The sequence below is a fragment of the Pseudomonas sp. 9.3L genome, assembly GCF_058536285.1.
Genome location: NZ_JBZUBK010000001.1, coordinates 1,356,849 through 1,414,519, shown reverse-complemented (window position 1 = coordinate 1,414,519; position 57,671 = coordinate 1,356,849). Strand labels below are relative to the sequence as shown.

The following is a 57,671-nucleotide window of genomic DNA, read 5'->3' as shown; positions in this document are numbered from 1 at the left end:
TCATTGGAATAGGTATAGGTTACTACTTGATCAGGTTGCCCGGCCCCCGGTGAAAGGGTGTGAGTAACTACCCGAGGCAGCTTCGGCTTGGCATCACCAGGCACGCCGTGCCCGTTGTTGTCATAGTCGATCGTCTCCTTAGAGCCTACCGGGGTCTGGACTTCGACCAGACAGCTGTAGCCGTTAATGTCTCGGTACGCCATGTGCCAACTGGCAGTTTCAGTCGTTGGCAACTTCAGGCGTTCCAAGCGCCTGGCCATCAGCTCAGCTTCGAAGGTCACTGGCTGGGCCTGCCCCTCGGCAAAAAAGGTGAAGGTGATGGAATCGGAGCGGGCGTCAATACTTAGCAACACCCGCCCCGTGTCATCCTTGACCTCATGCAGCCGCGCATTGCCCTCATACCCTTGATAGGTGAAGTGAAGTCGATGCCCTGTTGGCGCCGTAATGGTTTCGGGAAATGCGATATCGCCACCGGCTGCCGGCACCTTGAGCGACTCCACGGTGCCGTCTCGGTGTACCAGTCGGTAACTGGCCCCTTCCTTGAACAAGCGACACACGGGCAACTTGCGCTCCTCCATGTGGTATTCACCGTCGGTGCCGGTAGCAGTCAGCGTATAGGCTTCGCCGCTACTGAGCCGTAGCCGGCCCTTACCGCGGATGTCTACTTGGCTGAGGTTCAAGCCCCAACCGCTTCCCAGGCCGATATCAAGCGAGTTAAGCGGGTCAAACCCCAACTGCACCGCCAACTCGGGGCCAGCAAGGTTATTGGCTTGCACCGCTGGCAGGGCAAGCTGCAACGTATACTGCCCGGTACGGGGGTCTACGCCGCCTTCAAGGAAACTCAAAAAATTAAACGCATTGGAGTGTAAAGATGTTGTTGGCGCGCGGGGCGCAGGCTGGCGTGGGCCGCTGTCATCGTCACCCTGTGGCCCATCTTCTTCAGCGTTAGGCAGCGCAGCCGCAGGGTAAGTGATGAGCAAGTCGTTACGGCCGCTGACGTGGTCATTTTCAGGGGTAAAGCCGAGGGAGACCTGGTGCAGGTTGCCTACGTTATCGCGTAGGCGCAGGCTTAGCGGGAGAGCGGTTGCCGCTTTCACCGTCTGGACCTCTTCATCCAGGCTGTAAGTCATGTCACCGCGCCGCTCAAGCACCACCATAACCGCCCCCACGGCTGGTGGGCCGGCCAAGCGGTTGAATAGGGGCACGGAAGGGCCTGTGTAAGGGCCGTTGCCAGGCATCTGGCCCGGCAAGCCTATCCCTCGCTGCCGCGCATCAAGGGTTAATAAGGCTGTGCCTATGCCCAGCGTGGATGGGTCAGGGGTACCAGCCAATGGCGCTGTCGAATTCAATGCCACCGCCGTATAACTAAAGCCGCTCTCTCCCCAATACTCTGACTCCCAGCGGGTCTGGTTGACGGGCGGCGTCTCGGGCTCTGGATAAACCGCGCCTGGGTCAGCCTTACCGATCAGCCCCATGGATACGAAGGACATGTCCTCGGCAGCCAGCGTCAAGCCATAGCGAGTGGTAGTGTCCGCCGCCATGCCATACCAGCGATCCAGCATATTCTCAGTGTTGCCGTATTCTTGCCCGCTCCAGTATGTAGGTGTTTGGGGCAGCCTTTGTTCAGCAAGCCCAGGAAAGCGGTAGGTGTCACGTGTGAAGGATTGAACCCTCAGAGGTATTACAGTTTGCCAAGTGGCGCCTTCGTACGAAGCCTGGTCGGAGTCGATTTGTTCGGAGTAATTATTTCTATACGCTGTAAAGGTTGCCGCGATATCTATCGGCTGGTTCGCGCGCGTATGCAAGTACACCGTACGGGTTCGCGTACGCTCCACGTCGCCTTCTGCCAGAACCCCAGGTTCAGTGCTGAGCACCGTGCTCTGCGGCCAGTGGTAGCGGTTGCTTACGCTGCTCATTCCCCAGCCGCCTGACCCAAGGCCTTCGTGACTGGGGTCAATCAGCGGGATGAGCTGCCGCGTGGTTTTATCTAGCAGCCGTAACGAGGCTAACTCTATGGGCGAAATGGGTAAATCAAGCTCGTCAACTTGACTCGTCCGGATGGTAATAGTCACAGGCAACTGCTGACCGCCGTTGCTATACACGCGATTTCCATAATCAAGCCTTAGCGAAAACTCAACGAGCGTTTCCCAACTCTGTTTGGCGATGCTGCTGCGACCTGTTTGCACGACCGAATAACCCAGAAAATCGCCCTGATGAAAACTGTAATAGACAATATCGAAGGGTAATGTAGGGGTGGCGGAAGGGGTGTATACCCCCTCGGCGGTGATACTGCCCTCGCCAATGACCGACCAGGGGTTTTCATCGGCGTCGAGGGCCAAAACGCGGCCATCCTCAGTCGTCAGCGTGCCATTCTCGAGCAACGGCACCTTGAACACACAGGTCTGGCCGCCGGCCACCTGTCCAACGAACGGCGGCTCCACGTCCAACATATGATCCACGGATTGCAAAATCAGCCCAGCCTGGTTCACCGGGTCCACCTGCGCTGGCCCGTTTACATGGTTTACCGCAACCCAACGCACCGCCAGCGGCGTAGACAGCTCGGTGGGTGCCGTGTAAACGGCTGAACGCGCAACGCCAGGGGCGGTGGTCACGCTTTCACCTGGCAAAGGCGTGCTGGCCATGGACCACTGCAGGCCTTCAGCGTTTAAACCCAGGGCCTGCAATTGGCGAGTGGTCTGCTCGCTGTCACGCCACAGGCTCACGACCTGTATAGGTGCCTGCTGCATCAAGCCTGCCTTACGCACCTTCACAACGGTGCTGGCCGTCATGCTTTGCCCACCGGCAGTGTACTGGGCAACGAGGGTAACCTCGCTCACATCGTGGGTGTAATCCCGCGAGGCGGCGGCCGTGTAATCCCCTGTCGCAGTCATGCGCCCAGCAGGCGCGCCTGTGGTCAGAGGCTGTGGCATCAGCCACTGCACATCCAATGCAGAATCGCCATCACCGAGTTGAGCTGTAAACCTTAAGGTTTGGCCCGCAATGATGTCTGCGTTGTCTGGGGTGATCGTCACCTTGGCCCCGCTGAAAGCTAAATGGCCAAATGTAGCCCAGTCGTTAGGCACTTCCCGTCGAGTTTCTACCAGCTGTTGGTCACCGGCAAAGGTGGTTTGAAGGAGAAACATGGGTTTCTGTGCCATTGCTTCCTTGGCCAAAAACGGTGCGAGCGTGCTACTCACCAGGCAGGTCACGTCGTAAAGCGGCTCTAGGTAGGCATCCGTATCCGAAGGGATCAGGTACGGGTAGTTATTACCAGGCAAGGTGCCCAGGGGAGCGCCATCGTTGAGCTGCATCAGCACCAGCAACGCACCATCGTCGGCCGCCTCCGGATTAGTTTGAAACACCACCAAAGGTTTTTTAACGCTAAAGTTGTCGCGAACGTCCAAGTCGATGCTCAGCACCGGTATCTGACCATAAGCGCGCGGTGTGGCAAGCAAGTGAGTTTTAAACGTATCGGCAATACGTTTATTACCTTCCTCATAAGGCCAGAGGTTGCATTGAACGTCCGCAGCCGTCGTTAAATCGATAAGTACATGGGCCCTGTTACCAAAGGCGTCGATAGAAACTGCTACGTTAGCTGTCAAGTCCAGATAGTAACCGGCCTCTTCGCTGAAAGACTGCGTGGAAAGCAGCCGGCCGCTAGACGCTGAGCTGCCAGGTATCGTTCGATACACGCCTTCACCTGCTACCAACGGAAGCCGCACAGCAACTCGCTCGCCGATGGACCGTGCCAGGTTTAGCTGCGGCGCGCCCAGGCTTAATTCGCTGGCATCAAGAAATTCGCTATTGTCCGCTAGCAAGCTGATGTGCCCAGAGAACGCCGGCAGCGGCACCGATGTTGCCGCGAAGGCCGACTTTAACCTGGCGTTGAGCTGGCGTTGACTAACCGCCATCACCGCCCCCCAGCCGAGGGTCTGACTGTCTTTCTTTAATTTCTCCAACAGCTCTACAAGTGTCATGTGTTAACCCTCGGCTTTATGCAACTAGTGTAAGTGACGTAGTCGTCTGCAAAATAAAATCAACAGTGTCAAATGCCACTTCTGTCGTGATGTCGAATTGCTGGTTCAGCTGTAACTGCTGCAGGAAGCTCACGGGCAACACGGCTTTCACGTCGCCGGGCGCTGGCGCATTGCCGTCCAACAAGGTGCGCATGATAAGCATTCCATTAGTCTTGGATACGCCCTCGGCGGTAATCGAAACCCTTTGCCCTTGAGCCATTAATAGCCAAGGCGGCTGTATTACATCAGCTTTACTTCCGTAATTCGCAACTAAGTCCTTGACTGATAAGTTACTGCCGCCAGGCGCTTGTGGGCATTGAATATTTCCCAAAGCGCTTGAGGTGAGCTTTTTCACCCACAGCAAGTATTTATAAGATCTAATTTGGTTACCGTCAGCTAAGGTAAGGGAGTAATAGATCGCTGCCCTTTTGTCCTGCCCACCCATACTGGGCGCCAGGTACTGAGGTGGAATTAAAAAGGCCCTAGGCTTGTCCGCTGAGATTGGCTGGGTGGTCTGGTAACGCCCTCCCGCCGGCTCACCTTCGTAATGCACGGTAAGCACCTCATCCGGTGCAACGGCGAAGTCGGCTGGGACCTCTACTCGCAGCCCCTCGCTCATAAAGCCTGCAGGCTCGATGAAGCCCTTGAAGTTGCCGTTTTCTTCCTCTTCGGACGTTGCATCGGGCACATTTGGATAGGCCAGCTTGCGCGCCGCCTGTACCCGCGCTGTTAGTGGCACGCCGCTGAAGGACGCCCCTACCCGATCAGTCTGCCATTCAAACGTGACATCCTGGCCGTCGTGAGAGAACAGCCATGCCTGGGGCAGTGTTGTGCCGAAATAAGCCGCCTGCGTGGTGGTGAGGTCTGCCACGGCGTGTAGGTAAAGGTCCTGATCATCTCGGCTACCCAACACCCTTAGCAGTAATGCATCCCCGCGGCGTATGACGGCCTCAACCGCCGTAGCCGGTACCCGCACTTCCAAGCCGCCGGGAAAGTTGGCCGGGTCCAACGTTACGGGGTCTGCTGACGCAACTACCGTTGGCAGCTCGATCGCCAGTTCACGAGTGGGCAGTTCGTCAACTACGCTGAAGCGTTGTCGAGCAAACGTAAGCGCTTGACGGGCGCCGCCAACGAGTTGCACTTTCACGTACAGATCAATAGGTTTTTTTAACTTTAGCGCCCACGTAAGTAAGGCTTTACCCAAGTACCACTTCGCTGTTTGGCCAACGTTCTGAGGTGTCACGTTGAAAGAATAGAGTTCTTCAGCCGCAGCCCCGTCAGGGTCACGTATTGCATGCAACCAGATGACGTCCCCAGCGCACATCGCCGCGTAGGGCGGCCAGTTGGCTTCGACCTCGCCGGTGGCTGATAAATCAGGTGCTATTTGCAGCAGGTGAGAGTGGCGTACTTGCACAGGTGGGGACGGCCTCGCAAGTGCGACCACTAGGCGGGGGCTAGGGATATACGCAGTGCTGCTTAGTGGTTTGTAATTCCAGCTCAGAAAAGCTTGGCCGCCCCTGGCGGGGACAATTGACTCTCGCGGCACAGCAAGACTCACCGTTTGCGTAGCAGGATCGTAAGCGGGGTCTGTAAGGCTGATCTTTAAATAGCCATGCCAATCATAAACCACGCCGTTTTCATCGACCCCGTACCACGTGATATCTATCTCATCATTGACAACGAAGCCACTGTAAGAAACTTCTACGGATAGGCCCGCAAGCGGTAGTTCATCGACGTCCAGGTAACCGTCCTTGATTAGATCAGCCACTACTGGTGACAACGCGAGCGTTGACTCAGTCATAGGGTGTACTCCGTATTAACGTGAAAACCACTGTTGCAAAAGCACGCTAACTTGCCTACCTAGCAACTATGCTAGGTAGGCCGAGTAACAATATTTACAATTCTCCGAATTTGGTTCTCATTTGCCTTTTTAATATGCGACCGTGGCGAAACCTAACAACCTTGCCAGGTAGCCTTTTTATGATGGCGCCGCTTATTGTCCATGCGAGCTGAACCCAGCAACCCTCTTATTTCCTTTGTGTATTCAATACTGCGGAGCCTGCTATGGCCGACGAAAGTCTCCAATCCAACGCACAAAATTTCCCCGGCTTCGCCAATGGCGGCGTTGATGCGCGAACGGGCTTATATACCTTTACCCTTTCACTGCCTGGTACGACCGCCAGTGACTTGCTTGGCCCGGAATTCGCTCTGGCCCTGACCTTTAATCCTCTTGCCGGCGATGACTGGGGGTTGGGGGCAGGCTGGTCCACTAATCTGTCCCATGTTCGGTTGCAAGAGCCGCGGTTGATCAGGTTGTGCACGGGGGAACAGTTTCGGATCGATGGCAGCGGTGAAGAGCCCGGCATTAGCGAACGCAAGCTACGGAGCTTCCGCTACCTTCAAAAAAGTGCTACGCAAGGGCAGATCATCCACCGTAGTGGCGCCGTGGAACACTTGAGCGTGCCAGGTGGTGGGGATTACCTGGTTCCTCACATGCTGCAAGGCCCAACCGGCCATGCGTTGCACCTGACCTATGAGTTGGATCAAGGGCGGCCTCGGCTGGCAACCGTTACGGATGACGACGGCCAGCAACTATTGGAATTACGCAAAAGCGGCAATGATGTGTTGATTGAAATGCCGAGCGGAAACTTCAGGCTAACCTTCGAAAATGGCCGTATGAGCCGCCTAGACTTGCCAGAGGCAGTGGGCGGCGCATGGGAATTTCAGTACACCGGCGCTTCAGTGCCTTACACCTGCATTACCAGGGTGGTCCAACCCTTGGGCGCTGTCGAAACGATTACCTACGACAGTACACACAGTGTGCCAGAAGGCGGCCCGCCGAAATTGCCTCGCGTCACCCGTCATGAAGTCAGTGCCGGCCCAGGCTTGGCCAGCGTTGTAAGCGAATACCACTACGGCGACGATAATCACAACTTCCTTGGTTTTGGGGGAATCAGTCAGTGGTCGAGCGATGGCAGCGACAACCTGTATCGTGCCTCGCCTTCCTATACCTATACCGTTACCCATGTGCAATTAAACGGCGAAGAGCAGCGCCGCACAACGCGCACATACAATAGTTTTCATTTATGCACACTCGAAACAGTGCAGCAGGGGGGCTGTATTACTGAGCGTGAAACTACTTACCATTTGGTGCCTGGTAAAGCGTTCTCATCGCAACCGGCGCAGTTTCAGCTACCTAAAACAGTCACTACGCGCTGGCGCAAGGAGGGCGAGCCGCTGGTTCGCCACGAGACCACGACAAGCGAATTCGATACTCAGGGCAACCTTGTTCACCAGGTAATGCCCAGCGGGCAGGAGACCCTGTACACCTATTATTCGGCCGAAGGGCATACCGATGACAAAGGCCTGGCCTGCCCGCCAGACCCCTGGGGCTTCAAGCGGCATCTGCACACCATTACCGAATACCCGGCGCGCGAGCCAGGCAAGGACTCAAAAAAAGCCTGGTTCAACGACGTTTCTGTAACCACTTACCGGCACGGCCTGGTTGGATGTATCGAGGTAGCCACAGGCAAGCCACAACCGGTAGGCAGCGCCGTTCAGGCTGTAGAGATACACACCTGCAGCACGCGTAATGGAACGAGCAGCTATCACCAGCAAGCTATCGAGTATTACCTCACGCCTGCCAGCGATACCCGTCACCAGCATGGGCGGGTCAAAAGCCGCTGCGAAACTTTATGGGATGACGCTGCACCGGATGTACGCACCACGTCCCAGGAAGAACACACGTACCAACGTGCAGCGCCTACGGCACGGCGGGCGATGGGTAGCCGACTGCGCACCCAGGTGCACTACACGGCGCACGACGGCCAAAGCCACTACGCCGTGCGTGAGCAGGACGTCACCACCGGCGTCACCTTGCTAAGCGAAGACACCGAGGGCACGCGTGTAGGTTATACCTATGACGCGCTGCAGCGGCTGTGCCAGGCAGAGGTACAGGACCCTGACGCACCCGCCGCTCGCACCTTCGCTTACCGCCCGATGGGCAAAGACGGGTGGCCAGAGACTGAGCAAACCAGCGCCACGGGCACGACCACGCGCATCGTATTCGATCGGCTGGGGCGTGAAACGAAGCGCTACCGCTGCGACGGTTGGCAGGTAGCGCGCGGGGATGAGCAGTGCTACTGGGAAGGACGATACGACGGGTTCGGCCGGTTGGTGGAAGAGACAGAATTTGACGATTTTGGCGCTAACGCTGCGGTAACAGGGCTCACCCGGCGATACACCTACGACGACTGGGGCTACGTCTATGCAACAGAGCAAGCCGATGGCACCCGCCAAGTGTCGAACACCAGCCCTTTCGGTAAAGAGGGGCACATTACCGAAGGATGGCTTGAGAGCGCGCCGGATGCCGGTGGCATACGGGCAAAGCAGGGTAAAACCCGCACTGAATTGGGCCGCCTCGGTAAACCGGTACGGACAGAGGTATTAGACGAGAACGACAAGGTTGAGCACTGGACGGAATACACCTATGACGGCTGGGGCCAGTGCCTTGAACAGACCGAACAATTTCGCCAGGGCAACGGCCTAAGCGTGGTGCATCGTACCTTAATGGATTACGACCCCTGGGGCCGCTTGCAGCGCACTGTGCAGCCAAACAAGGATGAATTTTTGCAAGCCTTCGCCACGCACAGCCGTGACGCGCTGGTAACCGAACTCAGCTACAAAGCCAGCGACAGTGGCGCCGTTGCAGCCACGATGCTTGCCACCCGTGACTTTGATGGGCTAGGCCGGGTGACCCGTCAAACCCAAGGGGGCCGCACCCTGGGCTATCGCTATGACGGCAGTGCCACGGGCCCTGCGCAGCTGCGGCAGGCGGACGGCCAGACCATTGACTACACCTATAAGCCCTCACTCACTGGTAGCCCTTTAACAGCAAAAAGCGGCGGGTTGAGCTTCAACTTTGGTTACCACAACACAACGGCGCGGTTACTCTCGGCCGACCCCGCCGATGCTCAAGGCCTGCCCTTAGGCCAACACACCGTGGGGGCCATCGCCAATGCCTACGGCTATTCGGCAAGTGGCCAACTGCTACAAGAAACCCGCACCGACCAAGGCAAGGCGTATACCACTGACTATAAACACAGCTTTGCCGGCCGGCGGCTAACCCGCACCGACAGTGAAGTAGGCAGCGCCCGCTATCACTACGACAGCGCTGGGCGGCTTAGTGAGCAGCACGCGCTGTGCGTGCAAGGGTCACAAGTGGAGGCCGTTAAGCTGCGCTACGACCCCTTCGGGCAGCTGTGCAGCCGTGAATGCGGCGAGATTAGGACCGAATCCGTGTACGACAGCCTGGGCCGCGAACGCGAACGTCGCGTGTTCCGTGGCGACAGCCTGCTCAGCCGCCAGCAACATGCGTTCGAGGGCAACGGCAACTTGGCTGAACGCTTGACCTTTGACGAGGGCGACCAGCAGGTCTTGTGTGAGCGGTTCACCTACGACCTGCGTAACCGCTTGGTAGAGCAACGCAACAATGGAGACGAAGGTGTCCTGCCCCGTGATAGCTTTGGCCAACCGTTCACGTGGCAGTCGTTTGAGTTCGACGCTTTGGACAACCTCACTGAAACCTTTACCGAGTACGCCAACAAGGACATACGACAAAGCAAGGCGACGTATAGCCCCGATGACAGTTGCCAGCTCGCCCGCCTCGCTCACACCCTGATGAACAGTAAAAAGGCCCTTATAAGCGCAAGCGACGAAACCTTCCGCTACGACGCCAATGGCCGCCTGGTCGAGCGTGGCCGCGGATGGACGCTTACCTATGACGCCTTTGGCCGCCTGGCGAGCCTGAGCAGGCCCACTAACGCGCCCCGCGCCTACCGCTATGACCCGCAAGGTAGCCTGTGCGCGGTGAGCGAAGGCTCTGAGGATCAGCAGCGTTTTTACGATGGGCTAAGCGTTGACCATGTGCGCCGGGACACCCAGGTGCAGCGCTACCTGAGCACCGCAGGTACGCCCCTTGCGCTATTACAGGGCGACACCGCCACTGCGCTGATTACCGATCGCAATGGCAGCGTGACCGGCGAGTTGCGAGAAAACACCTTGCACACTGCCATCTACGATGCCTACGGCAACAGCCATAGCGAGGCGCCATTCGTGTGCGAACTGGGCTTCAACGGGGAGCTGCGCGAAGGCGCTGACAGTGATCTGTATTTACTGGGGCGCGGTTATCGGCTGTACGACGCCGCCTTGATGCGCTTCCTCGCGCCCGATGACGCCAGCCCCTTCGGCGCGGGTGGCCTGAACCCTTATGCCTATTGCGCCGGGAACCCAGTGATGCTTTACGACCCCACCGGGCATATGCCGCAGTGGACTGCTGCCAACCTGCCCTACTACGTGGCGCCCCCAGAGCAACAGGCCGAGAGTGGTGGTGGCTTCCTGGGTGGCCTATTCAAGATGGTGGGTTGGGCATTCATTGGCTGGGAGTCGTTTTCTCTGCTCAAACTGGGCTTCATGGCTGCGACTGCGGCCACCGGCGGGCTGATGGCCGCTGGCGCGGCGGCGGTGGGGGTCGCTGCCGCAGCCCTTGGGGTAGGCGTGGCCGCGATGCTCGACGAGGATAACGAAGCGCTGATGTATGCCTCCATTGCGGTTGGGGTGTTCTCGGGGTCGTTGGGGGGGGCAGCGAGTAAGGCAATAAAGGGGGGGAAGGTGGCGGCAAAAACGACAGCGAAGATAAGCAGTACTGCCGCTCATACTGATGAGCTGGTTGAATTTGGACAACCACGTTCTGCTATTAAGCTATACGAACGCACAGGCCGTTGGCTTGGGAAGGACGTTCCTCAATATCATAACTATACTATTCCACGTACGCCGGTTAAATTACCGAGAGTATCAACACATTCACCGTCGGCAGTCTCTCAAACACGGGTAGTTCCGCAGACGCCCGGCCCGGCTCCCCGCGAGGCGCGTGAACTAGGAAGAGCTCAAGCAAAGGTACAGGCCGCTGAAGGGGAAAGTGCATTACTGGCTGGTGTTAAGAGAGCTATACAAAATCGGAAACCGTTAGACCCGAAGGTAGTGACTTCAGAAGTTCACATGGAGGCAGTACCTGTCCCTGGCAATGCATACAAACAGCAAAATAATACTAGTATTTGGAATATTCGTAACTCATAATTCAGACGTTCACTTATTCAAACTTAGAACCCACACATCTAACCTCCCCGCCCCGCCAGAGCCCCGCTTTGGCGGGGCGTTTTGCGTTTAGGCCATGCGGTCTGTACCCCTCACATGAAAAGGAGTCCACTCAATGAAACGGTATCTATTGGCCCTGCCGCTGCTGGCAATGGCAGCCCCCGGCTTTGCGAACACCGGCGTTATCAACTTCACCGGCAGCATCAAGGCGGGCACCTGCCCTATCGTCATTAAAGACCCTGCGGGCGGTAGTAACGGCGAAGTGAAGATGGGTGAAGCCTTGGCCGGCAACTTTACCCAGGCCGGCATCGAAGCCAACCATCGTGCGTTTACCATCGAAGTGACCGATGCTTCTAAGTGCGCGGGCTGGGATGGTAGCGGCGGCGCTACCAACGTGGCAAAGGTGCGCTTTACCGGCATGCAAGGCGGCGCCGACAGCGGCAACCTCTTCGCACTCAAAACTGGCGGCGCGACAGGCTTGGCCCTCGGGCTACGCGACAAGGATAAAACCCAAATCGGGCATGGTGAGCTCTCGGGTGAGTACCCCCTCACCAGCAATGGCCAAAGCGACCTGACGTTCCAGGCCTTTTACAAGTCCACTGAAGCCTCGGTTGGGGCAGGCGACGCCAATGCCGACGTGCAACTGGAATTGATCATTAACTAACACCCCCAGCACATCGCCCATTACAAGGATTTTGCACCATGAAACGCTACTTGATAGCCCTCCCCCTTCTGGCCTTGAGTGCTTCCGCACTGGCCAACACCGCCGTGATCAGTTTCACCGGTACCGTGGTCGCCGGCAGTTGCCCCATCACCATCACAGACCCTGCTGGTGGCGGCTCTGGCGCGATCGACATGGGTGAAGCCATGGCCGGCAACTTCGACCGGGCCGGTTTGGAAGTCAATCACCGGGACTTCGCCATTGAAGTAGCCGATGCAGAGAAATGCCCAGGCTGGAATAGCAGTGGTAGTAACGTAGGCAACGTACGCTTCTTTGGCCTGGCGGGGGGCGCTGACAACGATAATTTGTTCGCGCTTAACGCCAGCTCCGCGACCGCTACCGGCGTTGCACTGGGCATCAAGGATAACGACGGCACCAGCGTGGGTCATGGCGGCACCTCGAAAGACTATGCCCTCACCGGTGGCCAGGCCAACGCACTGGCCTTTACTGCCTTCTACAAATCCACCGCCAGCACCGTAGTTGCGGGCGCCGCTGATGCGGACGTGTCGGTGGAATTTACTATCAATTAACCCCTACGCGGGCCGTGCAACGCGGCCCGCCTTCGAAGGTGCCCCATGGCTTTTCGTACTGTATCTACGCTGCGCGGCGCAGCCGTGGCGGCGCTGGCGCTTGCCTGCCTGTTGCCACAGGTCACTCAAGCGGCATTAACGCTCAGTGCCACGCGGCTGGTGATGACCGATGACAAGCGCAGCGCTTCGCTGGTCGTGAAGAATCCTGGCAAAGAACCCTACGCTGCACAGGTGTGGGTAAACACCGCAGCAGACGACACCACTACCGCAGTGCCCTTGATCCCCGCGCCTGCCCTGTTTCGCCTAAGCCCAGGCGATGAGCAGTTGGTGACCGTGAACCGCCTGCCCACCGACCTACCGGACGACCGCGAAACGCTGTTTTATTTCAACCTTCAGGAAATCCCGCAAAAACACAAAGGTACCGGCAATGCCTTGCGGATCGCGCTGCGTACCCGCATCAAGGTGTTCCTCCGCCCAAGTCAGTTCAAGGGCGACCCAACCCTACGGCTCAAGGAGTTGCGTTGGCACCGTGAGCGCAGCCAGGGCCGCGATTACTTGGTGGTAGATAACCCCACGCCGTTTCACTTCTCGTTCGTCACCCTGCGCGTTCAGAGCGCTGGCAAGGCACACGCACTGACTGTGGCGCCCATGGTCGCGCCACTGTCGCAGCAACGCTACCCAGTGGACATTGCCCTGGGCAGCGACGCCCGACTTAGCGTCGCTGCCATTAATGATTACGGCGGTTTCACTGACCCGCTAGACCTTGCCTTACCTGTAGTGCCTTGACCGTCGACGTTGGAGTAGTCCATGACACCCCGCAACCCACGCCGCGCCCGGGCCGTGTTTCACGCAGCCTGGCTGGTGCCTTTGAACACCCTTGCCTACGCGGTACAGGCAGCTGAGTTTGACGCGGGCTTTCTGCGCAATAACGCCTCCGCTGGCGCCCTGGCCACACTGAATGCAAGCAGCGACATCGCCCCTGGCGAGTACGCCTTCGAGGTGTCGCTTAATGGCCAGGCTCTAGGGCAGCATAGCCTGACGTTGGAAACGGGCGAGCAGAACGAATGGCGCGTTTGCCTGCCCCTCTCGCTAATCGAGCAGGGCGGCGTTAATCTGGCCGCACTCACTGCCCCGCTTAGCGCAGGTGAGCCCTGCATAGACCTGGAACAGGTGCTGTCAGGCAGCCAGGTGAACATTGACGCCCGCCATTTCAAAGTGGCGGTCTCGGTTCCGCAGGCCGCGCTGCATCGGCGGCTGCATGGCACCACGGCGCCTTCCGATTGGGACGCTGGCATCACTGCCGGCTACCTCAACTACCAGGTCTCGGCTCGCCAGGGCAACAGCCGCCTGGGTGGCTCCAACAGCGGCAGCGACCTGTACCTTAATGCCGGCGTCAATGTAGGCGATTGGCGCCTGCGTAGCACTCAATCGCTGAGCGACAACCCTGGGCAGGGGCGGCAATGGCAGCGCTCCAATACCTATGCCCAACGCGACCTCCCCGCCCTACGGGCGAACCTCACGGTGGGCGAGCTGTTTACCCAGGGCGAAGTGTTCCGCAGCGTACCCGTACTGGGGGTACAGGTAGCGTCGGACATGGACATGCTGCCCGATGTGCTGCAAGCGTATTCCCCGGTGATCCGGGGTGTGGCGCAAAGCCGTGCCAAGGTGGAGGTACGCCGGGACGGTTACCTGCTGTACACCACCTATGTATCACCCGGCGCATTCGTGCTCGATGACCTGTCTGTGGGGGGTAGCGGCGAGTTAGAGGTAACGGTGACGGAAGACGACGGACAGGTAAAACGCTTCACGCAACCCTATTCCACCCTGGGGAACTTGCTGCGCGAAGGGGTATGGCGCTACAGCGCGGCAGCTGGCCAGTATGCCCCTGCTTACTCCGGTTCGGCCCGGCCCATACTGGCGCAGGCCAGCCTGGCGCGGGGCCTGCCCGATAACTGGACCGCGTACGGCGGGGCCATGGCCGCCAGCTTTTACCAGGCCGGGCAACTGGGCATATCGCGGGACTTCGGCGCCTGGGGCGCGCTGGCGCTGGATGCCACCACTGCTGTGAGCGACAGCGACGCCGGGCCTCATCGGGGCATGAGCTACGCCGCCCGCTATGGCAAAGCGTTCGCAACCGGCACGCAACTGCGCTTCGCCGGCTATCGTTACTCTACTGAAGGCTTTCGCGACTTCGACGAAGCGGTTTCCGAGCAAGGCAGCCGTTGGCTGCGCCACGGCTCAAGGCGCAGCCGGCTGGAGGGGGCGCTGTACCAAAACCTGGGCTTGCGTACTAGCCTCAGCCTCTCGCTGTCCCAGGAGGATTACTGGGGCTCTACCTACGAGCGCAAGCAGGTGCAGGCCAACCTGAGCACCGTGTGGTGGGGTGTCGGCGCCAATTTATACGCAAGCCAAGCGTTCGATGAGCGTAACCGTCAGTACCGCCAATGGGGTGTAAGCCTCAACGTGCCGCTGGGCAGTACGCGCTCCAGCGCAACTTTCAATGTGCAACGCAGTGGCGAGCGCCTGAGCCAAAGTGCTTCGCTGTCGGGCTACCACGACGACCTCAAACTGGGCTACCGGGCCAGCCTCGCGCAGGGCGATCAACAAAGCCGTACCGGGTCGTTCTCGGCGAACTGGCAGGGCCCGGCTGTGAACCTGGGTGCTGCGGTAAGCCGAAGCGATGACTTCAGCAGCCTGTCGGTCAATGCCAGCGGCTCGCTCGTGCTGCACGCTGGCGGCATGATCGCCGCGCCGCAGGTCAGCGATACCTTTGCCATCGTTGAAGTGCCCGGCATTCAGGGCATCGGCGTGCATAACAACAGTGGGCGCACTAACCGCGCGGGCTACACGATCGCCAACTCGTTGCGGCCGTACCGCTCCAACAGCGTAAGCCTGGACACCAGCAACCTGGGCCCAGACGTGCTGATCGACAACGGTACCCAACAGGTGATTCCGCGCCGTGGCGCGGTGGTCAAAACCACCTTCACCGGCCGCCAGGTCACACGCGTACTGCTCACTGCCCACTTGCCCAATGGCGACACGCTCGGCTTCGGCACCGAACTGTTGGACCGTGACGGCCAATGGGTGGCCACTATCGGGCAAGGCGGCCAGGCGCTGCTTGAGAGCACTGACCAACCGCAAACGCTGATGGCCCGCTGGGGCGACGGTGGTGAAAAGCGTTGCCTGCTGAACCTTGACCCCGCTAACGCTACCCAGCGGCAGGGGTATTACCTGCACACTACAGTGTGCACACCTTAAGCAGGCCTGCATTGTTCAGGCCCGCATCCGCTGTTATCGACAAGGCATTGGATATGAAATATTGCATCACAGCCATAGGCACCTTAATTGGAGCCTGCCTCGCTTCGTCCCCTAGTTATGGGCTGCCTCAAGGCTGCCGTTGGGACCCTAACTATCCAGGCCCGGCACAGGTGATCTTCAATATTCCCAACATTTTGCATGTTGCACAGGATGCCCCTGTAGGCACAATCATTGGAGGGCAGGAAATCGTTGAGGTCGGTATACCAAGGCCTTTCGCGGTGTTCGAATGCCAAAACAATGGCCGCGAGGGCCCTCTGGTAAACATCACCTATAACGCACTCAACGTTGCCCCTTTAGCCCGCTTCGACAGCGCTTTGCCCCGCATCGCCCTGCCTTTTCCGGAGCACAACGTCATTAGCACCAACATACCGGGCGTAGGCGCCAGCATCCGCCTGCAGAATGAGATTGATGGCACTACCGAGCTAGAGCCCTGGTTTATATTGCAGGGGCCCGAGGCACGGGTGCCGTTTACCTCGACCCGCAACCATGACCACCTGGCCAATGCGCGGGTAACTGGCCACAGGTACTATGTTTCCTTGATCAAGACCGGCGTTATTCCTGCGGGCCCACACACTTTCGACCCAGGGTACGAGATCATCCGTTCGGAAGTGACCAACCCCCTGCCCGGGGTGACGACGGTGCTCAACTTCAGGTTCTCGGGCAACTTGATCTCTTCCGGCTGCAATATCGGGACCGATCCGGTGACGCCCAACCCTGTTGATTTGGGCGAGTTCGATGTGAAGGATTTTGAGCAAGCTAGTGCGGGTAGCTCTCCTGTGCGGTTCGAGTTGAATTTGATCGACTGCCAGCCCCCCGCTCAAGGCACTGTACCGCGCGTGCACTTAACGCTCGACCCTGACAATGGCTCCAGCATCATCGATGCTGCCAATGGTGTTTTCAGCACCGGCAGCGGGACCACCGGCGGCGGCGTGGCCTTTCAGATTCTTAAGCAGGACGCTATTGCGCCGATGCCCCTGAACACCAATGTGCCTATTATGACTTTGCCTACAGGGAGCATGAAGATGCCGCTAAACGTACGCCTGGTCAAACATACCGGGCCGGTTGTGCCTGGCACACTTACCGGGGCGTTGAGGTTTTTGTTGACGTATGAGTGAGGGGGTGGGCCGTGCAAGCCAGCGGCCTATGTCGTGGCTGCTACTCAGAAGGCTTCGGCTAGGCACGTGAACACCGATAAAGTGCGTGGGGGTATCAAGAAGGAAGGTAGAGGACAGGTGGCGCCCCCATCAGCCGCACCCCGGCACACGATGTTCCCGCTGTGGCTGCTCCCTTCCGGGCCTGACCAGGTTAACGGGTAATCATTGCGAGGGGACCGATGGGGCCGCCATAACGCACGCTCGCCGGGTTGCCCGGTGAGCGGGGCCATTGTACAGGCTTATGAGACGGATACAACCTGCAGGAAAAAAAAAGCCGCCAGCTCAGCAGGTTACGGGCATCAATATGACCATGTATGTCTATAAGCATTTGTTGGATTAGCGCTTAGACGGGGTACCTATTAACTTTGCTAGGTTATGTGGTCAGGAAAAGACGTTTAAATTAGCCTCAAACTCCCCGTCCCGAGGCGCAAAATGAAATTCATATTACGTATATGCAGCGGTATGACCCTACTCTTCCCGGCGCTTTTTCCTCAGATAGCAAACAAGGCAACTCCGCTAATGCAGAAAAATCGTGGATTACCCGCTTACGCCTTTTCCTTGGTAATTTCTTTATGCTTTTTCATAGTCGGCTCCGCGACTGCAGCAGAATTAACAGGAAGGTTTATTACCGGGACCGAAGCCGAAAATAACTGTACGTTCGTCGCAACGGGCGAAGGGCAATCTATATACAGCAGAGATTGTGACAACAGCCAGGCACAAATAATGCTAGATAAGGTTCCTTCTACATCGAAAATTTTGATCAGCGCCCGTGACTGTAGCCAATCGTTAGATAATCAAGGGTGGTGGGTATTGCTAAAAGCGACCGCATTGCAGACCAGCACTGTACGATTAAGTACACAGGCTATTGTAAACAATGCTGTCGCCTGGAAGGCAGACCCAAGCAATAAGTTCGTAGCTCCCTTTCTTGAAATTGTAGGCGCGGACGTTAAAACTAATACAGGTAGAGCGGGATGCAGTGCGCTTTCTCTACCAACCAAATCTCAGGAGGCATCTAATAACCGCTGGCTCCTTGCTCTTGAACCAGCCAAGACGGCTACTAACGGTAGATACTCTAGCTTTGGAGGATGCTCCGACGGAGCAATGGCACGGATATACTCTATAAATCGCGAAGAATTCCAATTCCAGTGCCTACGATTTGAAGATGGGGCTGGAAACCAGTATCTACCAGCGGAGGAGAACGATAAAACTTTCTATGGACAAAATACAACGGCGAAATGCGATAAAGATATGGCGATTACTTATTTATCTCTTGAAGACGATAGTCGTTCTCCCGAGGACAGCTTCATAGTTTGCAAAAAATTCAAGAACCCTAAGAACGGTGTTTACCTTAAGCTCTCAGAGCACGCGTATGAACAGCGTGTCATTTCTCAGAGTAACCAGAACTTGATGTGTGAAAACCAGAATCAAATGGGACCCGACAATTTGGTATCAGCTCCCAATAGTGTTATGACAGGCATTAATCGTCGGAGTAAAGAAAAAAAGATTTTCTGCTCGACTTTCACGCATTAAATGGATAAAAAGTTATAAATCCTCCATACGTTGTATAGCAGCGATCCATTGACTTTCGTCATATATTTGTACCCTCAACTGCTGCGCCTTGGCCAGCTTGCTGCCCGCTCCAGGCCCCGCTACCACGGTGTGGGTCTTGGCGGACACGGAGCCGGCCACCTTGGCGCCCAGTGCCTCTAATCTTTCCTTGGCCTCGTCGCGGCTCATGCTTTCCAGGGTGCCGGTGAGCACCCAGGTTTGCCCGGCCAGGGGTAACCCTTCCACCACCTTTTTAACGCTGGCCCAGTGCATGCCAAACTCGCGCAGCTGGGCCTCCACTGCCACGGCCTCGGCGCAACGCTGTTCATCGTCGAAGTAATCACGCACGGCTTTGGCAGTGCGCTCGGCCACGGCTTGGCGCAGGTCCAGCCAATCGGCCTGCGCCAAGGCGTCCAGAGAACCGAACCGTTGCGCCAGCTTTTGTGCGGCGCCTGGCCCTACATAGGGGATGTCCAGCTTGGCCACCAGGCCTTCGAAGGTAGTTGCGGCCGCGAATTCAGGGTGAAGCTCGCCCTCCCCTTGCAGCTGAAGACCGCGCTCCAATAATTGGGCAATCACGGTGCGGTTGTGTTCTTCCTCGAAAAAGTGGCCGATCTCGTAAGCCACTTCGTTGCCGATGTCGGGGAGGTAGGTGAGCACCAACGGCTTGGCCACCATGATCCGCGCCAGGCTGCCCAGAGAGCGGGCCAGCACCTTGGCGGTTTCTTCGCCCACTTCGGGAATGCCCAACGCAAAGATAAAGCGCGCCAGGGCCGGGGTGCGGCTGGCCTCAATGGCGTTTATCAGGTTGCGGCTGGAAAGCTCGGCAAACCCTTCCAGGCCCAGCACCTGCTCTTGGGTAAGGGTGTACAGGTCTGCTGGGGAATGCACGAGGCCTTTATCCACCAGTTGCTCGACGATCTTGTCCCCAAGCCCGTCGATGTCCAAGGCACGCCGGGACACAAAGTGAATGATCGCTTGCTTGAGCTGAGCCTGGCAGGCCAGGCGCCCCACGCAGCGGTACACGGCGCCTTCGCTGACCACCTGGCGGCCCTTGCTACGCTTGATGAGCTGGGTGCGCTCTACTTCGGAGCCGCATACCGGGCAATGGGTGGGCACGGGCACTGGGCGTGCCTCGGAAGGGCGACGTTCAAGCACCACCTGCATCACTTGGGGAATCACATCGCCGGCGCGGCGGATGATTACGATGTCGCCAATCATCACGCCCAGGCGGGCCACTTCGTCCATGTTGTGCAAGGTGGCGTTGGCCACCGTTACGCCGGCCACCTTCACTGGCCTTAAACGCGCCACGGGGGTGACGGCGCCGGTGCGGCCTACCTGAAACTCAACATCCAGCAGCTCGGTAAGCTCTTCGGATGCAGGGAATTTATGCGCAATGGCCCAGCGCGGCTCCCTGGAGCGGAAGCCCAGCTCCCGCTGCGCGCCAATGCTGTTGACCTTGAACACCACGCCGTCGATTTCATAGGTGAGCGACTGGCGGCGGGCGCCGATGTCTCGGTAGTACTCAAAGCACTGCTGAGCGTTGGTGGCCACCTTCAGCTCACGGCTGATGGGCAGGCCCCACTGCTGAAGTTGTTTGAGGTTACCGATGTGGGTATCAGCGATGTCGTGGCTCACCTGCCCAATGCCATAGCAACAAAATTCCAGCGGGCGGCTGGCGGTGATGCGTGAATCCAATTGGCGCAGGCTGCCAGCGGCGGCATTGCGGGGGTTGGCGAAAGTTTTGCCGCCCGCCTCGGCCTGGGCAGCGTTCAGCCGCTCGAAGCCTGCTTTGTTCATAAATACTTCGCCTCGTACCTCCAGGGTGTCGGGCCAGCCGCTGCCTTTGAGCTTGAGCGGCACGTTGCGGATGGTGCGCACGTTCACGCTGATGTCTTCGCCCGTGGTCCCGTCCCCTCGAGTGGCCCCGCGCACCAATTGCCCCTGTTGGTACAGCAAGCTCACTGCCAGCCCGTCCAGCTTGGGCTCGCAGCTGTACTCCACCTGCTGGGTTTCAAGGCCCTCGCGCACGCGGCGGTCAAAGTCCAGCAGCTCCTGCTCTTCGAAGGCGTTGCCCAGGCTGAGCATGGGGATTTCATGGCGCACTTGGCTGAACTTGGCTTGGGCCGCGCCGCCTACCCGCTGAGTGGGCGAATCTGGCGTGACCAGGTGCGGGTTGGCGTCTTCCAGCGCTTTGAGTTCACGAAACACACGGTCGTATTCGGCATCGGGAATACTGGGTTCATCGAGCACGTAATAGCGGTAGTTGTGCTCGTCCAGTTCTTGGCGTAGTTCGAGAATGCGGGTTTCTGCGTTATTCATCAGGCGTAGGTCCGGCCGGGCGGTTTCAATCGCTTGTCAGTAGTCAAAAACAAAGAAGCCAGGCCGCGGGCTGAAGTGAGAGCTTCGCCTGCAAGCCTGGCTTTTAAACATAGCCTGCGTTAGCGCTTATGAGTAAGCGCGCGGCGCTCAAACTCCACAATACGCTGGCGGTAATGTTCGATGGTTTGCGCAGTCAGTACGCTGCGCTGGTCGTCCTTGAGTTCACCGTCCAACTCATGGGCGAGTTTGCGTGCCGCCGCTACCATCACTTCAAACGCAGGTTTGGGATGACGAGGGCCGGGCAGGCTCAGGAAGAAACACACCGCGCGGGTGGTGAAGTGGTCGATGTCGTCCAGGTCGAATACACCCGGCTTAACCGCATTGGCCATGGAGAACAGCACCTCGCCGTTACCTGCCATGCTTTCGTGGCGATGGAAGATATCCATGTCGCCAAAACGCAGGCCGCTTTCCAGGATGTTTTGAAGCAGCGCGGGGCCTTTGAAACCGTTGGGGTCGCGGGAGATCACGTTGATGACCAGCACTTCTTCCACGGGGGCCGCGCTGTCGCCAAAACTGGGGCCATCATCGAGGCGTTCGTCATCGCGGGCTTCACGGGCAGACAAACGCGGCTCATCATTGACTACCTCGGCCGGGCGTTGCGGCGCCTGACGCTTGCGCCGGCCCTCGCGGGAAGGCGCGGTCATCGACGGCAGGTCTGCTTCATCCAACTGCGGTTCCTGGTGGTCCAGTACCCGAGGCGGGCCTAGCACTTCGGTATTGCCCTCCTCCTCCGGGAGGTTGGAAAAACTGCGGTCCAGCCTGAATTTAAGCTTACCTTTGCCACCGCGCATACGGCGCCAGCCATCGAAGAGAATGCCGGCGATCACGATGATGCCGATGACGATCAGCCACTCGCGCAGACCGATTTCCATGTAGTCCTGTGCCTCAATAAAAAGTGAATATGAAATAGGGTTAAAAACCCTTTAAAACGTGGTGCCAAGCCTATGTTCTGGTTGGTGTTTTCCCACGTACACAAAAATATGAACAATAAACTATCACGACCAAAGGCAACTTTACACCGTCGCCTGCATGTGTTTTGCCTTAAAGCCTTGCATTGACTCAAGCATCCACCAACGCCAGCGCTTCTTCCACGTCCACGGCCACCAGCCTGGAACATCCCGGCTCATGCATGGTAACCCCCATTAACTGATCAGCCATTTCCATGGCGATCTTGTTGTGGGTGATGTAAATGAACTGCACCGTTTGGGACATTTCCTTCACGAGGCGTGCATAACGCCCTACGTTAGCATCGTCCAGGGGTGCATCCACTTCATCAAGCATGCAGAACGGCGCCGGGTTGAGCTGGAAGATGGAAAACACCAGGGCCAGGGCCGTGAGCGCTTTCTCACCCCCCGACAACAAATGGATGGTGCTGTTTTTCTTGCCCGGCGGCCGGGCCATGATCGTGACCCCAGTATCGAGTAAATCTTCGCCAGTCAGTTCCAAATACGCGCTACCGCCACCGAACACTTTCGGGAACAGCGCCTGCAGGCCGCCGTTGATTTGATCAAAGGTATCTTTAAAGCGGTTTCGGGTTTCCCGGTCGATCTTACCGATCACGCTTTCGAGGGTTGCCAGGGCCTCTACCAGGTCGGCGTCCTGCGCATCCAGGTAGCGCTTGCGCTCCGATTGCTGGCGGTACTCGTCGATGGCCGCCAGGTTGATGGCACCCAGGCGGTCGATACGTGCGCCCAGCCCTTGCAGTTGGTCTTCCGTTGCTGCTTCATTGGCGTCGGTGGCCAGGGTATTCAATACCCCCTGCACGTCGTAGCCGTCCTGATGCAGTTGCTCTTGTAAGGCTTTGCGGCGCTCATTCAGTGCCTGCCATTGCAGCCGGTGTTGCTCCATCTGGCCACGCAGCAATTGGGACTGCTGCTCGGCCTGGGTGCGGCGCTTTTCAGCCTCGCGTAATTCCCGGTCGGCGTCGTCCAATGCAGCACGCGCCGTGCGTAAGTCTTCGTCCGCGGCCAGGCGCTGCTCCAGCAAGCCCTCCAAGGTAAAGCGGTAATCGTCCAGCGGGGCCTCGCCCTCTTCCAGGCTGAGGGTCAGTTGCTCCTGCCGCTCAGCCAGCCGCGCCGATTGCAGCTCCAAGCGCTCCAGTGCTTGCCGGGTGGACGTGTGCTGGGCACGCAAGGCCCCCAAGCGCAGCGCCATTTGATGAGCGTTGTCGCGCTGCTGCCGAGCCGCCTGGCGCACCTGCTCCACCCCCTGGCGACGGTGCTCGCGGGCGGCCATCAAGGTTTCGCGCTGGTCGGTGTCTTCGGCCATGGCCTCCAGGGCGTCTTGCAACAGCAGGCGGCATTCGCCAATCGCCTCGGTTTCCATCGCTCGCTGCTCGGCCAGCTCGGCCATTTCTTCATCCAGTCGGCGACGGCGCAGGGCTAACTGCTCGGCCCGCGCCTGGCTGGCAGAACGTTGGGCCTTTAGCTCACCGAGCAGCCGGGCTTGCTCTTGCAAGCGACGGCGAAGGTGCTCGCGGGCCTCTTCGGCCTCGCGTTGGCGCTCGCGCGCCTCGGCCAGCGCAGCCTCTACCTGCGCTTGGGCGGCTTCGGCCGACTCGCGGGTAGCGTGCAAGTGCTCTAACTCTTGCGCCCTGGCTAACACCCCACCTTGGGTGCTGCCCCCACGGCTGACCCGCACGAAGTGGCGCCCTACCCAAAAGCCGTCTTGGGTCGCCAGGCTTTCGCCAGGTGCAAGCTGCGCCCGTGCCGCCAGTGCCTTCTCCAGCGATGCTGCCGGCCGTACCTGCCCAAGCCAGGCAGAGAGGTCTACTGGCCCGCTGACCTTATCTAGCAAGCTGCCTGTCAGGGCGGGCGTGGGTGCTGGATGCGCCAGGCGCAGGTCACCGCCGTCGAAGCCCCCAAGGCTGTGGGCGCTGATGTCGTCCAACAAGACCGCATGCAGGTCTGCACCTAGAACAGCCTCAACAGCCTGCTCCCAGCCTGCTTCTACCCGCAGCCCTTCCGCCAGGCGCGGCCGGTCGAGCCCTCCGTGCTCACTCAGCCACTCGCCTACCCCATCGGCAGGGTTTAGCGCCGCCTGCTGCAAGGCCTCCAGGGACGCCAGCCGACCACCCAAGCGCTGCAAGTCGCCCTGCCCTGCTTGTTGGGTATCGCTGAGCGTTTGCAGGGTGTCACGCACCTGCTCTAGCGATTGCGCGTGCTCCAGCTCTTGCGCCTGAAGGGTGTCGATCAACAACTCGTGCTCGGCCAGTTGCTCGTTGAGCTCCATCAGCGCGGCGTCTTCAGGGTGTGCGGCCAACCCGGCTGATTCTTCCCCTAGCCTGCGTTGGCGCTCGGCCAGCCGCTCCAGGGTAAGCTCCAATTGCTGCAGGCGTGCCTGCTGCACCTCAGCCTGCCGCCGAGGCTCGGCCGAGCGGGTATTGAAAGCATCCCATTGCTCTTGCCAGCCTTGCATCGCCGCCTCGGCCGCGTCCAGGGCCGCACCGCTGTCTTCGGCTGCCGCAGCCACCAAGGCATGCTCAGGCTCTAGCAGGGCCAGCTCTTCGTCCAGGGTGGCAAGCAGGGTGTGGTCGTGGCCCAGATGTGATTCGGTTTCCTGGCGCGCCCGTTCGGCCTCGCGCAAGTCGTCCTGCAACTGGCGCAGACGTTGCTGGCCGTGAGAAATGCTCTGCTCGATGCGGGCAATGTCGCCACCCACCGAATAAAACCGTGCCTGCACCTGGTTGAAGCGCTCTGACAGCTCATGGTGGCCGTCGCGCAGCCGTTCGATGCTGGCGTCCGCGCTGCGCTGATCGGCCACCAAGGCCTCGAAGTCGACTTCCTGTTCACCGATCAGGCTCTCGCGCTGGGCCACTTGTTCATCCAGGGCACGCCAGCGCAAGGCCGCCAACTGCGCTTTAGCCTGGCGCTCTTCGGCCTTGTACTGCTGGTATTTTTCGGCGGCCTGGGCTTGACGGTGCAAGCGCTCAAGCTGGCGCTCAAGCTCCTCGCGCAAGTCGGTGAGGCGTTCGAGGTTTTCCTGGGTACGGCGGATGCGGCTTTCGGTTTCGCGGCGGCGTTCCTTGTACTTGGAAATCCCCGCGGCTTCTTCGATGAAGTTGCGCAGCTCTTCGGGGCGGGCCTCAATCAGGCGCGAAATCATGCCCTGCTCGATGATCGAATAACTGCGCGCCCCCAGCCCGGTGCCTAGGAAAATATCGGTAATGTCCCGCCGACGGCATTTGGTGCCGTTGAGGAAATAGGTGTTCTGCCCGTCGCGGGTGACCTTGCGGCGGATGGAAATTTCCGCGTAGGCGGCATATTCCCCTATCAGCGTGGTTTCGCTGTTATCGAACACCAGTTCAATGCTGGCCTGGCTGACGGGCTTGCGGCTGGTGGAGCCGTTGAAGATCACGTCCGTCATGGACTCGCCGCGCAGGTTCTTGGCCGAGCTTTCACCCATGACCCAACGCACGGCGTCGATGATGTTGGACTTGCCACAGCCATTGGGGCCGACCACGGCGGCCATGTTGCTGGGGAAGTTGACCGTAGTGGGGTCTACGAACGACTTGAACCCCGCCAAGCGTATGCATTTAAGCCGCATGTTAGCGTGGGCCCAGGCAGGCCAGGTGGCGGGCGGCCTGCTCGGCGAAGCGGTCCGAGGCGTTGAGCATCATGGTGGGTCTGCGAGTCTGGTCTGTAGGCGAGGCGGCGATTGTATAGCAAATGGCGGCTGACTGAACCGGCCTGGCAGGGCCTCTGGCCCGCTAACCTGATTGGACGCCGCAGCCGCCAATTGCCCAATCGGGAATTTCCCTCTACAACGTAGGCTTTGGCTAGCCCCCCGCATGCGCCCCCCCTGACGGGTAGCGGCGCAACGTTCAGGTATCACAGAGCATTCCATGACACACACCCGTATAGCCTACCGCGCCAGCCTGCTGCACAGCGTGGGTGACCCCGCCGTCGTTGGCGACGATGCCTCCTACGACTACCTCAGTGATGGCCTGCTGGTGGTGGAACACGGCAAGATCGTGGCCAAGGGCAACGCCCAGGCGTTGCTGCCTACCCTGCCGGCAGACACGCCGGTGGAGCAGTTTGAGCACGCGCTCATTACACCGGGGTTTGTTGACACCCATATCCACCTGCCACAAACCGGCATGATCGGCGCCTATGGCGAACAACTGCTCGATTGGCTCAACACCTATACCTTCCCGTGCGAGCGCCAGTTCGAAAGCAAGGCCCACGCCGAGGACGTGGCCGAGCGCTTTCTGGCCGAGTTGCTGCGCAATGGCACTACCACTGCGCTGGTGTTCGGCAGCGTTCATCCGCAGTCGGTAGAGGCCCTGTTCGAGGCCGCGTTGCGCCTGAACCTGCGCCTGATCGCCGGCAAGGTAATGATGGACCGCAACGCTCCGGGCTACCTCACCGACACCGCTGAGAGCAGCTACGCCCAGAGCAAGGCGCTGATCGAGCGCTGGCATGGCCAAGGCCGGCTGCATTACGCCGTGACCCCGCGCTTTGCGCCCACCAGCACGCCCGAGCAACTGGCCTTGGCGGGGCGCCTGCTCACCGAATACGACGGCCTGTACCTGCAAACCCACCTGAGTGAAAACCAGCAGGAGATCGAGTGGGTCAAGGCGCTGTTTCCGGAGCACGACGGCTACCTGGCGGTGTACGACCACTATCAGTTGCTGGGCGAGCGCTCAGTGTTCGCTCATGGCGTACACCTGCACGAGCATGAGTGTGCACGGCTGGCAGACACCGGCTCGGCCGTGGCCTTCTGCCCTACCTCGAACCTGTTTCTCGGCAGCGGCCTGTTCAACCTGCCCATGGCAGAACGGCACGCGCTGAAGGTGGGCCTGGGCACCGATGTAGGCGCGGGCACCAGTTTTTCCATCCTGCAAACCCTTAATGAGGCCTACAAGGTGATGCAGCTGCAGGGCGCGCGGCTGAGCCCGTTCAAATCCTTGTACTTGGCCACCTTGGGCGGCGCGCGGGCGCTGGGGCTGGACGATCGCATCGGCAGCCTGAACGTTGGGAACGAGGCAGACTTTCTCGTGCTCGACCTCAAGGCCACACCCTTGCTGGACTACCGGCTGGCCCAGTGTAAAAGCATTGCCGAAACCTTGTTTGTGCTAATGACGCTGGGGGATGACCGGGTGGTGCGGCATACCTTTGCGATGGGGCAACGGGTGCACAGCCGCTAGCACCGTGGGCGGGGTTTCTAAATGACTACCCTCTACTTTTTCGCAACAGAGGCGGCACAATAGCCCGCATGATGACCGAGCCCTTTCATCCCGTGTGCTGCACACCGCTTGAGGCGCACTGCCCTTTGCCGCTTGCGGTGACGGGCGCTGCGTTTATCAGTTGTGGTTTCGAACCTTCCCTGCTGGCGTTCAGCGACTTCCAGGCCTGTGGTATCGATACGCCCCCCAGCATCGTGCGTTCGGTGCCCAAGCGTCAGGCGGAATTCCTGGCGGGCCGACTGTGCGCACGCGAAGCACTGGCGCGCCTTGGCCTCCCCGGCCAAAACATAGCCATCGGCAGCGACCGTGCTCCGCTATGGCCTGCTGGCATGGCTGGCGCCATTACTCATGGTGACGGCTGGGCCGCAGCCATTGCTGCCCCGACGCACCTGCAGCAAGGGCTGGGGCTGGACGTGGAAACCCTGCTGGCCCCTGAGCGTGCCCGGCGCCTGGCAAGGGAAATCCTCACGCCGCCTGAATTGGCGCGCTTGCCCGGCTCAGCGGAACAGGCCGCTTTAGCGGTGACCTTGACCTTCTCCATAAAAGAAAGCCTGTTCAAGGCGCTGTACCCACTGGTTAAGCAACGCTTTTACTTCGAGGCCGCAGAGCTTGTGGCATGGTCGCCTGACGGGCGGGCTCGGCTACGGTTGCTTGATAACCTAGGGTCGGATTGGCCTTCGGGCACGGAACTCGCAGGCCAGTTTTGCATCCTTGAGCAGCAGGTGCTGAGCCTGGTATCTATCCCAGCCCTACATGACGAATGGCGAAATCCCTAGGCTGTTTCCTACAACCCAGTGCTGGCGCGGCCCCCAGCCAAGCGAGGGGTTTTACCCCACATTTTGCCCACACCTTATCCACATTTCTTGATGTTGCAATGGCCTGCCAACCGCATTATCGTGTAGCCCGTTGGCGCCATACCCACTACATGTAGTGGTCTACCGCTCCGCTCGAACACAAGTTCCATACGCAATTCAAGCCCTTTTCATAGCCCGTTTTTTTTCAGCGAAACCCGTTGCCCGAGACGTCAGCGTGCGTGTCGGCCAGTTAAATCTGCTATGCCAAGGAGGGTGTTTCGCACCTCCTTTTTTATTTGAAGCCGCTGCACACCGGCCCAAGCCGGCTGCTGGCCTTTATGGTCAGTCGCTTTGGCCAGTGGTTGGTCAGCGCATGGAACGGCACTCACTTGCCGGGCCTATATTTCACATTGAGACCGTGGAGAACCTATGCATACCGACACCACTCGCGAGAACCCGCAAGGCCAGGCGCCTCAGGGCGTGGGCTCCGCTCAGGAGCTGAGTGCCACCGCGCCCGGCCAATTGCGCGTGATCAAGCGCAACGGTACTGTCGTTCCCTATACCGACGACAAGATCACCGTGGCCATCACCAAGGCGTTTCTCGCAGTGGAAGGCGGCAGCGCTGCCGCGTCGTCGCGCATCCACGACACCGTTGCACGGCTGACCGAACAGGTCTCCGCCACCTTCCGTCGGCGCATGCCCTCGGGCGGCACCATTCATATCGAAGAGATCCAGGACCAGGTAGAGCTGGCCCTGATGCGTGCCGGCGAGCAGAAGGTCGCGCGTGACTACGTGATCTACCGCGACCAGCGCGCGAAGGACCGTGCCAGCCGCGGCAACGCCGGTCAGCCTGCACAGCCCCACCCCAGCATCCGCGTGACCCGCGCCGACGGCACCCTTGAGCCCCTGGACATGGGCCGCCTGAACACCATCATTTCTGAAGCCTGCGAAGGCTTGCTGGAAGTGGACGGCGAGTTGATCCAGCGCGAAACCCTGAAAAACCTGTACGACGGCGTGGCCCTCAAGGACGTAAACACCGCCCTGGTGATGACCGCCCGTACCCTGGTCGAGCGTGAACCGAACTACTCGTTCGTTACCGCCCGCCTGCTGATGGACACCCTGCGCGCCGAAGGCTTGAGCTTCCTGGAAGTGGCCGAGAGCGCCACTCACCACCAAATGGCTGAGCTGTATGCCAAGGCGTTGCCCGCCTACGTGGCCAAGGGTGTGCAGTTCGAGCTGCTGAACCCGGAGCTGGCCAAGTTCGACCTGGTAAAGCTGGGCGCGGCCATCGATCACGAGCGCGACCAGCAGTTCACCTACCTGGGCCTGCAAACCCTCTACGACCGCTACTTCATCCACAAGGATGGCGTGCGCTTCGAGCTGCCCCAGGTGTTCTTCATGCGCGTGGCCATGGGCCTGGCCATCGAAGAAAGCAACCGCGACGAACGCGCCATCGAGTTCTATCGCTTGCTGTCGTCCTTCGACTACATGGCGTCCACCCCTACCCTGTTCAACGCCGGCACCCTGCGCCCGCAGTTGAGCTCGTGCTACCTGACCACCGTGCCGGATGACCTCTCGGGCATTTATGGCGCCATCCACGATAACGCCATGCTGTCCAAATTCGCTGGCGGCCTGGGTAACGACTGGACGCCTGTACGTGCCTTGGGCTCCTACATCAAGGGCACCAACGGCAAGTCGCAGGGCGTGGTTCCGTTCCTCAAGGTGGTGAACGATACCGCCGTGGCCGTCAACCAGGGTGGCAAGCGCAAGGGCGCCGTGTGCGCGTACCTGGAAACCTGGCACCTGGACATCGAAGAGTTCCTGGAGCTGCGCAAGAACACCGGTGACGACCGCCGCCGTACCCATGACATGAACACGGCCAACTGGATTCCCGACCTGTTCATGAAGCGCGTGTTCGAAGACGGCAAGTGGACCCTGTTCTCCCCGTCCGAAACCCCAGACTTGCACGACCTCACCGGCAAGGCCTTCGAGGAGCGTTACGAGTACTACGAAGCCCTGATCGAGTACGGCAAGATCAAGGTCTACAAAACCCTGCAAGCCAAGGACCTGTGGCGCAAGATGCTCTCGATGCTGTTCGAGACCGGCCACCCGTGGTTGACCTTCAAAGACCCCTGCAACCTGCGCAGCCCGCAGCAGCATGTGGGTGTGGTGCACAGCTCCAACCTGTGCACCGAGATCACTTTGAACACCAACAAGGATGAAATCGCAGTCTGCAACCTGGGCTCGATCAACCTGCCGAACCACATCGTCGACGGCAAGCTGGATACCGCCAAGCTGCAACGCACTGTGAACACCGCTGTGCGTATGCTCGACAACGTGATCGACATCAACTACTACTCGGTACCCCAGGCGCGCAACTCCAACATCAAGCACCGCCCCGTAGGCCTTGGCATCATGGGCTTCCAGGACGCGCTCTACCTGCAACACATCGCCTATGGCTCTGATGCGGCAGTGGAATTTGCCGACAAATCCATGGAAGCGGTGAGCTACTTCGCCATCCAGGCCTCCTGTGACTTGGCGGACGAGCGTGGTGCCTACCAGACGTTCGAAGGCTCACTGTGGTCCAAAGGCGTGTTGCCACTGGACTCTCAGCAGATCCTGATCGAGCAGCGTGGCGCCAAGTACATCGACGTGAACCTGGACGAAACCCTGGACTGGGCCCCGATCCGCGAACGCGTTAAAAAGGGCATCCGCAACTCCAACATCATGGCCATCGCGCCGACTGCAACCATCGCCAACATCACGGGCGTGTCGCAGTCCATCGAGCCCACCTACCAAAACCTGTACGTGAAGTCGAACCTCTCCGGCGAGTTCACGGTAATCAACCCGTACCTGGTGCGTGACCTCAAGGCCCACGGCCTGTGGGACTCGGTCATGATCAACGACCTGAAGTACTACGACGGTTCGGTGCAGCAGATCGAGCGCATTCCACAGGCGATCAAAGACCTGTATGCCACTGCGTTCGAAGTGGACACCAAGTGGATCGTGGACGCGGCCAGCCGCCGCCAGAAGTGGATCGACCAGGCACAGTCGTTGAACCTGTACATCGCGGGCGCCTCGGGCAAGAAGCTGGACGTCACCTACCGCATGGCTTGGTTCCGCGGCCTGAAAACCACGTACTACCTCCGTGCCCTGGCCGCGACCAGCACCGAGAAGTCCACCGTGACCACTGGCAAGCTGAATGCAGTCAGCAATGGCGGCGACAGCGCCCTGCAGGCTGCGCCCGCAGGCCCGGCCCCCGTGCCCAAGGCCTGCGCCATTGACGAGCCGGATTGCGAGGCGTGCCAGTAACGTCTATCGAGTGATCACCAGGGCGCCTTCGGGCGCCTTGGTTTGCCAGCGGGTAGACGAATGGAAAGCACCTGCTTTGTGGACATTCGAGGCCGTTAGGTACCTGTTGCCTGCGCCTTTAAGCCACACCAGCCACTGCCACTTCACGCCGACTGACGGCCCTACACAACACTGCCCTTAGGGCGCAGCGTAGTGCCATACCCTACTAATGTGGCCGCCATGGCGGCCCGAAGGAGCGACCCCCTATGCTGAGCTGGGACGAATTCGATAAAGAAGACGCCGCTGAACCTGCACGCGGCGCCAATGCTGGCCACGCTAGCGAAGCTGCCATGGACAAGCTCGACAGCGCCGGTGCTGGCGCTGCCCAGGAAGCCCGCGCCGTAATGGCCACCGACTCGGCCGCTATCGCCAAGGCCAAGGCGGCGCTGGATAAGCTCGACGTCGCCGAAGGGCTGGCTGAACTCGAAGGCTCCGCTGCCCGCGTTGCGGTCGATGAGAAGCGTATGATCAACTGCCGCGCCGACCTCAACCAGCTGGTGCCCTTCAAGTACGACTGGGCGTGGCAGAAGTACCTGGACGGTTGCGCTAACCATTGGATGCCGCAAGAGGTCAACATGACCGCCGATATCGCGTTGTGGAAAAGCCCCGAGGGCTTGACCGACGACGAGCGCCGCATCGTCATGCGTAACCTGGGTTTCTTCTCCACCGCTGACTCGCTGGTAGCGAATAACCTGGCGCTGGCGGTGTACCGCCTGATTACCAACCCCGAGTGCCGCCAGTACATCCTGCGCCAGGCGTTCGAGGAAGCGATCCACACTCACGCTTACCAGTACTGCATCGAGTCGCTGGGCATGGATGAAGGCGAGATCTTCAACATGTACCACGAGATCCCATCGGTCGCTAAAAAAGCCGCCTGGGGCCTGAAGTACACCCGCGCTATTTCCGACCCGGAATTCAACACCGGCACTCCGGAGACAGACAAAGAGCTGCTGCGCAACCTGATCGCCTACTACTGCGTGCTGGAAGGCATCTTCTTCTACTGTGGCTTCACTCAGATCCTGTCCATGGGCCGCCGCAACAAGATGACCGGCGTGGCCGAGCAGTTCCAGTACATCCTGCGCGACGAATCCATGCACCTGAACTTCGGTATCGACGTGATCAACCAGATCAAGATCGAAAACCCGCACCTGTGGGATGCCGACCTCAAGGAAGAAGCCACTCAGATGATTCTCCAGGGCACCCAACTGGAAATCGAATACGCACGCGACACCATGCCTCGCGGCGTGCTGGGCATGAACGCGGCCATGATGGAGGACTACCTCAAGTTCATCGCCAACCGTCGCCTGTCTCAGATCGGCCTGAAAGAAGAGTACCCAGGCACCACCAACCCCTTCCCCTGGATGAGCGAGATCATGGACTTGAAGAAAGAGAAAAACTTCTTCGAAACCCGCGTGATCGAGTACCAGACCGGTGGTGCGTTGAGCTGGGATTGAGGCTACCTGGCCCCAGCAGACCGCCTGAGTGCTTACGCATTGAGGTAGATCAAAAGGCCGCTTATGCGGCCTTTTGCAGGTACTGTTCCAAGTGCGGGGCCTATAGAAGGCGAGCTTAAGTGCTCAATACCCTCAGGGCCCTCACCAGTGCATCCATATCCTCTACGGTGGTGTTTAAGCTGGGCGTCACCCGGATGCAGGGGCCGCAGGCAGACCCAGTGCGCATCACGGTAAAAATGCCGAAGTCATTTAACAAACGCGCTGCCATGACCGTCTGGTCTGGCTGATGCGTAAACCGTAATGCACTGATACCGCAATATAACCGAGGGTCGTCCGGCGTGAGCACATCCACGTTCGCCAGCGTGCGCGCTTGCGGTACCCACAGGTCTCGCAGGTAGCGTAGCCGTGCGCCCGTCACCGCCCAGCCACCCATGGCGACGTGCTCTGCGAATACACTGGGGAGCGCCATCAGCGCAGGTACGTTAGGTGTGCCGTATGGCGACAGGCCGCGAATATCACCAGTGGGATAGGCCGTGCTACCCATGTCGGCGTCAAAATGGTTCAAACGGTCGCGACGCACATGAATCACCCCCAGACTCAACGGCGCGCCTATCCATTTCTGCAGGTTGAACCCGGCCATGTCTACCCCCAGGTCCCCAAGATCAACCTCTAGTTGACCGAGTGAATGGGCACCGTCGAACACCACATCAATCCCTCGGGCTTTGGCGGCGTGCGCAATGGCTTTAGCCGGCATCACCAGCCCGGTGCGATGGGTCACGTGGGTGAGTGCCATCAACTTTAGCCTGGGGTACTTAGCAAAAGCGTGCGTGTAGGTCGCAATCAAACCGTCGTAGGTAGGGGGGTGAGTATGACTTACGTGGATGACTTCCACGCCACGTGCCTTGTTCAACCAGCGAAAAGCACTCTGTACCGCTGGATAATCCAGGTCGCTGATTAATACCTGAGCCCGGTTGCAAGCGGTTGTAATTGCGAATAAGCGAGAACAACGCCTCTGAGGCACTGCGGGCAAACGCAATTTCATTGGCAGGCAACCCCATGAGGCTGGCGAGTTGTTCGCGGATCTCCAGGCTCTGACAAGGCTCGAACTGCTCACGTACATAGCGGGCATTGCCATGGTTTACCCAGTCGATCGCCTGCTTGTAGGCGGCAACCGTCGCCTCACTCATACGCCCGAAGTAACCACCGTCCAGGTTGATGACCCCCGGCTCTCGTGGGTAACGCCCGGCAATGTCATTCCAGAAAACAGTGTCGCTGGCCAAGTCGGCCGGGGTGAGAGCAATAGCGACCATAAAAACGCCTGGCTAGTCATGAGCCCCTGAGCATAGCCCACCCCATGCAGTTACTCTGTTCGATGAGCGCTACGACGAAAGTGCGTTCAATCCGCTGCGCCTACCCCGGCGCGGCGCGCACAGTACAAGCCGGCGTCACCTACAGCCTCTGAAGTGCTCAGTTGCAGAGCGCCCCTTGGCAAAAAAGTATCAGTTAGACGCCATCGGCGTGCTGGTCAGCCTTGGGGCGCGTGGGTATGCTCATCGCGCTCGGCTTTACTCTTCATACAATAAGGACTAATTGCATGCCCCTGCCCCGTGTCGTGGTGTTCGGCGAAGCACTTACCGATGTCGTACAAACTACGCCTGGCCACTGGCGCGGTTATCCAGGGGGCGCGCCCTGGAACGTGGCCCGCACGCTTAGCAACCTGGGCATCGCCACTGCCTTCGGCGGGGCTATCAGCCAGGATTCGCTCGGGGACGTGATCGCTGAGCAGTCTGAGGCTGCCGGCCTGGACATGCGATTTCTACAACGGGTAGACGCTGCGCCCTTGGTGGCCATCGTGCCCTCCAGTACGCCCCCTACGTACTTCTTCGCCGGAGAAGCCGACCTACACTTCGATGTTAAGCAGTTGCCTGAAGGCTGGCTCAATGAGGTAGATGCCTGCCACTTCAGTTGCATCAGCCTGGCACGCGAACCATTGGCCAGCACCTTGGTGGGCCTGGCCAAGCAGGTCAAGGCGGCAGGCAAACGCCTCAGTTACGACCCCAATTGGCGCAACCTGATGACCGCGCAGTACCGGGAGCACACGTTTCCTACGCTTGCCCGGCTGGCAGACACCCTCAAGCTGTCGGACGAGGACCTCAAGCACCTGTACCCCGGTCAGGATGAGCAACAGGCGTTGAACGCACTGCGCCAACTCAACCCTCATGCGCATATCCTGTTTACCCGGGGTGAGCGCGGCCTGGTACTGTTTACCCCTGAGGCAACGTTTGAGCAAGCCGCCCTTCGGGTGGATGTCGTGGACACCGTAGGCGCAGGCGATGCGAGCATGGCCGGTTGGCTGGGCTCGGCCTTTCTGGGCATTACCGATCTGCAACAGCGGCTGCGGTACGCGGCGGCCTGTGCGTCAGTCTCGTGCAGCCACCCTGGCGCCTACTCACCCCAGCAGGGCGAGGTAGAGGCCTTGATCGCCAGCGCCCACGCCTGACCTGCCGCTACCCATGAATGCTATGGCTGATCGCCTCGGCAGGCATTGGTAATTCGTCAATTGCGTGTATCACCAAGGCCCGCAAGGCGGCCTCGGGGTCCAGTATTTGAGGAGCCGCGATCAAACACTGGGACACGTCCAGGGGCCGCTTGGCCCCTTGAGTACGCTCTTCCACGATGCGGGTATACAGCTCGAGGTCATAATCCAGGCTCATGGCGTATTCGGACATACGCGCATGGTCCACCGACCCGTGCAGGTTCCAGTGAAATGGGTGGAACAAAAACTTGCTGTGCTTGCAGGCCGTGCGCCGCTCCCCCGCCAGGAAAATGATATTACCCATGGACTCCACCGTACCCAAATTGTGGGTATGCACAGGGACCGGCAGGGTAACCAGAAAGTTATAGAGGGAGAACCCGTAACTGCATTCGCCCCCCATGGTGGCGATCTTTATCACGATCCTGGAGGCGCCCTTCTGAACCGCCTGTGAGCATTTTTCGATGAGTTCGCCAGTGGAGGTGGAATTGATCGACGCGGTGAAATGCACAATATGCGTGGTCATGGATAACTGCTCTCCATGGAGTAAGGGTGGGGCGTGTGTTGGGTAGTGTAGCAGTGGCGTGAACGCCCTGACGGCTGAGCGGCACCACGCTACCTAAGGGTATCGCGCACCGCGCCCCGATCCTAAGATAAGGGGGTTCCTACCATTACAAGGACATCATCATGAGCCAACGCGAGATCATCGTGCCAGACAGCATGAAGCTGCTGTACGAACGGGCCGGTTATGCCCCGGCAATTAAGGTGGGCCGTACGCTCTACTGCGCAGGCCAGGTGGGCCGTACGCCAAGCCTTGAAGTAATCGAAGACCCTGAGCAGCAATTTTACGCAGCCTGGGAAAACCTTCGCCTCGTGCTGGCGGCAGGCGGTTGCGGGTTCGACGACGTGGTAGACCTGACGACCTATCACGTGGGCCTGAAGCAGTACCTGCCGCTGTTCAGGCGCGTAAAAGACGAGGTGTTCCCGCAGCGCACCTGCGCCTGGACGTGCCTTGGCATAAGTGAATTGGCCAAGCCTGGTTTACTCGTAGAAATAAAATGCGTTGCGGTACAACGATAGCCCGTACCCTGCCCCTATTACCCGCGTTCAATCATGGAGTTGCGTAATGCCCTTCTTCCGCTCGCGTGCCCGGCCCTTGTGCTTAGTGGCCTTGTGCGCGTTCATGCCCCTTGCTCAGGCAGCTCATCCCGCAAAGCACGCTACTGCCAAACCTACGGCCAACAAAGGCGTCACCCTTACCATGCTGGGAGGCAAGCTGCGCGTGAATTTGCCAGCCGGCTATAAAAGCGAACCCTTGCCACCGGGCCAGGCCAGTACTGATAGCGCCGGCGCCCACGGCACCCTGTACATGAACGATGCCCAGAAGCGGATCGTGATCACGACCGAACTACCGCTCAAAGGGACACCCGGCGCGCCGGCCCCCGGTGACGAGGCGTTCCTCGCGGGCGCCAGTACAGGCTTCATTAATAAGCAGGCGCAGGCACTGCCCGATTTTCACAAGGGCGCGGAGAAACGCATCAGGTTGAGTGGGCTGGCCGCGCAGCAGATAGACGCGACAGCGCGCATCGGTGGCGGCAAAACCTTGAACACCTACTTCATCGCCGGTTCCGGCCAGACGTTGGCGGTGATTCAGGTGATTTCGAGGGAGACTGATCATGGTGGTCATGAGGCAGTGGTTAAGCGGATTGCCTTAGGGGGGCGTTGAGTTAAGCCCCTACCTCACATACCCAGCCCTAAAAAGAGCAAAAAAAGCACCCATCGGGGTGCTTTTCGAAGCTGGTAGGCACAATTGGACTCGAACCAACGACCCCCACCATGTCAAGGTGGTGCTCTAACCAACTGAGCTATGTGCCTGCTGTGGCGCGGAATTTTACGGATATTCCATCGCCTGTCAACGATTATCATGCCCCGCGCCTTTCAGTGCCCACTGTCATAAAGCCATCATCTTGGCTTGGTACAAGGCTGAACCTTTGTCGCGTTCGAGCCCTTGCCGTGATCCGATTACGCCGTGCCCGCTCCTCGTTTTCTACCCAGCCACTGCTGCGTCGATTCAGCATTGGTGTTCGACTGTTTGGCGGTTTTGCGCTGTGCGCTCTGTTACTGGTAGGCCTGGGGCTCTTCTGCCTGAGCGAAATTCACGCGGTACGTCATCAAGCCGAAGTGATTGAACGCGGGCCTTTGTCCAGCATCGCCCAGGCTGATGGCATCGCATTGGACCTGGCCCGATTGCGCACCGAAGCGGTGCTGTTGCTCACGGCGGCCAATGACCCAGGGGCGTGGGTGAACGGCCGTATTGCCGTTGAGCAGTTGGTCAATAGCTTGGACCAAGGCTTCGACGACTACCTGCGCAGCCTGGATCAAGGCACTGAGCGCGAATCGGTTGAATTGCTGCGCGGGGCCTATGAGCCTTTCAAGCGTGAGCTGAAGGATGCCCTTGGGCTGATTGAAAAACGCCAGGTTGCCGACGGTGTGCAGAAGGTCACGGATGCCCTCGGCCTGCAAGCGGGCCTGATGGACATGCAGGTCCAGTTGCTACGGGAGCTGAATAAACAAACGTCCGCCCAGGCTTTGCAGCAGGCCGCCGCAGCGGCTCAGCGCACGGTACGCATCGTGCCCCTGGCGACTGCCGTCGCGCTGATCGTCATGCTGCTCCTGGCCTGGCGAATGACTGCGAGCATTACCGCGCCCTTACGCCAGGCAGTTCAGGTGGCCCGCGCTATTGCAGACGGTGACCTGCGCGTGGCTATCCCCGTGAGCGGCAACGATGAAAGCGCCCAACTGCTCGCCATGCTTGGCCACATGCGCGACCAACTGCATGGCTTATTGAGCCAGCTAAGCATCAGCGTGGAGCGCCTGAACGCCGGCGTGTCCCATATGGGTACGGCCATGAGCCAGAGTGCCAGTGACCTGCGCCTGCAAGACGCTGAAATCGAGCAGGCGGCCACTGCGGTGAACCAGATGAGCAGTGCGGTAGAAGCCGTGGCCACCAATGCATTGGCCACCTCCGAAGCCTCACGCAGCTCCGCAACGGCGGCGTTCGAGGGTCAGGCCCAGCTCAATGCCGCCATGACCGACATTGACCTGTTGGCCGATAAAGTGGAGAACGCGGCCCACCAGGCGCGCACATTGGAGGGGCAAACTCGGAACATCCATAAGGTGCTGGATGTGATCCGTAACGTCGCCGAACAAACCAACCTGCTAGCGCTCAATGCTGCCATCGAGGCGGCACGGGCAGGCGATGTGGGGCGCGGCTTCGCGGTGGTGGCCGATGAAGTGCGCGGCTTGGCTCATCGAACGGGCGCCTCGACGCGGGAAATTGAGCAGATGATGAGCGAGATACGCGAAGGCACGGCGATGGCCGTTCAGGCCCTGGACGAAAGCGCAGCGCAGGCCGACCACACACGCACCCGTGCGCTGACCGCAAGGGATACCCTGGGCACGATCTGCGACGCGGTGAAGGGCATCGATGGGCGCAACCAAGTGATTGCAAGCGCCGCGCAGCAGCAGGCGCACGCGTCCCGCGACGTTGACAACACCTTGATTAAAATCCGTGCGTTGTCCCTTCAAACTGCCGCGGGGGCTACAGACACCAAAACGGCCAGCGAAGCGTTGGGCCAGTTGGCCGTGGAGCTCAAGCAGATGATGGGGCGGTTTGTGTTGTAGTGAGCTGGCCGGGTGAACCCCGCACTGCCCAGCGATGCAACACCCCTGCCCCACCAGGGTCTTACACACAGTCATCGCGCCTCACGGGTACCTCTTCATGGCTGTCTTGTCTTCACCACGCCGCCGTTGGCTGGCTCTCGCCGCCCTCGGGATGTTCCTTGCCGTGGGCATGCCTTACGGCTGCTCGCGTCTGGCCTATAAAGAGCGGGAACTGATCTTCAACATCGAGCCTGGCCCTGCCAGCTGGTTCACCGGCCTGCCCGCTGGCGTGCGAGAGATGAACATTCCGGCCAGCGCCAACCTTTCCACGCCCCAGCAATACGTACACGCATGGTGGTGGCCTGCGCCGGGCGCCGATGTGCCGGGCGCCGATGCGCCGGCTGCCTTGTACCTGCATGGCACCCGGTGGGACCTGACCGCCCAATTGCGTCGCATCGGCCAACTGCGGGCGCTGGGCTTTTCAGTGCTGGCAATCGATTACCGCGGCTTTGGCCAAAGCCCTGGGGCGTTGCCTTCAGAGCACAGCGTGTACGAGGACGCTGAAGCGGCCTGGGCGCGCTTGGTCAGCCTGCAACCCGACCCCGCCAAACGCTTTATCTACGGCCACTCCCTGGGTGGTGCCATTGCCGTGGAGTTGGCCGAGCGCATCGGAGAGGGCGAAGCACCACCGGCGGCGGGATTGATGATCGAGTCCACCTTCACCAACATGGCCGACGCCGCACAAGCCGTTATTAATACCTCACTGCCCGTGCGCTGGCTGCTGTCTGAGAAGTTCGACTCGGTGGACAAGATCGATAAGGTGAAGATGCCGGTGTTGATCGTCCATGGTACTGACGACAAATACGTGCCCTCGCGCTTTAGCCAAGCGTTGTTTGCTGCCGCCGAGCCGCCCAAGCGTCTGCTATTGGTGCCCGGCGGCACCCATAACAACAGCATGAGCGTAGGCACGCGTGAATACGCCGCAGCTATCAAAGCGCTATTTGGGGTGACCGGTAGCGAGGCACGCTAGAAATAAAATTTTGTTCAGAAACTAACCCAGCGGCGGGGCGTCTGTAGCTCAATTCCGGAGCATTGTCATGAAAGAACCCCGCCACGCTGCTGACCCTGAACACGCTGAACCTGAACACCAGGCCCCCGACACTGAAGAAGAAACGCCGGGCCTGTCCCAAGAAGAAAAAAAGGAAGTCGATAACAGTAAGGCACCGCGCCCTGCCGTGCTTCACGAGATCATCCGCCAACAAGGGGACCATGAGCTTGAGCGCAGCGTAGCGGCGCTGTTCTGGTCGGCGTTGGCCGCAGGCCTCACCATGGGCCTGTCACTCATGGCCATGGGGCTGCTTAATGCGCGCTTGCCTGACACCGAGGCCAGCCATGTGATTGCAAGCTTTGGTTACTCGGCAGGGTTCTTGGCCGTGATACTGGCCCGCCAACAGCTGTTCACCGAAAACACCCTGACGGCCGTTTTGCCAGTAATGACCAACCCCACGCTGGCTAACTTCGGCCGGTTGTTCAGGTTATGGGGCGTGGTGCTGGTCGGTAACCTGGCGGGCACGCTGCTGGTATCGTGGGTAATGCTGCGCTTGCCGATTTTCGACGCCGCAACCGATGCCGCCTTTTTGGACATCGGCCATAAGGTGATGGAAAACGCCCCCATCCAGATGTTCGCTAAAGGCATTATTTCCGGCTGGATGATCGCAACCCTGGTGTGGGTGATCGCAGGCCTGGATAACGCTCGGATCTGGATGATCATCATGGTCACCTACCTCATGGCGTTGGGTGACTTCACCCACATCGTGGTGGGCGCCGCCGAGGTGTCGTACTTGGTCTGGGCAGGCGAGCTGCCGTGGAGCGAGTTCTTGATGAACTTTGCTGGCCCGACCCTGCTGGGCAACATCATCGGCGGCAGCTTGATCTTTGGGTTGATCAGCCACGCGCAGATTCGCAGCGATGCCTCCACCGGATCCGGGGCCGAGCACAACCAAAAAGGCTAGCGGGCCTCAGGCGCACCCTGCGCACTTACGGCTCGCCACCAGGGGCTCCCCTGTCGTGGCGAGAGGATGTCCAGGCGCTCCCCCAGCTGGGGGGTGGCCAATGGCATACCGGCGGCATCGGCCAGTTGGCTAATGCGCTCGAACGGCTCTTGCCAGGCGTGGCTGGCCAAATCAAAGGTACTGTTGTGGATCGGAACCATCCACTGGGCGCCAACGTCTTGTGCAGCCTTCAGGCTTTCCTCTGGCTGCATGTGAACGGTGGGCCAGGCCACGTTGTAGGCGCCGTTTTCCATCAGGGCGACATTGAACGGCCCGTAACGCTCGCCGATCCGCTTGAAGCCGTCGAAATAGCCAGAATCGCCGCTGAAAAACACCCGCCATTGCGGATCGATCATGGCCCACGAGGCCCACAGGGTTTTATTGCTGTCGGTGAGGCCACGCCCTGAGAAATGCTGCCCCGGGGTAGCGACGAAACGGACACCCGCGACGTCCGTGTGCTGCCACCAATCCAACTGGCGGATTTTGCTCGCAGGCACGCCCCACTCTACAAGCGTGTCGCCTACCCCCAACGGGGCCAGAAATACACCTGTGGTTGCCGCCAGGGCCTGGATGCTGTGGTAGTCCAGGTGGTCGTAGTGGTTGTGCGACAGGATCACGGCTGCCAGCGGCGGCAACTGCGCCAGGTCGATAGGTGGAGGGTCGAAGCGCTTTGGCCCTGCCCACTGCACGGGTGAAGCATAGTCGGAGAACACCGGGTCAGTGAGGAAGAACACCCCGTGCGCCTTGATCAGCACCGTGGAATGCCCCAGCCGCCACAGGCTGTTGTCAGGTGCCGCCAGCAACGCCTGGCGAGACACTGGCTGCGAGGGCAGCGGCGTGGGTGGCCGGGTATATGCAGGCTTGCTCAGCAGCAAGTATTTGAAGCCTATCCGTAGTTTTTTCCAGACGCCCTGCTGGGGCGACACGGTCAGGTTCTGGTAGCGGCCCTCTACGCGGCGCGACATAGGAAGGTCAGCGTCTTGCTCGGTTGCACTCACAGCGGGGACAGCCATTAGCAGTGATACTCCTAGGGCAACGATGGGTTTCATTCAGAGGCTCTCGGTTGGCCATGGAAAAAGCACCGCGGCGGACCCTGCCTTGGCTGCTACGCTTAGGGTTCACCCAAGGCAGCATACAGCCCCTTGGGCGTCAGTGCATGGCTCCACCCCCAGAGGCACGCTTGCATAAAGGGAAACGGCCTACCATGGACATCACTGCACTTACCTCGCCCGCTGTGCCTCAGTTTGCGCGCACTCGACGCATTCTGATAATCGTTAGCCTGCTGTTAGGGGTCATCATCATCGGGGCGCTGATCACGTTGCTGACGCTGGCGAACCGCCTGGATCGCACTGAGGTAGAGCGCAGCCGGTTTCTGGTCGACAAAGCCCTGCAAACCCGTGCGTCAGGCAACATGGCCCTGCTGATTACCAATGCGGTGTGGGATGCAGCCCATCAGGCCTTGGCAACCGGGCCGGTGGATCGGCAATGGGCTATGGCCGAGGGCAATTTGGGCGTTGCCCTGTACACCACCTCAAGCTTCGAAGGGGTGTTTGTGATAGACCGGCGGCTGACCCGCTACAGCCTCTACAAGGGCCAATCGAGCGAGGCGCCGTTCAGTGGCTTCATCGATGCACCACAAGCACAAATCGTCGAAGCGGCCCGGCAGGCGGCCCCCACTCGCGAGGGCATTAGCCGCTACGTGCTGTTCAATGGGTGGCCTGCGTTATTAGTAGCGGCCGTCATTCAGCCTGAGAGCACCCGGCCGGGGTTGGACCTGCAACAGGCACCGGTGATGGTATTCGTCGACCAGCTCTCGGCTGAAAAACTGGCACTGTTGGGCGAAAGCTTTGGCTTGAAAAAGCTGAGCGTGGACCGCAAACCTATTAGTCGAGCCCGCATGGCGCTGGGCAGCACCGGGTTTTTCCTGACGTGGACGCAAGCCCAACCGGGCCGCGAGTTGCTCTGGGGTGTGCTGCCAGGCTTGCTGGGCATTGGCGCGGTACTGGTGATGTTGCTGGGGTATTTCTTTTTCTTCGCCATACGCACATCGAGGCAACTTGACCATCACCTGCAAGGGTTACGTGCCAGCAACCGCGCACTCGAAGCGAGTGAAGAACGCTTTCGAACCGTGGCCGAAGCAGCATCGGACTGGATCTGGGAAGCAGACAGCCGTGGTCGGCTCACGTACCTGTCAGGGCGCTTTGCGCACGTGACCGGCTACAGCGTTGAGGCGTGGATAAGCGTGCCCATCGAGCAACTGCTCACCTGCGACACGACGCCCATCGCGCCCTGGCTCGCCTCGTTGCCAGAACATCCCGCGAGCTCCGCGACCCTGCGCTGCGCGTATCGGGATATAAAGGCCGAGCGTCGGCACTGCCGCGTTTCAGCGCGACCTATTCTGGAAGGCGGCCAGGTGATAGGGTTTCGCGGGACCGCCAGCGATATCACAGATGAAGTGGCTGCCCACGCGCAGATTCAACATTTATCCTTGCACGATGCCCTCACCGGGCTGCCCAATCGTAATCTGCTATGCCGCTACCTGGACGAGGCGCTCAGCGCCCGGCAGGAGGCGCCCCCGCTAACGCTGTTTCTCATAGACCTGGATAACTTCAAACCCATCAACGACACCCTGGGCCACCCCGCCGGGGATGTCGTGCTGCGCGAGATAGCCAAGCGCCTGAAGGCAGCAACCCGAGACCTGGACTTGGTAGCTCGGCTTGGCGGTGATGAGTTTGTGCTGATCTTGTGTGGCGCCCAAAGCCGCCTGGAGCTAGACCGCTTCTGCCAGCGCCTGATCGACAGCCTGCGCCAACCGGTGCATTACGGTGAGCACAGCCTGACGGTTGGCGCTAGCCTGGGAATTGCCCAGAGCCGGCTACAAGGCTACGACAGCAATGAGTTGATCCGCTGCGCGGACATAGCGCTCTATGAAGCCAAAGCCCATGGCAAAGACACGTGGCGGTATTTTTGCGAGCAGATGGGTGAACAAATCCAACACCGGCGCCGGCTAGAGGCTCAATTGCGCCTGGCCATCCTCAACCAGGAGCTGGTGCTGCACTACCAGCCACGTTACGAAGTCAACGGGCTGGCCATTGTCTCGGTAGAAGCGCTGGTGCGCTGGAATCACCCGGTAGAGGGTTTAATTGCGCCAGATCTCTTTATCCCCGTAGCCGAGCAGTCAGAGCTGATCGTGCTGCTGGGCCGCTGGGTATTACGAGAGGCCTGCCGAACGGCCTGCCAGTGGCCTCAACCTTTGACCGTCTCGGTTAACTTGTCGCCGGCGCAGTTCGCGCGCAGCGACGTAGTCAAGGATGTGCGCGACACCCTGATCGCCACCGGCCTGCCTGCGCAGCGGCTTGAGCTGGAGATCACCGAAAACGTCATGCTGACGGCCATCGACAGCGCTCTGAGCACTATGACTGCCCTCAAGGAGCTGGGTGTGAAGTTAAACATGGATGACTTCGGCACGGGCTACTCCTCGTTGGGCTATCTGCGCGCCTACCCTTTTGACAGCATCAAGATCGATCGCCGCTTTGTCGCAGCGCTGAGCACCAGTAATGCCCACGAAGGCGACCGGGCGGTGATACGCGCCATCATCAATCTGGGCCAGGCGATGGGCATGACCGTCACGGCCGAGGGGGTTGAAACCGAGCAGCAATTGCAGGCCTTGACCCTTGATCACTGCCATGAAGTGCAGGGGTACTTCCTCAGCCGACCAGTGGACAAAGACGCGCTGATGAGCCTGCTGACCGGGCCGCGCGAGGCCCAAGTGAAGGGGCGGATGAGCGCCGGCTGACACCGCCCCTCATCAGTGGTTACAAAACAGGGGTCGTCTCGCTAAACTGCCCGGTCATACCTTTTCGCACAGTGGCTCGAATGGCACACAGCTTCAGCGACGACGTCGCACTCATCGGCCGCATCGAGGCCGTTCCCAACCTGCTAAAAGTTTTATGCGACAGTATCGGGCTGCGCTTCGCCGCCGTGGCGCGGGTCAGCGATACACAGTGGACAGCCTGTGCGGTGGAAGATCGTCTAGGGACAGGCCCACAGGTCGGGGGGCAGCTGCCTTTGCAGACCACCTTGTGTGATGAGGTACGCGATACCCACCGCACGATCGTCATCGATCATGCCAGCACGGACCCGCTGTATTGCAACCACCACACACCGCGCCTCTATGCCTTTGAAAGTTACATCGCGGTGCCACTGTTTTTCCCGGATGGCCGGTTGTTCGGCACCCTCTGCGCCTTTGACCCGCTACCCCGCCCTTTAAAAAACGGCCCGGCGGTCGCGGTCGCCGAATCCTTCGCTAGGTTATTGTCCAGCTTGATGGAGGCACAGGACCGCCAGCAGTACACCGAACAGGCCTTGCTGATGGAAAAAGACGCTGCTGAGTTGCGTGAACAGTTTATTGCCGTACTTGGCCACGACCTGCGCAACCCGCTGTTTGCCATGAGCGCCGGTGCGGAGTTGCTACTACGTCGAGGGCAGGATGAACGCACGACGGCGGTGTTGCGCAATATTCTTACCGCAGGCGAGCGCGCCTCGAAGCTGGTAGCAGACGTACTGGACTTCGCCCGAGGCCGGCTCGGGGGTGGAATCAATGTCACCCTCGCACCCTGCCTTGATCTCTCCAGCACCATGCGCCACGTCGTGGATGAACTTCAGAGCATCCACCCCGAGCGCCACGTAGCCTTGACGATGGGGGATATCGATGGCGTGACCTGCGACCCTCAACGTATTGCCCAGTTGGTTTCCAATCTTGCGAGCAATGCCCTGACACACGGCGACAAGGCAGGCACAGTGACGGTCAGCGCACAGCACGGGGAAGCGGGCTTGACCATCAGCGTGCATAACCCAGGGCCTGTCATCGAAGGGCTGACCCTGCTCAAGCTGTTTCAACCGTTCCGCCGTGGGCGCACCCCCTCAAGTGGTGGGTCGGGGTTAGGCCTGGGCTTGTATATTGCCCAACAGATCGCCGTGGCCCATGGGGGCCGGCTGGAGGTCACCTCCACGGCCCAGGACGGCACCCTGTTCAGCTTTTACTTGCCCGATCCTGTAGTGCCACCGCACAACGCCTAACCTTTTGTCGGGGCCTGGATCCCCTTCCTCAAGCACCTCGCCCCTTTGCCGATGCCTTAAACATCTTCCCCCGGCTTCTGGTCAGGTACCTGCAATGTTTGGAAAAAGACAAAAAGCGGAGTTAGCCTCGTTGCGCGAAGAACTGGCCTTGGTCCAGCAAATTCGGGGCAGTTTGAACAATGACATGATCGCCATCCATCTGGACCCTCAAGGGCGGATCGTGCACGTCAACGCCAACTTTGAGAGAGAAATGCTGTACTCCCAGCAGGAGCTGCTGGGCAAACCCCTCGACGAACTGGTGCCCGATCACGTAAAGCGCGACCCGCTCCACGGGCGCGTACGAACGGCCCTGACGAAAGGCGAACACTTCTCGGGGGTGTTGCGGCTGCTGCGCAAAGACGGACGCGAGGCATGGCTGCGCGCCTTACTGCAGCCTGGCAAGGGCCCCGACGGCAAGGTAGTGGTGTTTTATATTTACGCCAGTGACCTCACCCGCACCATTGAAACCTCCCGCGAACAGGAAGGCGTGATCAAGGCGCTGCTGCGCTCGACGGCCGTGATCGAATTTGACCTGCAGGGCAACGTGATCACGGCCAATGACAGGTTCCTCACGGCCATGGGCTACCGCCTGGACCAGATAAAGGGCAAACACCACCGGCTGTTCTGCCTGGCCGAAGAGTACAACTCGGCCGACTACCAGGCGTTTTGGGACCAACTGCGCCGGGGAGAATACGTTGCCAGGCGGTTCGAACGCGTTGACAGTCGCGGGCAGCCCGTCTGGCTGGAAGCCTCTTACAATCCGGTGCTCGATCCCAATGACAGGCTTATCAAAGTGGTCAAGTTCGCCACCCTGATTACCGATCAGGTAAACCGGGAAAAGACCGTGGCGGACGCGGCCAACCTGGCCTATAGCACCTCCATTCAAACCGATAGCTGTGCCCACCGTGGCGCCGACGTGGTGCAACAGACCGTGGCGGTGATGCGCAACCTGGCTCAGCACATGGAAGAGGCTGCCGAAGGTATACAGGCGCTGGATCAGCAGAGCCAAGTGATCACGACCATCATCAAGACCATCAGCGGCATTGCCGAACAGACCAACCTGCTGGCGCTCAATGCCGCCATCGAGGCTGCGCGCGCCGGGGAGCAAGGCCGAGGCTTCGCAGTGGTGGCAGACGAGGTGCGCCAGCTGGCGTCGCGCACTACTCAGGCCACGGCTGAAATTGCTGGCGTGGTGCAACAGAACCAACGGCTTGCCTCAGACGCGGTCAGCGTTATCACCACCGGTAAGCAACAAGCGCAGGAAGGCCTCACCCTGGCCGGTCAGGCGGGCAGCGTAATCGTGGAAATTCAAGACGGCGCCAGGAAGGTGGTCAGCGCCGTTGGGCAGTTCACTACGCACCTGGGCACCTGAACTGCGGGTTCAGGCCTGTCGGTAGGGCAAGGCTTCGCGCGCCTGCTCGGCATACAGGCTAATGCCCTCGCGTTCGCGATCGAGGAACTCCACCACCGCGGCGCGCAGCCCAGGGTGCAGCAGGTAGTGCCAGGAGCGCGTGATGACCGGTTCAAAGCCCCTGATCAGCTTATGCTCGCCCTGAGCCCCAGCATCGAACCGGGCCAAGCCCAGGCCGATAGCGTGGTCCATGCCTTGGTAGAAGCAGGTTTCAAAGTGAAGCCGGTCGAACTCTGCCAGGCTGCCCCAATAGCGGCCATACAGGGTGTTTCCGTCCATCAAGCAGAACGCCATCGCGACAGGCTGGCCCTGCTGGTAGGCAAAGGCAATGCGGATAGCCTCGGGCATGCGCTCAGCCAACAGGCTGAAGAACAGCCGTGTCAGGTACGGCGCCTGACCGCGGACTTCGTACGTATTGGCATAGCACGCGTAGACGAAGTCCCATTGCGCCTCACTCAACGCGGCCCCGGTCAGCCACTGGAACTCAAAGCCTTGGGCGGCTACTTGCTCACGCTCTTTGCGCATCTGTTTGCGTTTGCGTGAACTAAGGGTGTCTAGAAAATCCTGGAAGTCCCGGTACCCCCGGTTGTGCCAGTGGAATTGGCAGCCCCAGCGCTCAAGCCAGTCAGGCTCAGCGGCCATACGCTGATCCAGGGCGGGGTCGGTAAAGTTGATGTGGGCGCTGGAGTACCCCGCCTCGGCCAACTGCACCGGCAAGGCTCGCAACAGCGCCATGCCGGCGTCCAAGTGAGGCGCAAGCACCCGGGGGCCGGTCACGGGGCTAAAGGGCACCGCGCACAACAGCTTGGGGTAATAGGGTATACCTGCTCGCCGGCAGGCGTCGGCCCAGCCATGATCGAACACGTACTCACCATACGAATGGACCTTGCGGTAGGCAGGCAGTGCCGCCACCAACGTGCCCTCCTCCCACAACAGGCGGTGCTCGGCCTGCCAGCCAGTGCCCGGGCCAATGCTTGCGCTGTCTTCCAGGCTGCTTAGAAAGCCATGCCGTAGAAAGGGCTGTGCGTCGACCAGCAGCCCATCCCACGTTGCGGCCGGGACATCCGCCAGGCGGGTCGCGATTTCAATGGTCATTTCTCACTTCATCCCAAGCGCCGTAGTAGGTCGAGTATCGCGTAAAAGCGTTAGTGAATCACCGCTGCAATGGCCAACGGTCTGCCCACTGCTCGTAGTAGCACTAGGGCGCGGTCTGAAAGGCCCGTACCAGAGCAGGGGTTGCCGCTGCGCTTGTCACCAATCTGCCATTTGTTTGCCACCACGCTGTCATAACCCCTCGCAATACTTGCGCCAGTTTTTAGAAGACGGGGGCGGTGCAGGCCTAACCCCGCTCTCACGTCCAACCGGACCTGTCTTGGGGTGACCACCATCCCCCGCTTTTAACCCTGGGAGTATTGTATGCGTCTTGTTTCAACACGAACCGGAGCAGGTGTATGCGCGGCCATGCTGTTGGCCGCCAGTGTGCCCGCCACTGCTGCCGTGGACGATAAGCTACTGGAAATACTTCGGGCCAACGGTTCGATCAACGCCAACCAGTATGCCGAACTCAAAGGCGACCTGGCCAAGGAGCAAGCGGCTCAGCAACAGGTGGCTGCCCAGCAAGTAAAGAAAGAAGACCTCAGCGCCTTCCAGCAAAAAGTGGCATGGGCTTCCAAGACCCAGATCAAGGGCGACGTACGCTTGCGCTACGAAGACCAGAATACCGACGGCGCGGCCAGCAACAGCGGCAAAGATCAGGACCGCCAGCGCGTGCGCGCGCGCTTTGGTGTGTACAGCGAGATCAACCCTCAAGTGGACGCTGGTATCCGCCTGGCCACCGGCAGCAGCAGCGACGCCCGCTCCACCAACGAAAACCTGGACAACTACTTCGTAAAGAAGAGCTCCTGGGTGGACTTGGCTTACTTGGATTGGCACCCCACGGCCGTGCCTAACCTGCACCTGATTGGCGGCAAGATGACCCAGCCCTGGGTGAGCATGGGCGACGTCATCTGGGACGGTGACGTGAACCCCGAGGGCGCGACCGCTACCTACAAGCACGCCATTGGCGGTAAGTCCGAGCTGTTCGGTAGCGCAGGCTACTACAACCTCAAGGACAACGTAGACGGCGAAGGTGTTGAGTTCCGTCACGATCTGCGGATGTATGCAGGCCAGTTGGGCGGCCGCTTTGGCGTGACCGACAACCTCAAGTTGACCGTAGGCGGTAGCGTTTACAGCTTCGACGGCGATGGCACAGACACCATCAACACCCTGTCCATCAATGGCAATACACCTAACGAGCAGTTCAAGCTGTACGAAGGATTTGCCCAGGTTGATGTCAGCGGGCTGCCGATTCCTTTAGCGGTGTATGGCCAGTACGTGAAGAACGCTGACGCCAGCAACGATCAAGACGTTGCCTGGCTGGCGGGTGCCAAGACCAAAGTGTTCGAGAAGTGGAGCCTGGACTACAACTATCGCGACGTGCAGCGTAACGCGGTGGTGGGCGCCTTTACTGATTCGGACTTTGGTGGCGGCTACACCGGCGCGCGGGGTCATAAGTTCAAGGTCGGCTACGACATCGACAAGAACTTCGCCCTGGGTGCGACCTACTTCCTGGCTGAATCCGATACCTACAACCGCCTCAAAACCGACGCAGACGTAGACACCCTGCAAGTGGACCTGGAAGCCAAGTTCTAACGCAGTTGTAGCAGCCTGCCTTGGCAGCGACAGGCCTTCCACCGAGTGGGAGCCGTTCGCTGCCAAGGCAGGCTGCTACACCACTGCGAGATGGGGCTTAGTCGTCCAACTCTGGAAAGAGAACGCTGGTAAAGCCAAAGCGACTGAAGTCAGCGATACGTGACGGGTACAGCCGGCCAATCAGGTGATCGACCTCGTGTTGCACCACCCTGGCATGGAAGTCATACGCTTCCCGCTGTATCGGCGCGCCCTGTACGTCCACCCCTTCGTAGCGAATGTGCTTGTAGCGCGGCACTGTGCCTCGCAACCCAGGTATGGACAAGCACCCTTCCCAGCCCTCTTCGAGCGTAGCGCTTAGCGGGGTGATTAACGGGTTGATCAACACTGTACGCTCTACCGCACTCGCCTCTGGATAACGCGCCGCCGCGTCGAACCCAAACACAATCACTTGCAGGTCTACGCCAATCTGTGGCGCCGCCAGGCCTACACCCCCTGCGGCCTGCATGGTGGCGAACATATCCGCTACCAACTCCTGCAATTCATGACTACCCAACAGCGCGTCAGGCACCGCGGGCGCAATGCGCAGGAGGCGCTCGTCACCCATCTTGAGAATGTCCCGGATCATAACGCCTCTCTGACTGAGCTCAGGTTTTCGCACCGCCAAGCCCGGCTCGTTCGTCTTCACTGCCACCGGAGGGTACGCCTGGCGCTTTCTCGCCCTTGTCCTTGCCTTCGCTGGACATGTGCTCGATCACGGCATTCATTTCTGCGCCCAGCAACAGCACCGCCGATGAGATATAGAAATACAGCAACAAGATAATGATCGCGCCAATGCTGCCGTACATAGCGTTGTAGTCGGCAAAATTTTGTACGTAGTACGCAAAGCCCACAGACGCGATGATCCACACCACCACAGCCAGCACCGCACCTGGCGTCAGGAACTTAAAGCTCTGGTCAACATCGGGGATCAGGTAATAGATGAGGGCAACCGACAGCATCAGCAACACCACCACGACGGGCCAGCGCGCCAGGGTCCACAGGGTCACGGTAAAGCTTTCCAGCCCAATGTAACCTGCGATCCAGTTCATCACCTGAGGCCCGAGCACCATCAATGCAGCCGCGCACAGCAACATCCCGGCCAAGCCTACGGTGTACAAAACAGACAGTGGCAGGCGCTTCCAGGCTGGGCGGCCTTCTGCTACGTCGTAGGCAGCATTGAGCGCGCTCATAAGCGAGCGTATGCCCGCCGAGGCCGTCCACAGGGCCGCGATGATACCGAACGAAAGAAACCCACCTTCTGACTTCTGCAATTGATCGATCACAGGGTTGACCGAATCCAGTGCCTTGGGGGGCAATACCATGCCCGCCTGTTCACGTAGCCACGAGAAAAAATCCGGCAGGTGGAGAAAGCCGATCAGCGCGATAAGAAATAAAAGAAACGGGAACAGCGAGAACAACATTTGATACGCCAATGCCGAGGCATAGGTGGACATTTCGTCCTTTGAAAACTCTTGCACGGTGCGGATCATCACCTTGCTGAACGGCAACTTTTTCATATCTGGAAAGATCATGCGGCGGCTCCTTGACTCTGCCCCTTGGCCCCCTCGGGCCTTCCCTCTGTTATCGCCGTGCCTAAAAGCACAGCGGCCATCCTAGGATGACCGCTGGTGTACGCTTAAGTTTAAAAGCGTATCAAGGCCTTACTTGGTTGCCTTGTGGGCTGCTTCTTTGGCGTCATGTGCGGCGTCTTTCACCTCGCCCTTAGCCTGCTGCGCCTGGCCTTTGATTTCACGAGCCGCGCCCTTAGCTTCGGTCTCTGGGCTATTAGTTGCGTCGCCAAGAGCCTGCTGAGCCTTACCAGCGAGTTCATTGGCCTTGCCTTTGATCTTGTCTCCAGTCCCACTCATGATGCGCACTCCTAGGTGATGATTGAATTAACTCAATCGGCATAAGCGTTGACTGCCCGCTGCGCTCAGGAGTTTCAATCAATTCATGAATTTTAAGAAACGCTGTGAAAAGGCTTATACAGCGCGGATGCCCGCGTCCTCGATAACGATCTTGCCAGCCTTGTATAGCGCACCTATGGCCTTCTTGAAGTTGCCCTTGCTCACGCCAAACTGCTGGGCAATCACCTCGGGCGGGCTGCGGTCGCTCAGTGGCAGGCTGCCGCCAGCTGCGCGAAGGGCGTCAAGGATCTGCCCTTGCAGCCCTTCCACGGCCTCCTGGCCTGCGGGCTGGAGGCTCAGGGCAATCTTGCCGTCGGCGCGGATGTCTTTGATGTAAGCGGTTTCCTGCATGCCGCTGCGCAAGAATTTGAATACTTCATTCTTGTGAATCAGGCCCCAGTGGGCGTTTTCGATAATAGCGTTGAAGCCCAGGTCGGTCTGGGCAGCGACCAATACCTGCACGGCCTGCCCTACTTGGTAACTGGCCGGGGTTTTATCGAGGTAGCGGTCCAGCTTGGCACTGGCGGTGATGCGCCGGGTACGGCGGTCAAGGAACAGGTGCACCACGCAGTAATCGCCTGCCTTGAGCGGACGCTTTTCTTCAGAAAACGGCAGCAGTAGGTCTTTGGGCAGACCCCAGCCCAGGAAGATACCGATCGAGTTGATCTCTACCACTTTAAGGCTGGCGAAGTCCCCTACCTGAGCCTTGGGGCGCTCGGTCGTAGCGAGCAGCTTGTCTTCGCTGTCCAGGTACACAAATACATTCAGCCAGTCTTCGACCTCATGGGGCGTCTCTTTTGGAATATAGCGGTTGGGCAGCAGAATCTCGCCGTCTGCACCGCCGTCCAGGTAGAGCCCGAAATCTGTATGCTTGACCACTTGCAAGCTATTGTAGCGACCCACCAAAGCCATGTTCGACACCTTTATTGACAGGCTGCCAGTGTAACCCACCATGCCGCGCCTGGTGGCCTCTCAGGCTCACGGCCTGCCCTGAGCCTTGCTGAATCGATACGTCTGTTGCGCTTAAATCGACGGGCGGCTCCCCATTGAGGTCATTCACCGGTATCCTCCCCCCGTCTACACAGGGCTTTCTGGCCTACACGACCCGCTGCGGCCCTTACCGGCCGCGCCCCTCGCGCCAGGGAGAGACGCATGCTTAAACCCAGCCTGATGCTGACCGCTGGCCTGCTGGCCGCCGCACCCCACCTCCATGCTCAAACCCTGCAGCGGGAATGGGGCGACTTCAACCTCAAATTAGGCACCACGCCTTCGCGCAGCATGGCCCAGGGGCTCGTAGCGCCTGGCACGGCAGGATCCTTTCACGGCGGTATCGACATCAGCCATGACAGTGGCTGGTATGTTGGGCAGTGGTCGCCCAGCGTAGGGCTGGCCCCCGAGACCGATTTCGAGCTCGACAGTTATCTGGGTTACAAGCAGCGCGTGGCACCAGGTTTTGGCTATGAAGTAGGCATGATCGGCTACAACCGGCCGGATATCGATAACGGTAACAGCCACCAGTTGTATGCAGGTATGCGTGTGATGGAAAGCCGATTCGGGGCTGCCTGGAGCGAGGCGGCCGGAAGCCGTTCGGGCACCCTGTTCGCAGATTTTGGCCAAGTGCCCCTGCTTAACCTGGACCTGTCGGTCAAGGTCACGCGCTACGACCTGAGCACGCCGTATGCGCTGGGTACCGGTGAGTTGGTTGACAGCTTCAACGACTGGTCGATGCAGGTGTCCCGCCCGTTGATGGGCGTAGACCTTAACCTGGTGTATAGCGCGTCAGACCTGCGAGGTGGGTCGTGTGTGGCCTACTCAGGCCACAACCCTGCCTGCGATAGCATGGTGACCTTGAAAGCGCAGCGCGCGTTCTTCTAAGCCAGCCTGGTGGGGTAAACCCGCCGCGCCCTCGCTCACCAGGGTGCGGCACCAGTATTCGGCGTCACGGCGTAAATCCAAGGCCTGACCCATGCCAATGTGCACAAAGCCTAACGCCTCATGGGCAACGATAGCTTCACGGTTGGTGACTTCAAGGCCCGCGTAGACCGTGAGGTAACCCAAAGCTTGAAGATGATCGAGCAGTGACCGATACAGCGACCGCAGTAAGCCGGCGCGGCGCCCTTCAGCCGTCATGTACACCGTGACATCAACCGACCAGCGCAACGCCAATGGCGCCTTGTGGGGGCGCGCATACGCAAAGCCCACCAGTTGATCGTTGCATTCAGCGACTAAAAATGGATAGCAACCGCGTGTGGTTGCCAGCAGCCCGCACAGGTCGGGATCGTTGTCAGCTGGTACGGACACCCCATTGTCGGGGTAGGCATGAATCGCACGCAGCGCTCGGCAGTCGCCAGGCCGCGCGGTTCTGACCAGGTAAAACGTCATAAAACAGACACCCTGAAAAAATTCCCGTAATGCGAGGAATCCATCGCAAACAACGCTCCCTGAACGTAGGCACGCAGGGTGGATCCAACCAACCCGCGATGCAAGCTTACGCCGATGTGAGGCAGCGCGTTGCGACAAAAGTGCCGCTCCGCCCGGCAGGAAGATGGCCAATGGCCAGAAATGTGATACCTATCCCAGATTGCGGCCTATCCGAACAACCAATACCCCACGGCCGTGAGCACAATCACGGCCAGCACCGGCCTAAGCACGCGGTACGCCTTAGGGTAATGACGCTTGAACTGCCTTACTCGCCCACTGGTGCTATCACTGAAGCGTTTGCTCCACGCATAGGCCTGGTTGATCCCACCTACACGCTCGTCGTCCAGGTTCTGGGGCGCAGTCGCTCGGCCCAAAAACGCGCTGACGCGCCGGTTGATACGGGTCATGAACCCGTTTGACAAGGGCCTTTCAACGTCACAGAACAGAATCACTCGGGTGTGCTCGGTTTCGTTCTTGACCCAATGCACGTAGGTTTCGTCAAACATCACGTCTTCGCCATCGCGCCACGCATAGGGCTGGCCGTCCACGTAGATCCGGCAGGCATCGGAGTTAGGCGTGGCCAGGCCCAGGTGGTAGCGCAGCGAGCCTGCGAAAGGGTCCCGGTGTGGGTTGAGGTGACTGTCCCCTGGCAACAGAGCGAACATGGCGCCTTTTACATTCGGGATAGCGCTTACCAGCTCCACGGTGCGAGGGCACAGGGCCATGGCAGAGGGCAAGGGCTTGTCATACCATTTCAAATAAAATCGCTTCCAGCCTTTCTTGAAGAATGAACCGAAGCCTGCATCGTTGTTTTTTTCCGCAGCGCGGATATAACCCTCGTCGAACAGGTGCATGGCCTCTTCGCGGATCACTTCCCAGTTATCGCGTAGCACATCCAGTTCAGGAAACCGTGCACGGTCCAGGTACGGCCGCGACGGCACGCTTGAGAACAGGTACATCAAGGCGTTATAGGGCGCAAACAGGGCGGAATGGTTGACGAACTGACGGAGCACCGGCAGCCGCGCCTTGCCGCGCAAATGAACATAGAGCGTGCTGCCTATGAACGTTAACAGCACGAGGGCCTTGACGGTGAACGAGAGGGACATGCAGGGCTCCTGGAGATGGGCAGTGCGCCATAATACACCCCTACGCTACCCCGCACAGGCCAACCGAAGTGCTACGTGACGGGTGTCATTCCAACGCGAGCGGCGCCTGGCAAGCGAACGTCTTGTGCGCAAGGAAGTCCATTGACCATACCGATGGAGCCTTTTCGATGAAATCACGCTACCGCTGGCCACTCGCGGCCATTGTCGTACTGATCGTTGCGTTATTGATCGTGCAGCTTGCGCTGCCTTACCTGGTTCGCAATTACCTCAATGACAAGTTGCACGACATGGGAGCCTACAGCGGCCATGTAGACGATGTGGACATCGCCCTGTGGCGCGGCGCCTACACGGTCAATGGCCTGCGCGTCACCAAGGTGGACGGCAAAGTACCTGTACCGCTGCTAGACGTACCTCGGGCCGACATTGCCGTCAGCTGGCACTCACTCTGGTATGACCATGCGGTGGTCGCACGCATTGCGTTCATGGGGCCTACGCTGAACTTTGTCGACGGCGGTGCGAACAAACAAGCCTCGCAGACCGGTGCTGGCACTGACTGGCGCGCTCAGCTCGAAAAGCTATTGCCTATCACGCTCAACGAAGTCCGGGTTGACCAAGGCAAGATAACGTTCAACAACTTCACGTCCAACCCCCCGGTAAAGCTGGAAGCGAGCGACATCGATGCCAGTCTTTACAATCTCACTAACGTAGAGGATGCCGAAGGCAAGCGTGATGCGCGCTTTGAAGGCAAGGCGAAGTTGTTCGACCAAGCGCCAGTGGACACCCGCGCCACCTTCGACCCCTTCAGCAACTTCGAAGACTTCCAGTTCAGGCTGCGGGTAACGGGTATCGAACTCAAGCGCCTCAACAGTTTTGCGTCAGCCTACGGCAAGTTCGATTTCAATGCCGGGCACGGAGATGTGGTGATCGAAGCCGAGGCCAATAATGCCAAGCTGACCGGCTATATCAAGCCACTGCTGCGCGATGTAGACGTGTTCAACTGGCAACAAGACGTCGAGAACAAAAACAAAGGGTTCTTCCGGTCGGTGTGGGAAGCACTGGTAGGCGGAACCGAGACCGTGCTCAAGAACCAGAACAAAAACCAATTCGCCACACGGGTGGATTTGAGCGGCAACGTCCACCGCCAGGACATCAGCCCACTGCAGGCCTTCTGGGAGATCCTTCACAATGGTTTCGTGCAAGCCTTCAATGCCCGCTATGAACAAACGCCGCCTAGCCAAGACTGATCCTGTGCCCATTGCAGGTTATGATCCAGGCTAATGAACGTGAGGAACGGCGCATGAAATTCGAAGGCACGGCGGCCTACGTGGCCACCGCCGACTTGACCTTGGCAGTGAATGCCGCGATTACCCTGCAGCGCCCCCTGCTGGTGAAGGGTGAACCCGGTACCGGCAAGACGCTGTTGGCTGAACAATTAGCGCAGGCCTTAGGTGCGCCGTTAATCACTTGGCATATCAAATCCACGACTAAAGCCCATCAGGGCTTGTACGAGTACGATGCGGTCAGCCGGCTGCGGGATTCTCAGCTGGGCGCAGACACTGTTCATGACGTTCGTCATTACCTGAAAAAAGGCAAGCTGTGGGATGCGTTCGATGCCGAAGAGCGAGTGGTGCTGCTAATCGATGAAATCGACAAGGCCGATATCGAGTTTCCAAACGACCTGCTGCAAGAACTCGACAAAATGGAGTTCTACGTTTACGAAACCAATGAAACCATCCGTGCCAAGCATCGGCCGATCATCATCATTACGTCCAATAATGAAAAAGAACTTCCCGACGCCTTTCTACGCCGGTGCTTTTTCCATTACATCGCCTTTCCTGATCGCCCTACCCTGCAACGTATCGTGGACGTGCACTTCCCGGGTATCAAGCAGGCCCTGGTCAGTGAGGCGTTGGATGTCTTCTTCGACGTCCGCAGAGTGCCAGGGCTCAAGAAAAAGCCTTCTACCTCAGAGCTAGTGGACTGGCTCACGCTATTGATGGCCGACGACGTCAGTGAAACGGTGTTGCGTGAGCGCAACCCTACCAAGGCTATTCCTCCCCTGGCGGGGGCGTTGGTGAAAAATGAACAAGACGTGCAGTTACTCGAACGCCTGGCGTTCATGAG

The 57,671-nt window shown here is 59.4% G+C and carries 38 protein-coding genes, 1 tRNA gene, 1 other RNA gene and 2 pseudogenes (2 of these 42 cut by a window edge); 25 read left to right on the top strand and 17 right to left on the bottom strand.

Annotated features, from left to right (window positions below; translation table 11 throughout):
- Both AC4LE2_RS06410 and AC4LE2_RS06405 read right to left on the bottom strand, forming a co-directional pair.
- Positions 1-3,977, bottom strand: partial view of an RHS repeat domain-containing protein gene (locus AC4LE2_RS06410; protein WP_491824951.1) — the 5' portion only. It extends 3,046 nt beyond the left edge of the window; 3,977 of the gene's 7,023 nt are visible here — the first part of the coding sequence; its start codon is at positions 3,975-3,977; the stop codon falls past the left edge of the window.
- A gap of 16 nt (positions 3,978-3,993) precedes the next feature.
- Positions 3,994-5,163, bottom strand: coding sequence for a hypothetical protein (locus AC4LE2_RS06405; RefSeq protein WP_491824949.1), 1,170 nt, complete (start codon positions 5,161-5,163; stop codon positions 3,994-3,996).
- 917 nt (positions 5,164-6,080) lie between these two features.
- Here AC4LE2_RS06405 and AC4LE2_RS06400 point away from each other — a divergent pair.
- From AC4LE2_RS06400 to AC4LE2_RS06375, 6 genes are all read left to right on the top strand, one after another.
- Positions 6,081-11,150, top strand: coding sequence for an RHS repeat domain-containing protein (locus AC4LE2_RS06400; RefSeq protein WP_491824947.1), 5,070 nt, complete (start codon positions 6,081-6,083; stop codon positions 11,148-11,150).
- Positions 11,151-11,283: 133 nt separating this feature from the next.
- Positions 11,284-11,832 (top strand): fimbrial protein, encoded by a 549-nt coding sequence (locus AC4LE2_RS06395; RefSeq protein ID WP_491824946.1) that lies wholly within the window; start codon positions 11,284-11,286, stop codon positions 11,830-11,832.
- A gap of 38 nt (positions 11,833-11,870) precedes the next feature.
- Positions 11,871-12,419, top strand: a complete 549-nt coding sequence (locus tag AC4LE2_RS06390) for a fimbrial protein (RefSeq protein WP_491824944.1) — start codon at positions 11,871-11,873, stop codon at positions 12,417-12,419.
- Between the two features lie 45 nt (positions 12,420-12,464).
- A complete protein-coding gene (locus AC4LE2_RS06385) occupies positions 12,465-13,205 on the top strand; it encodes a fimbrial biogenesis chaperone (protein WP_491824943.1) in 741 nt (246 codons plus the stop codon).
- Between the two features lie 21 nt (positions 13,206-13,226).
- Complete coding sequence (locus AC4LE2_RS06380) at positions 13,227-15,677, top strand: fimbria/pilus outer membrane usher protein (RefSeq protein WP_491824941.1); 2,451 nt, start codon at positions 13,227-13,229, stop codon at positions 15,675-15,677.
- Between the two features lie 53 nt (positions 15,678-15,730).
- Positions 15,731-16,852, top strand: coding sequence for a fimbrial protein (locus AC4LE2_RS06375; RefSeq protein ID WP_491824939.1), 1,122 nt, complete (start codon positions 15,731-15,733; stop codon positions 16,850-16,852).
- Positions 16,853-16,976: 124 nt separating this feature from the next.
- Here AC4LE2_RS06375 and ffs read toward each other — a convergent pair.
- An RNA gene (gene ffs, locus AC4LE2_RS06370) (signal recognition particle sRNA small type) lies at positions 16,977-17,073 on the bottom strand.
- A 280-nt stretch (positions 17,074-17,353) separates the two neighbouring features.
- Between ffs and AC4LE2_RS06365 the strand changes: the two genes are divergently transcribed.
- Positions 17,354-18,421: a hypothetical protein gene (locus AC4LE2_RS06365; RefSeq protein ID WP_491824937.1), complete on the top strand. Its 1,068-nt coding sequence runs from the start codon at positions 17,354-17,356 to the stop codon at positions 18,419-18,421.
- A gap of 12 nt (positions 18,422-18,433) precedes the next feature.
- Here AC4LE2_RS06365 and ligA read toward each other — a convergent pair whose 3' ends face one another.
- The 3 genes from ligA to smc all read right to left on the bottom strand — a co-directional run bounded on the left by ligA (position 18,434) and on the right by smc (position 25,366).
- A complete protein-coding gene (gene ligA / locus AC4LE2_RS06360; RefSeq protein WP_491824936.1) occupies positions 18,434-20,761 on the bottom strand; it encodes an NAD-dependent DNA ligase LigA in 2,328 nt (775 codons plus the stop codon).
- A 119-nt stretch (positions 20,762-20,880) separates the two neighbouring features.
- Entirely contained in the window at positions 20,881-21,693 is an 813-nt protein-coding gene (zipA, locus tag AC4LE2_RS06355; RefSeq protein WP_491824934.1) for a cell division protein ZipA, read from the bottom strand.
- Positions 21,694-21,880: 187 nt separating this feature from the next.
- Positions 21,881-25,366, bottom strand: coding sequence for a chromosome segregation protein SMC (gene smc, locus AC4LE2_RS06350; RefSeq protein ID WP_491824932.1), 3,486 nt, complete (start codon positions 25,364-25,366; stop codon positions 21,881-21,883).
- A 298-nt stretch (positions 25,367-25,664) separates the two neighbouring features.
- Between smc and guaD the strand changes: the two genes are divergently transcribed.
- The 4 genes from guaD to AC4LE2_RS06330 all read left to right on the top strand — a co-directional run bounded on the left by guaD (position 25,665) and on the right by AC4LE2_RS06330 (position 32,607).
- Complete coding sequence (gene guaD, locus AC4LE2_RS06345; RefSeq protein ID WP_491824930.1) at positions 25,665-26,969, top strand: guanine deaminase; 1,305 nt, start codon at positions 25,665-25,667, stop codon at positions 26,967-26,969.
- Positions 26,970-27,037: 68 nt separating this feature from the next.
- The gene (locus tag AC4LE2_RS06340; protein WP_491824928.1) at positions 27,038-27,784 is read left to right on the top strand and encodes a 4'-phosphopantetheinyl transferase family protein; all 747 of its coding nucleotides are present in this window, start codon (positions 27,038-27,040) and stop codon (positions 27,782-27,784) included.
- A 447-nt stretch (positions 27,785-28,231) separates the two neighbouring features.
- Entirely contained in the window at positions 28,232-31,114 is a 2,883-nt protein-coding gene (locus AC4LE2_RS06335) for a ribonucleoside-diphosphate reductase subunit alpha (protein WP_491824926.1), read from the top strand.
- A gap of 245 nt (positions 31,115-31,359) precedes the next feature.
- Positions 31,360-32,607 carry a ribonucleotide-diphosphate reductase subunit beta gene (locus AC4LE2_RS06330; protein ID WP_491824924.1) on the top strand — a complete coding sequence of 416 codons (1,248 nt, stop codon included), beginning with the start codon at positions 31,360-31,362 and terminating at the stop codon, positions 32,605-32,607.
- A gap of 115 nt (positions 32,608-32,722) precedes the next feature.
- Here the strand turns inward: AC4LE2_RS06330 and AC4LE2_RS06325 are convergent.
- Positions 32,723-33,917, bottom strand: a pseudogene (locus AC4LE2_RS06325) (aminotransferase class V-fold PLP-dependent enzyme).
- A gap of 284 nt (positions 33,918-34,201) precedes the next feature.
- Between AC4LE2_RS06325 and AC4LE2_RS06320 the strand changes: the two are divergent.
- On the top strand, positions 34,202-35,107 hold the full coding sequence (locus AC4LE2_RS06320; RefSeq protein ID WP_491824922.1) for a carbohydrate kinase family protein: 906 nt from the start codon (positions 34,202-34,204) through the stop codon (positions 35,105-35,107).
- Positions 35,108-35,114: 7 nt separating this feature from the next.
- Here the strand turns inward: AC4LE2_RS06320 and AC4LE2_RS06315 are convergent, their stop codons facing one another.
- A complete protein-coding gene (locus AC4LE2_RS06315) occupies positions 35,115-35,666 on the bottom strand; it encodes an ATP-dependent Clp protease proteolytic subunit (RefSeq protein ID WP_491824920.1) in 552 nt (183 codons plus the stop codon).
- Positions 35,667-35,827: 161 nt separating this feature from the next.
- Between AC4LE2_RS06315 and AC4LE2_RS06310 the strand changes: the two genes are divergently transcribed.
- Both AC4LE2_RS06310 and AC4LE2_RS06305 read left to right on the top strand, forming a co-directional pair.
- Positions 35,828-36,220 (top strand): RidA family protein, encoded by a 393-nt coding sequence (locus AC4LE2_RS06310; RefSeq protein WP_491824918.1) that lies wholly within the window; start codon positions 35,828-35,830, stop codon positions 36,218-36,220.
- A 46-nt stretch (positions 36,221-36,266) separates the two neighbouring features.
- Entirely contained in the window at positions 36,267-36,866 is a 600-nt protein-coding gene (locus tag AC4LE2_RS06305) for a hypothetical protein (RefSeq protein WP_491824916.1), read from the top strand.
- Positions 36,867-36,938: 72 nt separating this feature from the next.
- Here the strand turns inward: AC4LE2_RS06305 and AC4LE2_RS06300 are convergent.
- Positions 36,939-37,015: transfer RNA gene (locus AC4LE2_RS06300), tRNA-Val, on the bottom strand.
- On the opposite strand from AC4LE2_RS06300, the gene AC4LE2_RS06295 reads away from it, so the two are divergent.
- From AC4LE2_RS06295 to AC4LE2_RS06285, 3 genes are all read left to right on the top strand, one after another.
- Positions 36,977-38,824 carry a methyl-accepting chemotaxis protein gene (locus tag AC4LE2_RS06295; RefSeq protein ID WP_491828067.1) on the top strand — a complete coding sequence of 616 codons (1,848 nt, stop codon included), beginning with the start codon at positions 36,977-36,979 and terminating at the stop codon, positions 38,822-38,824. The two genes, AC4LE2_RS06300 and AC4LE2_RS06295, sit on opposite strands and share 39 nt — an antisense overlap.
- A 97-nt stretch (positions 38,825-38,921) precedes the next feature.
- Positions 38,922-39,833: an alpha/beta hydrolase gene (locus tag AC4LE2_RS06290; RefSeq protein ID WP_491824914.1), complete on the top strand. Its 912-nt coding sequence runs from the start codon at positions 38,922-38,924 to the stop codon at positions 39,831-39,833.
- Between the two features lie 67 nt (positions 39,834-39,900).
- A complete protein-coding gene (locus AC4LE2_RS06285; RefSeq protein WP_491824912.1) occupies positions 39,901-40,815 on the top strand; it encodes a formate/nitrite transporter family protein in 915 nt (304 codons plus the stop codon).
- Here the strand turns inward: AC4LE2_RS06285 and AC4LE2_RS06280 are convergent.
- Positions 40,812-41,867: an MBL fold metallo-hydrolase gene (locus tag AC4LE2_RS06280; protein ID WP_491824910.1), complete on the bottom strand. Its 1,056-nt coding sequence runs from the start codon at positions 41,865-41,867 to the stop codon at positions 40,812-40,814. The genes AC4LE2_RS06285 and AC4LE2_RS06280 overlap by 4 nt on opposite strands.
- 191 nt (positions 41,868-42,058) lie before the next feature.
- On the opposite strand from AC4LE2_RS06280, the gene AC4LE2_RS06275 reads away from it, so the two are divergent.
- The 4 genes and pseudogenes from AC4LE2_RS06275 (at position 42,059) to AC4LE2_RS06260 (ending at position 47,344) form a co-directional block, all read left to right on the top strand.
- Positions 42,059-44,650, top strand: a complete 2,592-nt coding sequence (locus AC4LE2_RS06275) for a bifunctional diguanylate cyclase/phosphodiesterase (RefSeq protein ID WP_491824909.1) — start codon at positions 42,059-42,061, stop codon at positions 44,648-44,650.
- 80 nt (positions 44,651-44,730) lie between these two features.
- Positions 44,731-45,933, top strand: a complete 1,203-nt coding sequence (locus AC4LE2_RS06270) for a GAF domain-containing sensor histidine kinase (protein WP_491824906.1) — start codon at positions 44,731-44,733, stop codon at positions 45,931-45,933.
- Positions 45,934-46,027: 94 nt separating this feature from the next.
- A pseudogene (locus tag AC4LE2_RS06265) lies at positions 46,028-46,801 on the top strand (PAS domain-containing protein); the annotation flags it as partial.
- A 15-nt stretch (positions 46,802-46,816) separates the two neighbouring features.
- The gene (locus AC4LE2_RS06260) at positions 46,817-47,344 is read left to right on the top strand and encodes a methyl-accepting chemotaxis protein (RefSeq protein WP_491828066.1); all 528 of its coding nucleotides are present in this window, start codon (positions 46,817-46,819) and stop codon (positions 47,342-47,344) included.
- A gap of 9 nt (positions 47,345-47,353) precedes the next feature.
- On the opposite strand, the gene AC4LE2_RS06255 is transcribed toward AC4LE2_RS06260, so the two are convergent.
- On the bottom strand, positions 47,354-48,478 hold the full coding sequence (locus AC4LE2_RS06255) for a GNAT family N-acetyltransferase (RefSeq protein WP_491824904.1): 1,125 nt from the start codon (positions 48,476-48,478) through the stop codon (positions 47,354-47,356).
- Positions 48,479-48,799: 321 nt separating this feature from the next.
- On the opposite strand from AC4LE2_RS06255, the gene AC4LE2_RS06250 reads away from it, so the two are divergent.
- Entirely contained in the window at positions 48,800-50,074 is a 1,275-nt protein-coding gene (locus AC4LE2_RS06250; RefSeq protein WP_491824903.1) for a putative porin, read from the top strand.
- Positions 50,075-50,171: 97 nt separating this feature from the next.
- Here AC4LE2_RS06250 and def read toward each other — a convergent pair whose 3' ends face one another.
- The 4 genes from def to AC4LE2_RS06230 form a co-directional block, all read right to left on the bottom strand.
- Positions 50,172-50,699 carry a peptide deformylase gene (gene def, locus AC4LE2_RS06245; protein WP_491824901.1) on the bottom strand — a complete coding sequence of 176 codons (528 nt, stop codon included), beginning with the start codon at positions 50,697-50,699 and terminating at the stop codon, positions 50,172-50,174.
- A 19-nt stretch (positions 50,700-50,718) separates the two neighbouring features.
- On the bottom strand, positions 50,719-51,645 hold the full coding sequence (locus AC4LE2_RS06240; protein WP_491824900.1) for a YihY/virulence factor BrkB family protein: 927 nt from the start codon (positions 51,643-51,645) through the stop codon (positions 50,719-50,721).
- 129 nt (positions 51,646-51,774) lie between these two features.
- Positions 51,775-51,981 carry a CsbD family protein gene (locus tag AC4LE2_RS06235; protein ID WP_491824898.1) on the bottom strand — a complete coding sequence of 69 codons (207 nt, stop codon included), beginning with the start codon at positions 51,979-51,981 and terminating at the stop codon, positions 51,775-51,777.
- 114 nt (positions 51,982-52,095) lie between these two features.
- Positions 52,096-52,932 (bottom strand): CvfB family protein, encoded by an 837-nt coding sequence (locus AC4LE2_RS06230; protein WP_491824896.1) that lies wholly within the window; start codon positions 52,930-52,932, stop codon positions 52,096-52,098.
- Positions 52,933-53,172: 240 nt separating this feature from the next.
- On the opposite strand from AC4LE2_RS06230, the gene AC4LE2_RS06225 reads away from it, so the two are divergent.
- The gene (locus AC4LE2_RS06225) at positions 53,173-53,895 is read left to right on the top strand and encodes a TorF family putative porin (protein WP_491824894.1); all 723 of its coding nucleotides are present in this window, start codon (positions 53,173-53,175) and stop codon (positions 53,893-53,895) included.
- On the opposite strand, the gene AC4LE2_RS06220 is transcribed toward AC4LE2_RS06225, so the two are convergent.
- Together AC4LE2_RS06220 and AC4LE2_RS06215 are read right to left on the bottom strand one after the other, a co-directional pair.
- Positions 53,833-54,402, bottom strand: coding sequence for a GNAT family N-acetyltransferase (locus AC4LE2_RS06220; protein ID WP_491824892.1), 570 nt, complete (start codon positions 54,400-54,402; stop codon positions 53,833-53,835). The genes AC4LE2_RS06225 and AC4LE2_RS06220 overlap by 63 nt on opposite strands.
- A 206-nt stretch (positions 54,403-54,608) precedes the next feature.
- Complete coding sequence (locus AC4LE2_RS06215) at positions 54,609-55,547, bottom strand: aspartyl/asparaginyl beta-hydroxylase domain-containing protein (protein ID WP_491824890.1); 939 nt, start codon at positions 55,545-55,547, stop codon at positions 54,609-54,611.
- A gap of 167 nt (positions 55,548-55,714) precedes the next feature.
- Between AC4LE2_RS06215 and AC4LE2_RS06210 the strand changes: the two genes are divergently transcribed.
- Positions 55,715-56,791, top strand: coding sequence for a DUF748 domain-containing protein (locus AC4LE2_RS06210; protein WP_491824888.1), 1,077 nt, complete (start codon positions 55,715-55,717; stop codon positions 56,789-56,791).
- A 53-nt stretch (positions 56,792-56,844) separates the two neighbouring features.
- Positions 56,845-57,671, top strand: the 5' portion of a protein-coding gene (locus AC4LE2_RS06205) for an AAA family ATPase (RefSeq protein WP_491824886.1). It continues 19 nt past the right edge of the window; the window shows 827 of its 846 coding nt (coding positions 1-827); the start codon lies at positions 56,845-56,847; the stop codon falls past the right edge of the window.

Coding starts and splice junctions, on each gene's coding strand:
- AC4LE2_RS06400 (WP_491824947.1), top strand. CDS start 6,081: ATGGCCGACGAAAGTCTCCAATCCAACGCACAAAATTTCCCCGGCTTC.
- AC4LE2_RS06395 (WP_491824946.1), top strand. CDS start 11,284: ATGAAACGGTATCTATTGGCCCTGCCGCTGCTGGCAATGGCAGCCCCC.
- AC4LE2_RS06390 (WP_491824944.1), top strand. CDS start 11,871: ATGAAACGCTACTTGATAGCCCTCCCCCTTCTGGCCTTGAGTGCTTCC.
- AC4LE2_RS06385 (WP_491824943.1), top strand. CDS start 12,465: ATGGCTTTTCGTACTGTATCTACGCTGCGCGGCGCAGCCGTGGCGGCG.
- AC4LE2_RS06380 (WP_491824941.1), top strand. CDS start 13,227: ATGACACCCCGCAACCCACGCCGCGCCCGGGCCGTGTTTCACGCAGCC.
- AC4LE2_RS06375 (WP_491824939.1), top strand. CDS start 15,731: ATGAAATATTGCATCACAGCCATAGGCACCTTAATTGGAGCCTGCCTC.
- AC4LE2_RS06365 (WP_491824937.1), top strand. CDS start 17,354: ATGACCCTACTCTTCCCGGCGCTTTTTCCTCAGATAGCAAACAAGGCA.
- ligA (WP_491824936.1), bottom strand. CDS start 20,761: ATGAATAACGCAGAAACCCGCATTCTCGAACTACGCCAAGAACTGGAC.
- zipA (WP_491824934.1), bottom strand. CDS start 21,693: ATGGAAATCGGTCTGCGCGAGTGGCTGATCGTCATCGGCATCATCGTG.
- smc (WP_491824932.1), bottom strand. CDS start 25,366: ATGCGGCTTAAATGCATACGCTTGGCGGGGTTCAAGTCGTTCGTAGAC.
- guaD (WP_491824930.1), top strand. CDS start 25,665: ATGACACACACCCGTATAGCCTACCGCGCCAGCCTGCTGCACAGCGTG.
- AC4LE2_RS06340 (WP_491824928.1), top strand. CDS start 27,038: ATGATGACCGAGCCCTTTCATCCCGTGTGCTGCACACCGCTTGAGGCG.
- AC4LE2_RS06335 (WP_491824926.1), top strand. CDS start 28,232: ATGCATACCGACACCACTCGCGAGAACCCGCAAGGCCAGGCGCCTCAG.
- AC4LE2_RS06330 (WP_491824924.1), top strand. CDS start 31,360: ATGCTGAGCTGGGACGAATTCGATAAAGAAGACGCCGCTGAACCTGCA.
- AC4LE2_RS06320 (WP_491824922.1), top strand. CDS start 34,202: ATGCCCCTGCCCCGTGTCGTGGTGTTCGGCGAAGCACTTACCGATGTC.
- AC4LE2_RS06315 (WP_491824920.1), bottom strand. CDS start 35,666: ATGACCACGCATATTGTGCATTTCACCGCGTCGATCAATTCCACCTCC.
- AC4LE2_RS06310 (WP_491824918.1), top strand. CDS start 35,828: ATGAGCCAACGCGAGATCATCGTGCCAGACAGCATGAAGCTGCTGTAC.
- AC4LE2_RS06305 (WP_491824916.1), top strand. CDS start 36,267: ATGCCCTTCTTCCGCTCGCGTGCCCGGCCCTTGTGCTTAGTGGCCTTG.
- AC4LE2_RS06295 (WP_491828067.1), top strand. CDS start 36,977: ATGTCAAGGTGGTGCTCTAACCAACTGAGCTATGTGCCTGCTGTGGCG.
- AC4LE2_RS06290 (WP_491824914.1), top strand. CDS start 38,922: ATGGCTGTCTTGTCTTCACCACGCCGCCGTTGGCTGGCTCTCGCCGCC.
- AC4LE2_RS06285 (WP_491824912.1), top strand. CDS start 39,901: ATGAAAGAACCCCGCCACGCTGCTGACCCTGAACACGCTGAACCTGAA.
- AC4LE2_RS06280 (WP_491824910.1), bottom strand. CDS start 41,867: ATGGCTGTCCCCGCTGTGAGTGCAACCGAGCAAGACGCTGACCTTCCT.
- AC4LE2_RS06275 (WP_491824909.1), top strand. CDS start 42,059: ATGGACATCACTGCACTTACCTCGCCCGCTGTGCCTCAGTTTGCGCGC.
- AC4LE2_RS06270 (WP_491824906.1), top strand. CDS start 44,731: ATGGCACACAGCTTCAGCGACGACGTCGCACTCATCGGCCGCATCGAG.
- AC4LE2_RS06255 (WP_491824904.1), bottom strand. CDS start 48,478: ATGACCATTGAAATCGCGACCCGCCTGGCGGATGTCCCGGCCGCAACG.
- AC4LE2_RS06250 (WP_491824903.1), top strand. CDS start 48,800: ATGCGTCTTGTTTCAACACGAACCGGAGCAGGTGTATGCGCGGCCATG.
- def (WP_491824901.1), bottom strand. CDS start 50,699: ATGATCCGGGACATTCTCAAGATGGGTGACGAGCGCCTCCTGCGCATT.
- AC4LE2_RS06240 (WP_491824900.1), bottom strand. CDS start 51,645: ATGATCTTTCCAGATATGAAAAAGTTGCCGTTCAGCAAGGTGATGATC.
- AC4LE2_RS06235 (WP_491824898.1), bottom strand. CDS start 51,981: ATGAGTGGGACTGGAGACAAGATCAAAGGCAAGGCCAATGAACTCGCT.
- AC4LE2_RS06230 (WP_491824896.1), bottom strand. CDS start 52,932: ATGGCTTTGGTGGGTCGCTACAATAGCTTGCAAGTGGTCAAGCATACA.
- AC4LE2_RS06225 (WP_491824894.1), top strand. CDS start 53,173: ATGCTTAAACCCAGCCTGATGCTGACCGCTGGCCTGCTGGCCGCCGCA.
- AC4LE2_RS06220 (WP_491824892.1), bottom strand. CDS start 54,402: ATGACGTTTTACCTGGTCAGAACCGCGCGGCCTGGCGACTGCCGAGCG.
- AC4LE2_RS06215 (WP_491824890.1), bottom strand. CDS start 55,547: ATGTCCCTCTCGTTCACCGTCAAGGCCCTCGTGCTGTTAACGTTCATA.
- AC4LE2_RS06210 (WP_491824888.1), top strand. CDS start 55,715: ATGAAATCACGCTACCGCTGGCCACTCGCGGCCATTGTCGTACTGATC.